Source organism: Burkholderia sp. MSHR3999, assembly GCF_000833595.1.
Lineage (GTDB): Bacteria > Pseudomonadota > Gammaproteobacteria > Burkholderiales > Burkholderiaceae > Burkholderia > Burkholderia ubonensis.
On sequence record NZ_JRFO01000007.1, the window covers coordinates 454,898 to 512,568 of the forward strand.

The 57,671-nt window shown below is 64.8% G+C and carries 43 protein-coding genes (1 of these 43 cut by a window edge); 22 read left to right on the forward strand and 21 right to left on the reverse strand.

From position 1 onward, the window contains the following. Positions 1–33: 33 nt before the first annotated feature. From KY49_RS36275 to tssJ, 6 genes are all read left to right on the forward strand, one after another. Positions 34–285 carry a PAAR domain-containing protein gene (locus KY49_RS36275; RefSeq protein WP_071738071.1) on the forward strand — a complete coding sequence of 84 codons (252 nt, stop codon included), beginning with the start codon at positions 34–36 and terminating at the stop codon, positions 283–285. A gap of 82 nt (positions 286–367) precedes the next feature. Beyond that, positions 368–1,564: a hypothetical protein gene (locus tag KY49_RS25565; protein ID WP_231636649.1), complete on the forward strand. Its 1,197-nt coding sequence runs from the start codon at positions 368–370 to the stop codon at positions 1,562–1,564. Beyond that, positions 1,561–5,091 carry an ImcF-related family protein gene (locus KY49_RS25570; protein WP_042587245.1) on the forward strand — a complete coding sequence of 1,177 codons (3,531 nt, stop codon included), beginning with the start codon at positions 1,561–1,563 and terminating at the stop codon, positions 5,089–5,091. Before KY49_RS25565 ends, KY49_RS25570 begins: the two co-directional genes overlap by 4 nt. A gap of 16 nt (positions 5,092–5,107) precedes the next feature. Beyond that, positions 5,108–6,922 (forward strand): type VI secretion system baseplate subunit TssF, encoded by a 1,815-nt coding sequence (gene tssF, locus KY49_RS25575; protein WP_042587246.1) that lies wholly within the window; start codon positions 5,108–5,110, stop codon positions 6,920–6,922. Between the two features lie 98 nt (positions 6,923–7,020). Further along, positions 7,021–8,001: a type VI secretion system baseplate subunit TssG gene (gene tssG / locus KY49_RS25580; RefSeq protein ID WP_042588730.1), complete on the forward strand. Its 981-nt coding sequence runs from the start codon at positions 7,021–7,023 to the stop codon at positions 7,999–8,001. A gap of 46 nt (positions 8,002–8,047) precedes the next feature. Then, positions 8,048–8,692, forward strand: coding sequence for a type VI secretion system lipoprotein TssJ (gene tssJ / locus KY49_RS25585; RefSeq protein WP_042587247.1), 645 nt, complete (start codon positions 8,048–8,050; stop codon positions 8,690–8,692). A 142-nt stretch (positions 8,693–8,834) separates the two neighbouring features. Here the strand turns inward: tssJ and KY49_RS25590 are convergent, their stop codons facing one another. From KY49_RS25590 to KY49_RS25605, 3 genes are all read right to left on the reverse strand, one after another. Beyond that, a complete protein-coding gene (locus KY49_RS25590) occupies positions 8,835–9,473 on the reverse strand; it encodes a hypothetical protein (protein ID WP_156162611.1) in 639 nt (212 codons plus the stop codon). An 87-nt stretch (positions 9,474–9,560) separates the two neighbouring features. After that, entirely contained in the window at positions 9,561–9,992 is a 432-nt protein-coding gene (locus tag KY49_RS25600) for a hypothetical protein (RefSeq protein WP_042587250.1), read from the reverse strand. 87 nt (positions 9,993–10,079) lie between these two features. After that, the gene (locus tag KY49_RS25605; RefSeq protein ID WP_042587251.1) at positions 10,080–11,681 is read right to left on the reverse strand and encodes a tyrosinase family protein; all 1,602 of its coding nucleotides are present in this window, start codon (positions 11,679–11,681) and stop codon (positions 10,080–10,082) included. Positions 11,682–12,270: 589 nt separating this feature from the next. Here KY49_RS25605 and KY49_RS25610 point away from each other — a divergent pair. Then, entirely contained in the window at positions 12,271–13,149 is an 879-nt protein-coding gene (locus KY49_RS25610) for a hypothetical protein (protein ID WP_042587252.1), read from the forward strand. A 243-nt stretch (positions 13,150–13,392) separates the two neighbouring features. On the opposite strand, the gene KY49_RS25615 is transcribed toward KY49_RS25610, so the two are convergent. Genes KY49_RS25615 through KY49_RS25630 form a run of 4 tightly spaced genes read right to left on the reverse strand, consistent with a single transcriptional unit; the run spans position 13,393 to position 19,996 of the window. After that, positions 13,393–15,165, reverse strand: coding sequence for an efflux transporter outer membrane subunit (locus tag KY49_RS25615; protein WP_082062498.1), 1,773 nt, complete (start codon positions 15,163–15,165; stop codon positions 13,393–13,395). A gap of 45 nt (positions 15,166–15,210) precedes the next feature. Then, complete coding sequence (locus KY49_RS25620) at positions 15,211–17,178, reverse strand: glycosyltransferase family 2 protein (protein WP_042587253.1); 1,968 nt, start codon at positions 17,176–17,178, stop codon at positions 15,211–15,213. A gap of 2 nt (positions 17,179–17,180) precedes the next feature. Beyond that, positions 17,181–18,518, reverse strand: coding sequence for a hypothetical protein (locus tag KY49_RS25625; protein WP_042588732.1), 1,338 nt, complete (start codon positions 18,516–18,518; stop codon positions 17,181–17,183). Between the two features lie 20 nt (positions 18,519–18,538). Then, entirely contained in the window at positions 18,539–19,996 is a 1,458-nt protein-coding gene (locus KY49_RS25630; protein ID WP_063840495.1) for an HlyD family secretion protein, read from the reverse strand. A gap of 720 nt (positions 19,997–20,716) precedes the next feature. Between KY49_RS25630 and KY49_RS25635 the strand changes: the two genes are divergently transcribed. Then, on the forward strand, positions 20,717–21,148 hold the full coding sequence (locus KY49_RS25635) for an NlpC/P60 family protein (protein WP_080340589.1): 432 nt from the start codon (positions 20,717–20,719) through the stop codon (positions 21,146–21,148). 28 nt (positions 21,149–21,176) lie between these two features. Here the strand turns inward: KY49_RS25635 and KY49_RS25640 are convergent, their stop codons facing one another. The 5 genes from KY49_RS25640 to KY49_RS25660 form a co-directional block, all read right to left on the reverse strand. After that, positions 21,177–22,613 carry an efflux transporter outer membrane subunit gene (locus KY49_RS25640; protein ID WP_042587254.1) on the reverse strand — a complete coding sequence of 479 codons (1,437 nt, stop codon included), beginning with the start codon at positions 22,611–22,613 and terminating at the stop codon, positions 21,177–21,179. Positions 22,614–22,623: 10 nt separating this feature from the next. After that, positions 22,624–24,198 carry a DHA2 family efflux MFS transporter permease subunit gene (locus tag KY49_RS25645; RefSeq protein ID WP_042588735.1) on the reverse strand — a complete coding sequence of 525 codons (1,575 nt, stop codon included), beginning with the start codon at positions 24,196–24,198 and terminating at the stop codon, positions 22,624–22,626. 31 nt (positions 24,199–24,229) lie between these two features. Continuing rightward, positions 24,230–25,321 carry an HlyD family secretion protein gene (locus KY49_RS25650; RefSeq protein WP_042587255.1) on the reverse strand — a complete coding sequence of 364 codons (1,092 nt, stop codon included), beginning with the start codon at positions 25,319–25,321 and terminating at the stop codon, positions 24,230–24,232. Between the two features lie 64 nt (positions 25,322–25,385). Beyond that, complete coding sequence (locus tag KY49_RS25655) at positions 25,386–25,817, reverse strand: MarR family winged helix-turn-helix transcriptional regulator (RefSeq protein ID WP_010098074.1); 432 nt, start codon at positions 25,815–25,817, stop codon at positions 25,386–25,388. A gap of 49 nt (positions 25,818–25,866) precedes the next feature. Continuing rightward, positions 25,867–26,805, reverse strand: coding sequence for a LysR family transcriptional regulator (locus tag KY49_RS25660; RefSeq protein WP_042587256.1), 939 nt, complete (start codon positions 26,803–26,805; stop codon positions 25,867–25,869). A gap of 101 nt (positions 26,806–26,906) precedes the next feature. Here KY49_RS25660 and KY49_RS25665 point away from each other — a divergent pair, with 101 nt between their 5' ends. The 3 genes from KY49_RS25665 to KY49_RS25675 all read left to right on the forward strand — a co-directional run bounded on the left by KY49_RS25665 (position 26,907) and on the right by KY49_RS25675 (position 29,337). Then, positions 26,907–27,335 carry a MarR family winged helix-turn-helix transcriptional regulator gene (locus KY49_RS25665; RefSeq protein ID WP_042587257.1) on the forward strand — a complete coding sequence of 143 codons (429 nt, stop codon included), beginning with the start codon at positions 26,907–26,909 and terminating at the stop codon, positions 27,333–27,335. A 255-nt stretch (positions 27,336–27,590) separates the two neighbouring features. After that, entirely contained in the window at positions 27,591–28,838 is a 1,248-nt protein-coding gene (locus KY49_RS25670) for an aconitase X (protein ID WP_042587258.1), read from the forward strand. Continuing rightward, the gene (locus KY49_RS25675; RefSeq protein WP_042587259.1) at positions 28,831–29,337 is read left to right on the forward strand and encodes an aconitase X swivel domain-containing protein; all 507 of its coding nucleotides are present in this window, start codon (positions 28,831–28,833) and stop codon (positions 29,335–29,337) included. The genes KY49_RS25670 and KY49_RS25675 overlap by 8 nt, the downstream gene beginning before the upstream one ends. Before the next feature lie 116 nt (positions 29,338–29,453). Here the strand turns inward: KY49_RS25675 and KY49_RS25680 are convergent, their stop codons facing one another. After that, positions 29,454–30,563, reverse strand: coding sequence for an AraC family transcriptional regulator (locus KY49_RS25680; protein ID WP_042587260.1), 1,110 nt, complete (start codon positions 30,561–30,563; stop codon positions 29,454–29,456). Between the two features lie 77 nt (positions 30,564–30,640). Between KY49_RS25680 and KY49_RS25685 the strand changes: the two genes are divergently transcribed. Then, complete coding sequence (locus tag KY49_RS25685; RefSeq protein ID WP_042587261.1) at positions 30,641–32,674, forward strand: NADPH-dependent 2,4-dienoyl-CoA reductase; 2,034 nt, start codon at positions 30,641–30,643, stop codon at positions 32,672–32,674. Positions 32,675–32,701: 27 nt separating this feature from the next. Here KY49_RS25685 and KY49_RS25690 read toward each other — a convergent pair whose 3' ends face one another. Beyond that, positions 32,702–33,106 carry a DUF2471 family protein gene (locus tag KY49_RS25690; RefSeq protein ID WP_042587262.1) on the reverse strand — a complete coding sequence of 135 codons (405 nt, stop codon included), beginning with the start codon at positions 33,104–33,106 and terminating at the stop codon, positions 32,702–32,704. A 156-nt stretch (positions 33,107–33,262) separates the two neighbouring features. After that, on the reverse strand, positions 33,263–34,156 hold the full coding sequence (locus tag KY49_RS25695; protein ID WP_042587263.1) for a LysR family transcriptional regulator: 894 nt from the start codon (positions 34,154–34,156) through the stop codon (positions 33,263–33,265). An 87-nt stretch (positions 34,157–34,243) separates the two neighbouring features. On the opposite strand from KY49_RS25695, the gene KY49_RS25700 reads away from it, so the two are divergent. Then, the gene (locus KY49_RS25700) at positions 34,244–35,032 is read left to right on the forward strand and encodes an NAD(P)H-dependent oxidoreductase (RefSeq protein WP_042587264.1); all 789 of its coding nucleotides are present in this window, start codon (positions 34,244–34,246) and stop codon (positions 35,030–35,032) included. Positions 35,033–35,039: 7 nt separating this feature from the next. Here KY49_RS25700 and tssE read toward each other — a convergent pair whose 3' ends face one another. The 6 genes from tssE to tssK form a co-directional block, all read right to left on the reverse strand. After that, a complete protein-coding gene (tssE, locus tag KY49_RS25705; protein WP_042587265.1) occupies positions 35,040–35,465 on the reverse strand; it encodes a type VI secretion system baseplate subunit TssE in 426 nt (141 codons plus the stop codon). Next, positions 35,462–38,191, reverse strand: a complete 2,730-nt coding sequence (gene tssH, locus KY49_RS25710; RefSeq protein WP_042587266.1) for a type VI secretion system ATPase TssH — start codon at positions 38,189–38,191, stop codon at positions 35,462–35,464. Before tssH ends, tssE begins: the two co-directional genes overlap by 4 nt. Positions 38,192–38,330: 139 nt before the next feature. After that, positions 38,331–38,816 carry an Hcp family type VI secretion system effector gene (locus KY49_RS25715; protein ID WP_006479553.1) on the reverse strand — a complete coding sequence of 162 codons (486 nt, stop codon included), beginning with the start codon at positions 38,814–38,816 and terminating at the stop codon, positions 38,331–38,333. A gap of 92 nt (positions 38,817–38,908) precedes the next feature. Beyond that, on the reverse strand, positions 38,909–40,687 hold the full coding sequence (locus tag KY49_RS25720) for an OmpA family protein (protein WP_442854648.1): 1,779 nt from the start codon (positions 40,685–40,687) through the stop codon (positions 38,909–38,911). Beyond that, positions 40,684–41,439 (reverse strand): DotU family type IV/VI secretion system protein, encoded by a 756-nt coding sequence (locus KY49_RS25725; RefSeq protein ID WP_042587268.1) that lies wholly within the window; start codon positions 41,437–41,439, stop codon positions 40,684–40,686. The genes KY49_RS25720 and KY49_RS25725 overlap by 4 nt, the downstream gene beginning before the upstream one ends. After that, positions 41,436–42,788 (reverse strand): type VI secretion system baseplate subunit TssK, encoded by a 1,353-nt coding sequence (tssK, locus tag KY49_RS25730; RefSeq protein ID WP_042587269.1) that lies wholly within the window; start codon positions 42,786–42,788, stop codon positions 41,436–41,438. Before tssK ends, KY49_RS25725 begins: the two co-directional genes overlap by 4 nt. A 590-nt stretch (positions 42,789–43,378) precedes the next feature. Here tssK and tssB point away from each other — a divergent pair. The 9 genes from tssB to KY49_RS25760 all read left to right on the forward strand — a co-directional run. After that, a complete protein-coding gene (tssB, locus tag KY49_RS25735; RefSeq protein WP_010093655.1) occupies positions 43,379–43,891 on the forward strand; it encodes a type VI secretion system contractile sheath small subunit in 513 nt (170 codons plus the stop codon). A 73-nt stretch (positions 43,892–43,964) separates the two neighbouring features. After that, positions 43,965–45,515: a type VI secretion system contractile sheath large subunit gene (tssC, locus tag KY49_RS25740; RefSeq protein WP_042587270.1), complete on the forward strand. Its 1,551-nt coding sequence runs from the start codon at positions 43,965–43,967 to the stop codon at positions 45,513–45,515. 81 nt (positions 45,516–45,596) lie between these two features. Next, on the forward strand, positions 45,597–47,936 hold the full coding sequence (locus KY49_RS25745) for a type VI secretion system Vgr family protein (protein ID WP_042587271.1): 2,340 nt from the start codon (positions 45,597–45,599) through the stop codon (positions 47,934–47,936). Between the two features lie 9 nt (positions 47,937–47,945). Beyond that, positions 47,946–50,675 carry a glycoside hydrolase family 19 protein gene (locus tag KY49_RS36280; RefSeq protein ID WP_082062444.1) on the forward strand — a complete coding sequence of 910 codons (2,730 nt, stop codon included), beginning with the start codon at positions 47,946–47,948 and terminating at the stop codon, positions 50,673–50,675. 12 nt (positions 50,676–50,687) lie between these two features. Next, a complete protein-coding gene (locus tag KY49_RS37690) occupies positions 50,688–51,575 on the forward strand; it encodes a tetratricopeptide repeat protein (RefSeq protein ID WP_143135948.1) in 888 nt (295 codons plus the stop codon). A gap of 202 nt (positions 51,576–51,777) precedes the next feature. Next, a complete protein-coding gene (locus KY49_RS37695; protein WP_143135246.1) occupies positions 51,778–52,428 on the forward strand; it encodes a hypothetical protein in 651 nt (216 codons plus the stop codon). A gap of 65 nt (positions 52,429–52,493) precedes the next feature. Further along, the gene (locus KY49_RS25750; RefSeq protein ID WP_042587272.1) at positions 52,494–52,751 is read left to right on the forward strand and encodes a PAAR domain-containing protein; all 258 of its coding nucleotides are present in this window, start codon (positions 52,494–52,496) and stop codon (positions 52,749–52,751) included. Between the two features lie 3 nt (positions 52,752–52,754). Then, a complete protein-coding gene (locus KY49_RS25755) occupies positions 52,755–53,993 on the forward strand; it encodes a hypothetical protein (protein ID WP_042587273.1) in 1,239 nt (412 codons plus the stop codon). Further along, a protein-coding gene (locus KY49_RS25760; RefSeq protein WP_042587274.1) for an ImcF-related family protein crosses the window boundary here: on the forward strand, positions 53,990–57,671 show its 5' portion. 56 nt of this gene lie beyond the right edge of the window; only the first 3,682 of its 3,738 coding nucleotides appear in the window; it begins with the start codon at positions 53,990–53,992; the stop codon falls past the right edge of the window. Before KY49_RS25755 ends, KY49_RS25760 begins: the two co-directional genes overlap by 4 nt.

Genomic DNA, 57,671 nt, shown 5'->3' on the forward strand with positions numbered 1-57,671 from the left:
GCGAAAGACTTTATCGAAAAAGGGGGGAATGTGATGTTCGATGCAATTCGTCTTGGCGACGCTACGGACCATGGCGGCAGGGTCATCAGTGCGTCGTCGAACATGCGTATCGATGGCCGGTGCGTCGCGCGAAAGGGTGACAAGGTGACATGTCCGAAGCACCCGGACGTCAACCCCAATCTGATCATCGATGGCTTCGAGCAGGGGACGAACAACGGCGTGCCGGTTGCCCGTCATGGCTATAGGGCGACGTGCGGCTGTCGTCTGATTTCAAGCCTGCGATAACCGCCACGCCATGCCGGTGATTCTCCCGCCGCAGCTGCAGCGAACCCCGCCCGCGCCCCCCAGAGCCGCTGTCTGGCTGGTGATGTGCGTGTTCGCCATCGCGGCAGCTGCCGCGTACACACTCTCAACATGGCCGAAGGGCGTTCCCACTGGCACCGTCTGGTTCTGGATCCGCGTGCTGGGCTTTCCCACGCTGGCATGCACGATTTTGTATGGCTTGCGGTTGCTGTATTTCGAGCGTGAAAGAGAACGTCAGGATGCCGAACGTGAACAGTGGGAGGACGATTGCGCGGAAGCGACCCGGTTCGCCCAGGAGCCGATTGCGTTGCTGGCATCGGGTTATCTATGCTCGCTCGGTATCCTAGATGTCGCCGGGGCCATGACCATCGGAGTCCGGCGACTCGAGTCGAGCGTGCCGGCAACCGGGGGAGAAACGGTACGTCATACGGCGTTGCGCCTCATTGACGATTCTGATCTTGCCGACCGCTATGCGTCCTGCTTCCGCGAGTTGCTGGCAATGATCGACGACGCGCTACATGTGCTACCCCGGTCGTTGCCGTTCGAGATCCGGCTGGACTGCCCGGGGAATATCGAAGCAGACGAACTTTGCGAAATCTGGCGGAGATGCTGGGCGGAGACGGGCCATCGGGCTGCCGAGGTATCGGTGCTTGCGCGCGATGAAGGCGTGATGGCAGTCGATGCGTGGCTGGATGCTTACGGTGGGCCCGCACTGGAGAAATACGCACTGTTTGTGGCCGTTCAGCTTTACGACCAGCCGCCGGCGGACAGCGCGGAAGCGGCGGTCGCATTGTTGCTCGGCTGGACGCAGATGGCGCAGCGCAATGGCTCGCCAATAAGAGCACTGATGCATCGACCCGTAGAAAAATCGGGCGACACACTTCTTCTAGATGTGCTGTACACGGGCGTGCTCTGGGGGCGCGCGAAGCCCGAGGGGGTGGCGGACGTCTGGCAAACCGGACTCGCACCGGCCGACAAGCCTGCGTTGCTCGAGGCCGCGTCGGAACTCAAGCTGGGCGCGTCGAACACCGACGAACTGTCAGGGTTTCACGATATCGATCTGGCGATGGGGCACGCGGGCGTTGCCGATGCATGGCTGGCCATCGCTCTGGCAGCGGAGCATGCCGTTCAGTCTGGAAATCCTCAGGCCGTAGCGACGCGCCGTCGTGATTTGCGCGTTGCGGTAGTCCAGCCCCGACCAGTCTCTGGAGCGGAGCACGCGCGGGCACCCATGGAAAACAAGAACGAAGGTAACGCATGAGCAGCAAGAAGATGTCGGGGTACTGGATTGTGGTCGTCGCGCTCACCGTGGCCGCAGGCATACTTGCGTACTACATGGGGGATGCGATCCACCCGTCGCGTTTGGTTCGTATTCTGGTGGTCGCTCTCGCGGGCGCGCTTCTCCTTGCGATGGAAGGGCTGGTTCGGGGTGCTTGGCGATGGACGGCACGGGCCGCAGTTGCAAAAGAGCGGAGCCGGTATGGACGTGATCAGGCTGCCCGTGCCGGCGCAACGGAAACCGCGGCCGCTGCTGTCACCGGAAACCAGGCTACGGGCCTGAAAGAGGCGCTGCGTCACCGATACGGCTGGCGCTGGCGTTACCGCCTGCCTTGGCTGTTTGTGGCGGGAGCCGATTCGACGATTGGCCGGTTGTCGCCGGAGCTGGCCGAGCGCGGGTGGATGATCACTGACGATGCCGTGCTGTTGTGGGGCGCGCAAGGGCCGGACGGGCGTCCGGATGACGTGTGGCTGCGCCGGATCCGTCGCATGCGCTGCCGTCGCCCGCTTGATGCAATCGTGCTGGCGGTGGACGACACAACTTTGTCGCAGGACGGCGCACGCGGAAGGCGCCCTTGGGCCATTCACCTCGCGCGCATCACGCACCTCCTGCGCTGGTCCGCACCGATATACGTGCTCGATCTCGCCGGTGACGATCCCATCCACCACGCTGACACCCCCGTCACCGGCTGCGAATTTTCCCGATCCACTGACGCGCCCGCGATCGAGGCCGCGCTGCTCGAATTGCGCAACCGCTTGGCCGACACCAGCGTCGGCCAACTCGCGCGCAACGGCGACGACCGCTACGCATCGGACCTGTCGACCCGGCTCGATACGCGCAGCGGGCCGCTGGCGCGCTGGATCGTGAATCTGTCGGAGTGGCAGCGTCGCCCTTTGCCGATAGCCGGTGCGTTCTTCTCGCCGTGGCCCGCGGCCGGCACCGAAAGCGCCCACTTCCCGTTGTGGCGTTATCTCGCTGACGCTGCGACGCGCTCGTCGGGGCGCCGCACGGGAGCGCACCCGATCACGGTGCCATCGGTGATTGCGCTGGCGGCCGTCGGCTTGTGGGGCGCAGGCATGCTGACCTCAGGCTTGACGAACGCGCGCGGCCTCGCGCTCACGCACGACGTGCTGCGCACGTTCGACGGCGCCGACAATCCGGCGACCCGTCTGCGCGCGTTGCTCGCGCTCCAGCAGCGCATTGAATTCTATGAAGCGCGCGTCCAGCATCCGCCGCTCTTCTCTCGCTTCGGCCTGAATCATGATCAAGACGTGCTGACCGCACTGTGGGCCCACTACACGCGCGAAGCGCGTCCTCAACTCATCGCCCCCGTGCAGCAGAACATCGAGGCTCAGCTGGTCGATCTGACCCAGATGCCGACGACCGAGCTTGACGATCAGCTCAGCCGTCTCGCGCGCGACGGTCACGCCGCGCTCAAGACGTACCTCATGCTGGCCGAGCCGACACGCGCCGATGCCGCGTTCCTGACGCCGCAGCTCGTCCGATACTGGCGCGGCGGTGCCGGACTGTCGCCGGGCGAAAAACTCGACCTGTCCCAGCGGCTGCTGTCGTTCTACGCGCATCACCTGAGCACGCATCCCGACTGGCGTCTCGCACCGCGCGACGAGCTCGTTGGCGGCGCTCGCCAGACGCTGCTCGCCGTGATCGGTGTCAAGAACTCGGACGACACGATTTACCAGGGGATCCTCGATTCGGTCGGACACAAATACCCCGATCAGACGCTCGCGTCGTTGACTGCCGGAACCGACACGCGAGGCTTGCTGCGGACCTCGGCGAGCGTCCCTGGTGCGTTTACGCGCCAGGCGTGGGACGGCACGATCGAGGCCGCAATCGATGCATCGGCCAAGCGCAACGGCGTGACTGCCGACTGGGTGCTCGGAACGGGCGGCGCCAATCGCAACGCGTCGGCGATGACGCCCGACGCGTTGCGCGCCGCGCTGCGCGCGCGCTACTTCGCGGATTACGCGGAACATTGGCAAACCTTCATGAACGGCATCGTGTGCGAGCCGGCGCGAACGCTGCCGGCGGCCATCGCGCAGTTGAAGCTGATCGCCGATTCCCGGCAGTCGCCCGTGATCACGCTGATGAAATCGGTCGAATACCAGGGCGGCGCCGGCGCAGTGCGGACCTCGCTGTCCGACACGCTGGTGACCAAAGCGCAGAGCATGCTCGCCGGCAAGGACGACGCGCCGCAAGCGGCAAGCCCCGATCCCGCCGGGCCGTTGGGGGCATCGTTCGGGCCGGTGCTGCGCCTGGTTGCGTCCGGCAACGCTGCCGCGGCCAGCGCCGCCAGTGATCTGAGCCTGCAGCGCTTCACCGAGCGCATCACGATGCTGCGCTTGAAGCTGCAGCAGATCGCCGACAGTCCGGACGCCGACAGCGAAGCCCGGCAGGTCGCGCAGGCGCTGTTTCAGGGCAGGAGTTCGGAGCTGGCCGATACGCTCGCCTATGCCCAGTTGGTCGCCGCCAGCCTCGGCGAGCAGTGGACCGGGATGGGGCAGGCGCTGTTCGTGCAGCCCATTGCGCAGGCCACGCAGGCCGTGCTCGAACCGGCCCAGGCCAGCCTGAACGACGCGTGGCGGCAGACGATCGTCGCGACCTGGAATCGGTCGTTTGCCGGCCGCTATCCGTTCGCGAGCACGGCCAACGATGCATCGCTGCCCGAACTGGCGCGCTTCCTGCGTCCGCAGGGCGGGCTCGTCGGTTCATTCCTGGCGACCCAGCTTGCGGGCGTGCTGACGCTGCAGGGCGATCAATGGGTGCCGGCGTCGAGCGGGTCCGGCGCGAGCAGTGCGGCACGCACGATCGATCCGGCTTTCCTCAACGCGATCAACATGTTGCAGCGGATCGCCGCTCACCTGCTCGCGCAGGGCGAGCCTCGGTATGCGTTCGACCTGAAGCCTGTTCCGACGTCGGGCGTGACCGACACGCGCCTGAGCGTCGACGGTCAGACACTGCATTACTACAACCAGCAGGAAACGTGGCAGACGCTCACGTGGCCGTCGAGCGAGCCGCAGAAGGCCGGCGCCCGGCTCGAGTGGCAAACCGAGCGGTCGGGTACGAACCTGAATCTGGAGTTCGGCGGGCGGTGGGCGCTGGTGCGCCTGCTGGAACGGGCCCACGTGAGCCCGGTGGATACCGCCACCTACCAGATTACCTGGCAGGCCGTGCCGCCGGCGCCGCCATCCAGGTCAGCGACCGCGCAGACGGACGATCACGATGCGTTGACGGCGCAGGGGCCGTTGACGTCCGCGCCGTCATCACTCGCGTATCCACTGACCTACCTGATGCGCACCGACGTGGGCAAGGGGCCGCTCGAGCTGCTGTCGCTTCGCGGGTTCGCCTTGCCGTCGCGCATTTTCGTGCCTCGGGCTTCCACGCCGCGCGCGGGCGGCTCCGCCTCGCAACCGCCGCCGCTGCCGCCGGGCGCACTCGCGGCAGCTCGTCACGCGTCCGTGCCCGTCCCGGGCGGACCGATGCCGGAATGACACGACAGGACACCGAATGACGAATCCGATCAAGGACAACGAGATCCTGCGCTATTACGAGGCCGAGATGCGCTATCTGCGCGAAGCCGGCCGGGAGTTCGCCCATGCCTTCCCCGATCGGGCACGCGAGTTGGGGCTGGACCGCGGCGGTGAGCGCGACCCCCATGTGGAGCGGCTGCTCGAGGGCTTTGCGTTCCTGATGGGGCGACTGCGCCACAAGCTCGACGACGAACTGCCCGAACTGACCGAAGGGCTCGTCAGCATGCTCTGGCCGCACTACCTGCGCATGATTCCGTCGCTGTCGATCCTCGAGCTCACGCCGGACACGGGCGTGCTGCAAAAGCATGAGACGCTCTCGGCCGGGCTCGAGGCGACGTCCGGACCGATCGCGACGGGCGCAGGCGAAGGGGCGGCCACGCACGTCGAATGCGTCTACCGCACCACACAACCGATCGACCTGTATCCGGTGACCCTCACCGAGGCCGGGGCATGGGCGCGCGAAGACGGTCGTTCCGTGATCCGGCTTCGCCTGGCGATTCAGCAGCAGGCCCAGCGCGAACGGTTGCATGTGCCGCGCCTGCGGCTGTATCTCGATGCGGATCGTCCCGTCGCCCTCGCACTGCACGCGGCGCTCACGGGGAAACCACTCGCGATGCACGTACGCGTACCCGGCTTTCCGGCGGATCGCCCCGGCGCGCCGCAGGAGATGCCGGGCCTGCGGATGGAGGCGGCCGGCTTCGCGGGCAACGAGCGCCTGTGGCCGAAGGCCGACAACGCGTTCGGCGGCTATCAGTTGCTGCTGGAGTATTTCACGTTCCCCGAGAAGTTCATGTTCGTCGACCTGCTCGGGCTCGACATCCAGGCGATTCCCGCGTCCGCTCCATACGTCGACGTCGAGATCGTGCTGGCGAAGCCGTGGCAGGACAACATGCGCTTCACCGCGGAGAACGTGCGGCTGTACTGCACGCCGATCATCAACCTGTTTCCCGTCCAGGCCGATCCGGTCAAGGTCACGCAGTTCGAGACCGAATATCGGGTGCGGGCGCGCGAGCAGCATGGGCCGCTGGTCGACATCTACTCGGTCGACGCGGTGCACGGAATCGAGCGCGGCCGACGCTTTGAATATGTGCCGTTCGTAGTATTCCGCCACCACGGCGGCATGCTGCGCCATGCGATGCCGGAGCGGTATTTCCACACGCACGTGCGGCGCGCACCGTCCGGACGCTTCGATACCTGGGTCGTGCTCGGCGGCCACGCCTGGGAAACCGAGCACGCGTTGCCTCAGGAAACACTGTCGCTGTCGGTCACGGGCACCAACGGCATGCTGCCGCGCAAGGCGTTGCGGGAAGCGAGCATCACGCGCATGCGGGCAGGTTTCACGAACATCGCGTCGGTACGCAACTTGACCGCGCCCACGTTGCCGGTTTATCCGCCGACAGCGGATCGTTTCCAGTGGCGGGTGCTCTCGCATCTGGCGTCGAATTACCTGTCGCTGCTCGATGCGGAAATCCTGCGCGGATCGTTGGCCCTGTACGACTGGACCGACGGCGAGCTGAATCGCCGCCGGATCGAGGCGATCGTCGACGTGCGGCACCGGCCGCTGCAAAAGCTCGTGAAGGGCGGGTTGATGCGCGGCGTCGAAATTACCGTGACGATCGACAGCACGCGCTTCGCGGGCGACGGCGATCTCGAGCTGTTCGGCGCCATGCTCAACCGGTTTCTGGGCCTGTACGCGACGGTCAACCTGTACACGAAGCTGGTGATCGTGTCGCAGCCGACCGGCCGGCACCTCGAATGGCCTGATACGAAGGGTGAAGGAGCACCGTTTTGAACGACTCCGCGAAAGCGCCCGAGCGCAGTCTGACGACTTTGCCGCCGGCCCAGGCGGACCGTCCGTTGCTCCCGGCGCTGCTGAATCAGGCGCACCGGATGAATTTCTTTCGTTTCTGCGCGCTGATCGAACTGGCCGCATCGGATGCCGCGCCGCTGGGTACCACCGATTCGCCTGCGACGGATCCGGTCCGCTTCCGGTCCCGTGCGCAGTTGGGATTTCCGGCGCGCGAGATCGATGCGGTCGAATTCGATCTCGATGATCCGGCGACACCGCCCGCCGTTCGCACGACGTTCCTCGGCCTGTACGGCGTCGATGCGCGCATGCCGGCGTATTTCGTTGACGAGGTTGCGCAGAACCGCGACGGCGCCGAGCCGCTGTCTGCGTTCATGGACCTGTTCCACCATCGCATTGCCACGCAGTTCTACCGGATCTGGCGCAAATACCGGTATCCGGCCGGCTTCCGGCCGGATGGCTTCGATACCGTCTCGCGCGGCGTGCTCAGCTTGGTGGGTCTCGGGTTCCGCTCGCCGGACACGCGTGCGCCGGACGGGGGATTTCCGCCGGGCGTGGGTGCGCGCACGCTGCTGTCGATGCTCGGACTGGCCGCTCAGAAGACGCGCACCGCGCAAGGGCTTGCCGGCGTGCTGGGCGCGGCGGTTCCGGATGCCGCCATTGCGGTCGAGGAGTTTTATCCGGTGTGGCGTGCCGTCAACGACTTCGAACCGGCGGCGCTCGGCGAGCAATGCTTGCTCGGACGCGGGTTTTACGATCGGGCGAACACACTGCGTATCGTGATCACGCCGCACACGCGCGACGCAGTCGCGGCGCTCGTGCCGGGACAACCGGCTTACCGCCAGATCATCGCGCTGCTGCGCTTCTACCTCGGCTACGAAAGCGAAGCGCTGCTGGAGATGCGGGTGCACCCGGACCTGATGCCCGAGCCTTTACTGGCGTCCGGTCAGGCGAAGCTGGGTCTGACCACGCAACTGGGCTCGCCGCCCGGGGTACGACACGGACGCCCACGCGCGACATGGGTACAGCTGGGTCGCTGGCGCGGCGTGACGGAAGCTGCATAAGCCCGATACACCATTCGGCAGGACAACGCGATGCAGGACACGAAATATGGACAAGCAGCAAAAGAACCCTCTCAGGACACCGACCGTGCGAAGCCTGGTCGGAGCAGCGGCCGTGTTGGTCATCCTTGCAACCGCCGGCTGCGGCGTCGGGCAAGCCGTGAAGGACAGCACGGTGGGCGCGGCGAAATGGGTCTTCACGACGCAGGTGAAGACGATGAATGTGGACCTCGTCGCCCGGTCGTCGTTGAACGCAAATGCCGCTGGGCAGCCTTTGTCGACGGTCGTGAGGCTCTACCAGTTGAAGGATGCGAAGACCTTCGCCCAACTCGACTACACCCAGTTGCAGACCAATGACCTGGACGCGCTCAAGGCGGATCTGCTCGCCACCAAGGATGTGGTGCTTCGCCCCGGTGCGAACGCCAGCGTGAGCGAACCGATGCACCCGGATGCGCATGTGGTGGGTGTCGTGGCGTTCTTCCGTGAGCCGGGTGAGGGTGCGGTCTGGAAGCTGGCCGTGCCGAAAAAGCAATGGAAGCAGACCGATCCGGTCAGGGTCGAAGTGCGCGACAACGTGCTCGTCCTGCTCGATGCCAAGGATCAGCCCGTCACTCGGGCCGCGCCTCGGCAGAGTGCGCCGGCCGCGCCCGAGCCGAAGCCGAAAGCGGTTGACGTAACCGGGCACACGGGATGAAGGCCAAGGGGAACGCCACCTCGAACCGGAACGGGGTAGCGCAGGATATTTATCGCACGTATTGACGCGTCGGCGTGCCGAATCGGAGCGATGGCGCCTGTCCGCCGGCAGCGACACTGAACATTTGCGGATCGGGACGGTTTTATCCGAGCTCACCAGGAACGCAGCACGTCGAGCGACGCTTGTTCTGGATGCGTTCCGCCAAGCGGGCTGCGCGATGGCTCAGTTCGTAAAATGCCAACATGCTGGCCAGCATCGCGAAAGCGACGCCGCTTGCGTCCCAGCGCAGGCCGAGACTGAACGCCGTTGCCTGTGTCGCGGCCATGCCGGTGCTCATGGCGAGCAGCATCGCTGCAATCTCGATCCCGATCCGGGCCAGGGCCTTGGCGGCAACGCGCACCTTGTCGAGTCGAATCATGTTGAGGCGGCCTGCATGGTGCAGGAGCACCACGGCCAGCATCGCGGACGTCGACACCGGGAACCAGCGCAGATGCAGCATCAGCGTATTCCACACGACGCCCGTATCCAGCGCCCCGCCGCACACATTGAGGATCGTATCGATGGGCGTGCGCAACGCATCGAGCGTCAACCCGACGCAGACGGCGGCAATGCACCAGTGCATCGACCGGCGGGCGCACCGGCCGGACGGGCTGCCGCCCGACATATATCCCGCGCTGGCGCATGCAATCGCGCCAGCGCAATTCCAGGTCCAGCTGGAATACGAATCATGTAACCGGGTCGGCAAATCGCAGGCGACGTAACCGAGGAGTGCGAACGACATTAAGCCGCGCAGCCGTGCGGATAGCGAAACGACCGCGATTCGCCCGAACCGGCCTGCCGGTGGCGCAGTCGGAGGCATGATGGCCGTTCACGCGGGATCGTTCAGGACCGCATACCAGGAGCACACCACGCCGGCCGGCGAGACGCCGCCGCCACCGCTTGCGTGCGGGACGGCGCGCACGATCGAGCCGGTCAGCGCCGGACGCTGGTTGACGCCGTTCGGCCACGGCGCGCTCAGGTATCCGACGTAGTCATAGACCCATTCCTCGCCGCCGACGACGCCCTGCCCCTGGAAGCGCACGGTCCAGGGATCGCCATAGCCGATCGAGCCGCTCAGCTGCAGTTCCCATCCCGGTCCGAAGATGCGTCCCCTGAGTATGCCCATCGGCGCCGGCTCGAGCTCGATGGTGGCGCGGCCGAATTCAAGGTCATTGAATGGCGTCGCCAGGTCAGGATCGTTCAGCAAACTGCGATAGGTCCACATGCCGACCAGACTGCCGGTTTCAGGTGCGTAGCTCATCCCAGCTCCCCCCGTTGCTTCGACTGCGCTGATATCCCCCGCTGAACCGGCGCCGGACCGATGGCGCCGGTTCAGCGCATGACGCGGCTACCGGACCTCGACCCGGAACCGTTGCTGACCCGGTTTGGCTGCTGCGGCAGCGAAGGATCGTCCTTGGCCGAATACATCGTCACGGGTATGGACTTCGACCTCGTAGCTGGCATCCTTCACCGATGCTTCCGTGAAATGGTGCAGCGGGAAGAAGGCTTTCACTTCGAGATGGGTCTGGCAGTTGGCGCAGTACTGGACGCTCCAGCGGCTCAGGACGGCCTCCGTGCCGAGCAGGTGCCGCTTGCCGTCCAGGACGACGTAGGCGGCGACGAGGAAAGACCCGCGGATCGGCGCACGGTTGATCCCGGATACGCGAAGGACCTTGCTGCTGTTGCCGGCCGGCACGGCCGCCGCCAGCTGGGGTTTCGGCAGGTCTTCCAGCGAGCCGGGGCCGTACGTGTAGCCCAGCTGTTCCTCGATGTTGATGCAGTCGAGCGACGTGTACGCGCGTTGCTTGCCGTTCTCGCTTTTCTTGAACGGATCGAGCGGCGACTCCAGCGTCAGCCACGAGTTGGGCACCGTTCCCGGCGTCGGCCCCTGGGCGTCCACGGAATTGGTGCCGGGATATTCGGCGATGACGTCGAGGTGTTGGGTGAAACCGTGACGCTTCTGCCACAGCCAGAACACGCGGTCCACGAAGCAGTGGTGGAAATAGAAGATCGGGTCGAGGCCAGCCGTATCGTTTTCGCCCATGTCGCCGTTGGCGCCGCGGATCGGCGAGTCGTCGCCGGCGTTCGGGCCGGTGGGGACGTCGTAACCGCCGACGGCAAGGTGAATGTGGTTGTGCGGAGATTCGAGCGGGACGATGTGCGTAGCCCCTTGCGGAAGGTTCTCGTTCCACTGTGCCGCGGACGTCGTATTCGAAAACACCGTGTAGTTGGGCGCATTCAGGCACGCCTCGTACTGGGCCTTCACGTGGGTCTCGATCTTCTTGCCGTGCACGACGATGAAGGACGTGAGCCAGTTCACCACGTTCCGGTCGAGCAGTTTCACGTTCTCGTGATAGTGCGGGAATCGGGCATTGTGTTTCTCGGTGGCGGCCAGGTCTTTTTCGGTGCCGACCAGCCCCGACAACGGATAGCGAACCGTTTCGTAGCCGAGCGGCTTGCTGTAGTTCGGATCGTCGCCGTTGATGTTGTCGGTGATGCCCTTGTTGAACACGAAGGAGCGCAGCGGGTTGGGAATCGTCTGCCCGTCGAGCTCGACATCCTTCTTCGTCAGCGCCCACGGAATGCCGTGCTTGAGCGACTCGTCGCTGGTTTCGTCCCAGTAGGGCAGCATCACCTGTTCGCAGCCCGGGATGCTCTGCAAAGCCTGTTCCAGCCTCAGCAGGTAAACGCGATGCCAGGTCGGGAACAGCACATTGCCGTGATTGCAATAGCCGCCCCAGTACGAGGACGATCCCCAGCCTGCGCCCCGGAAAGGTTCGCCGTGGAAGCCGCCGATCAGGAAGAACGAGTTCGGATCGTCGGGCGGGAGTTCCTTGATGCCTTTCCAGGCGCGCATCAGGTCCTCGAGCGGCTTCTTGTTGCCTTTCAAGTACTCGGCCTGCAGCGATTCGATCGACGGGCGGACCCGGACTCCAGTTGCGCTATTCATGACTCGGCCTCTCTCTTTCGTAAGCAGCATTGCGGTTTGACTGCCAGGGTTCGAGCGCGAGCGGACGATGCGGAGGACGATCGGAGCTCACGGCCAATCTGATTCGGTTTGTCAGGGTGTCGGTAGGCGTTTTGAGACGTGTCACCCGACAGGGCATAGGCTGGCCCCGGCGGTCTTCCACCACCTCCTTGTGCAATGCGGACATGCGCGACGGCGCCGCGCGCCTTCGGAAAAAGGCGCGACGCATTCGAATCGCGGGGAAGGTCGCGGCGGATTGGCAGCAATTCGCCACGCGCAATTACAGTGGTAAGGTCTCCGTCATATCCCCGTGGCGTCTAATCATGATTTTGATATGAGTAAATAAAGCAAATCGGATTTGTTTCCGCAAGGAAAATATGGGGGCTTGCGGTGTGGGGGGAATTACAAGTCGAGGTGATGTGCGATCGATCAGCTTATCGAAATTATCGTAGCGATTGGCGACGCCGCGGAAGCGGCGGCATACCGAGATGGGAGCCGACAGGAACCATTCAAGGTGTAGAGTGGTGAATCTCCAGGCGGCATCATTTCGCGCTTCCAGGCTGGTACGTCGATGAAAGTCGTTTTTTCCCGCAAAGGCTTCGATTCACAGTACGGCGGTATGCCCAGCCCGATCCTGCCGGACGGTCGCCTTCTTCCATTGCCGATTCCGAGCACTCGTGACAGCGCTACATTGGCGAATCTGGATTTCGCGGATGCATCACTGGATCAGCTCCTGTGTGATCTGTCTGCCGGCAAGCATGGCTTGCAGACGCATGTTCACTTCGATCCGGACCTCGGCGGCAGGCATGTCGCCAACTTGGTGAACTGGCGACCAGCGCTCGGGCAGACGGGTTCCGCGCAAAGCCACCTGAGTCGCCACGGTATCGGGGCGGGCGATGTCTTCCTGTTCTTCGGCTGGTTTCGACTGACCGAGCGCACTGGCGGAAAGTGGCGGTTTGAGCCGGGTGCGCCTGATCTGCATGTGCTCTTCGGATGGCTGGAAATCGATGAGGTGCTGCCGGTCGTGACGCAGCGCACGGAGGTATTGCGTCGCCATCCATGGATTGCAGTACATCCGCATGTCGCGGCGCCGGATTGGTACACGGATGCTCGGAATACGCTTTACATCGCTCGCAAGCGATCTGTCTATACGCGAGCGAAAGCGATGGGAGGCGGACGCTTTGTGGCGATGCGCCCCGAACTGCAGCTTACGCGTCCCGGCCATTCGCGCAGCGTCTGGTCGTTGCCACGATGGTTCGCACCTGACGGACGAGCGCCGATGAGCTATCACGCGAAAGCGAATCGGTGGGAGATCCGGGAGGATGGAGTCACACTCCGATCGGTCGCCAAGGGGCAGGAGTTTGTCGTCGATGGAACCGTCTACCCGGAGCTCGAAGCGTGGGTGGCCGATTTGATCAGGGGGAACGCAGGAAACTGCTCAAGTACGTGACGACGAGTGACTCGGGGCTGGCGCTGAATCCGTACTTCGCGATTTGCTCGCTGGCAATGTGCGCGCCGAATGTTCTGCTTCGCATATGCTGGATCTGTTTATCGACTGAAGCGGTTGACCTGCGGCATGCAATGCGGGGACATCGAACGAAGATGAGCAACGGAAGATGAGAGAGATTCCGAGAAGACGGTCAGCTGTATTGGCAGGAACGCGCTCTAACAGGTAGTCGGGCCGTTAGAGACGTTACTGACCCCCGGGCCTTGCTACCCCACCAGTAGTGCCAGGCGTAACCGTCGTCTCGATGATTGCGGTGACGCCGGATGAATCAACCGAGCGTTTTGTCGTCACGGACGGTGCGGCCGCGCGCGCTGCGCCCTGTTGCGCGGCGGTTCCCGTTTGCGCCGCCGCTCCCGGCCGCGTCTCCGCCACCGGCTCCGTCACCACAACTGACGTCACACGCGGCTGCGCCGCTGCAGTCGGCTGCGCCACGGCTCTCGATTGCGTCGCCGCCGGCCGCGCTGCCGCCGCAGGCTGAGCCTTCGCCGCAGGCTGCGCGCCCGCCACCTGCCCCGACTCCTGCCACCCACCCCCCAACGCCTTGTAAAGCGTCACCCGGCTCGTCAACCCCGCGAGCTTGTAAGTGACGAGCAGTTGCTGCGCCTGAAACAACTGCCGCTGCGCATCGAACACCCCGAAGTAATCATCGACCCCATTCTGAAACCGCATCTGCGCGAGCCGTTGGGTCTCGCTGATATCGTGAATCATCTTCTGCTGCGCGCTCACTTCGCGCTCGTAGGTCGTCCGCGCAGCCATGCTGTCCGCGACTTCCCGGAACGCGCTCTGAATCGTGCGCTCGTAATTCGCGACGTTCACATCCTTTTCCACCGTCGCGAGATCGAGATTCGCGCTATTGCGTCCCCCATCGAAGATCGGCATCGTCAACTGCGGCGCGAACAACCACGCCGCCCCGCCTGAAAACAACCCGGCGAGCGTCGCACTCGCAACCCCCAGCATCCCGGTCAGCGTGATCCTCGGGAAAAACGCCGCGCGCGCCGCGCCGATATTCGCATTGGCCGCGATCAATCGATGCTCGGCCGCCATGATGTCCGGCCGGCGTTCCAGCAACGTCGACGGCAGCCCCTCGGGAAACTCCGCCAGCACATGCTGGTTGCCGAGCGGCATCGCATTCGTCACCCCGGCCGGCAGCGGGCCGCCGCCGATCAGCAGCGTCAACGCGTTCTCATCCTGCGCAACCTGCCGCGTGTACTGCTCGACCGCAACCTGCGCGGTTTGCACCTGCGTATCGGCGCGATGCTCGTCGAGCTGCGCCATCCCGCCCGCGAGCTTGCCGCGATGGATCATCGCGGCGACATCCTGCTGGTTCTTGAGCGTGTCCTGCGCGAGCTTGAGCAGCTCGCGATCGGCCATCAGCGTGAGATAGGCATTCCCGACCTCGGCCACGAGGCTGATGTGAACGCTGCGCTGCGCCTCCACGGTCGCGAGATATTGCTCCTGCGCGGCATGGCTCATGCTGCGCACGCGCCCGAACAGGTCGATCTCGAAGTTGGTCAGCCCGACGCCGGCAGCAAACGTGTTGATCAACGGAGACTGCCCCGGCGCACGCAGCCCCGGGCTCAGACGCTGGCTGTTGAGCCCCAGGTTGGCGTCGATTTCCGGAAACTGGGCCGCGCGTTGCAGCCGGTATTGCGCGCGCGCCGCGTCGATGTTGAGCGTCGCGATGCGCAGGTCGCGGTTATTGGCGAGCGCCCGCGCGATCAGCTGCTGCAGCTGCGGATCGACGAAGAACTGCCGCCAGCCGAGATCGGCCGCCGCCGGACCGTTCTGCTGACCCGCATTGGCGCCCGGCGTCGAATAGGCCGGCCCGCTCGGATAAGCGGACGGGATCGGCGCATCGGGCCGCTGGTATGTCGGCTCCATCGAGCAGGCCGCGAGCGCGACGACGAGCGCGAGCGGCAGCACGCGTATCGGCGGAGAGGGAAACGGAAGGCTACGCATCATCGACGATTCCAGAACGAGAAAAAGAAGGGCGAGGGCACGGACTCAGTCCGACAGCGCGCGCTGCATGAGGCGCGAGATCGCCAGCTTCGGCTGGCCCTGCGCCGCGATGTTGTGGGGCGGATCGCCGAACAGCAGGCGGATCAGCCCGTGGCGCGCCGCCGTATCGACGTGCAGCGCGATGCCGAGCAGGCGGCCCTGGCGGCGCACGATGCGGCACGGGATCCAGCCGATCGGCGCGAGCCACAGCGCGCCTTCGGCATCGACCGGCAACGAACCGGCCTGCGGCGTGAGCACGGCCGCGCCGTTGCACGACAGATCGTGCGTCGTCACCGCGTATTCCTGCTGGCCGATGCGCAGCCGCGCGGACGCGCGATAAGGAAAGCGCTCCTCCTTGCGAGGCCGGGGCAATTCCACGCACACCAGCATCGAAGCCAGATAGAGCAGCAGCGAAATCCCGGTCCACGCCGAATTGAACACGAGCCCCGGCGCGTCGGGGTCGCTCGACAGCGCATGTCCGAGCCCAAGCGCGGACAGCACGATCAGGCTGCCGTAGAACGCCGCGAACTTGCCGTGGACGATCAGCTTCGAGCGGTCCAGCCCCTTGTTCGTCACCTTGAACGGCCGCCCGAACGGCCGCAGGATCGCGCTCGCCAGCGACGCGGTCACCGCCATCGCGCAGACGATCTGCGTGACCTCGGTGAAGATCGGCAGCGCGCGCCGTCCGGTGATCCACATGCTGTAGGCCCAGTAGGCGATCAGCGACGGCACGCCGTATGCGAGAAACTGCATCGGCTCGCCGTACAGCGTCGGCACGTTGAAATACCAGTACAGCAGCGGCCCGAGCAGCAGCATCAGCGTGAACGGCCGGCTCAGCCAGTGCAGCAGCCCGTGCACGTAGTGCAGCCGCTGCGTGAACGTATAGCCGCAGCCGCGCAGCGGGCCGTCGGGCGTCAGTGCGACCTGGATCGTGCCGAGCCCCCAGCGGCTGCGCTGGCTGATGTATTCCGGCAGCCCTTCGGCCGACAGCCCGACCGACAGCCGTTCGTTGAGCCAGCGCGTCACATAGCCGTGCGGCATCAGCCGGTAGGTGAGGTGGATGTCCTCGGTGACGGTGCCGGTCGGAAACCCGCCGATGTGGTTGACGAGGTCGCGCCGCACGACGAACGACGTGCCGATGCAGAACGCCGAGCCCCACGCGTCTTTCGCCGGCTGCATGATGTCGAAGAACGCGCGCTGCTCGTCGACCCAGCATTCGGTCGTGCGCAGGTTGTACTGGATGGGGTCGGCGTTGTAGTAGAACTGCGGGGTCTGCACGACGCCGACCGTCGGATCGGCAAACAGGCCGATCGTGCGCATCAGGATCTTCCGGTGCGGCGCGAAGTCGGCGTCGAGCACCATGATGTACGGCGCGCCGCCGTCCGGGCCCTGCGCGCTTTTGCGCAGGCCGTTGTTCAGGTTGCCGGCCTTCGCATGCGTGTTGTCGGGGCGGGTCGCGTAGTGCGCGCCGACCTGTTCGCAGAACGCCTTGAGCCAGTCGCGGCGCGTGTCGTCGAGCACCCACACGCGGAAGTCCGGATAGTCGATCGCGAGCGCCGCGACGATCGTCTTCTCGAGAATCTCGAGCCCTTCGTTGTAGGTCGCGATGAAGATGTCGACGCGCGGCGCCTTCGCGGTGCGCCGCAGCCGGGCTTCGCCGGCGTCGGCGTCGGGCGAGTGATCGCTGGTGCGCGTGAGCACGACGATCGAGATCAGCGTATACGTCAGCGCGATGCACTCGAAGCCGTAGAAGACGTGCGCCCACACGCTCGGAAAATCCATGCGCGGGTCGGGCAGCGTCTGGGTCGTGCGCCAATACAGGTAAGTCAGCAGCAGCGTCGCGGCGACGCCGCCGAACAGGATGCGATCGACGGCACGCTCGCGCTTGCCGAGCCGCGTGAGCACGAGCACGATCAGCAGCACGCCGCCGTTGATGACGAGCAGGGATCGGCTTGCGAGAAAGAAATCGAACATCGTCACTCCAGAGCGTGAGTGGTGCCGCCGCCGGGGCAGCCGCCGCCCGGCAGGCATCCCCCGGGACGGAACGGATTCCACCCGGCTGCCGCGAGCACGGCCCATGCGGTCGCGCCGAGGTGCGGCAGGTGGAAGTAAAAGAAGTCCTCGGTCGTGGACGTCGGACCGATCGACAACCCGGTGCGAATGCGCGCGTCGGGCGTCGCATAGAGCAGGCCGTCCGGCGCGCGCTGCGCCAGCAGCAGCGCCCACAGCGGCTGGGCCTTGGCGTTCTGCCCGACCGCCTGCAGCGTGAGTGCCGCCTGACCGGTGCCTTCGGTCCACACCCCGTCGGGATGCGCGTTGAAGCCATAGCCGCCGTTGATCCGGTGCGCGCCGTCGACCCATGCGATGCTGCGGCGCCAGTCGGGCGGCGCATCCGGAATCGCGAGCAGCGGCCACAGCGACGCGTCGAGTGCGGACGGGCCGACGTTCGGGCTATGCCCGTCATCGCGCGTGCCGATCAGGAAGCGGCCTTGCCGCGCATCCCACATCGCCGCGACGAAGCTGCGCGAGCGGTCCGCGGCCGTGCGCCAGCGCGCGTCGCCGGTGCGCTCGGCGAGCCAGCGGAACACCGCGTAGGTATCGACGTTGTGTTCGGTGGATTTCCATCCCTGATGGATCTGCTTCGGCTCGTACCCGAACTCGCCGCCGACGTAGCCGGCCGGCGCCGTCGCATCGAGCCGGCCCGGATCGATCCAGCCCATCAGCGCGGCGGCGCCGTCGAGATAGCGTTGGTCGTGCGTCGCCTCGTGGACGGTCAGCAGCGCGAGCGCGGCCCATGCGACGTTGCCGGTCGCGGTGCCGTCCTGATACGCATCCTCGAACCACCGCTTGCTCGGTTCGTCCCACCAGCCCGGCAGCGGCGCGGGCCCGGCCGGCAGCGCGCCGGCGCGATACGCGTTGCGCAGCCGCATGTCGTGGAAATGGCGGTCCTGCGCGCTCGCCTGCAGGAACGCATCGGCGATGCGGCGCGCGTCGTCGGTGCGACGGCACGCGACCAGCGCGATGCCGGCGAGCGCGTTGTCGTAGACGAACGCTGCGTGCGTGAGCGCCGGCGCGAGCGGAGGGCCGCCCGGCGCCGCCTCGTAGCTGTCGAGGAAGACGGGCCCGGCGCCCGGCACGGCCGCGACACGCCCGGCCAGCGTCTTGCAGCCCGACGCGAGCAGTTCCGCGCGCTGCGGCGGCGCGTTGTCGGCGCCATGGGCGGCAGGGGCGGCGAACATCAGCGGCGCGAGCGGCAGCATCACGAGCGGGGCGATCTTGCGCAGACGGTGCAGGAAGGGCGGCTTCATCGGCATCGGTCCCGGTGCGCGCGGCATTACGCCAGCTGGCTGCGCAGCCAGTTCAGGCCGCGCTCGGCGGCCGAGCGCAGCGCGTCGAACCACGGTTGCGCGCGATCGGCGATCGAGCGGAAGCCGCCCTGCGCGTTCACGCTGTCCGGAACCAGGTCGGACATGCCGCTGCCGAGCCAGCTCCGGTTGAGGCTGACCTTCGCCCAGCGGCCCATCGCGCAGCGGTCGGCCGGATCGGCGCGCGCGCTGACGGGCAGTGCGGACAGCGGCCGGTCGAGCTTCGCGATCACGTAGATCTCGTTCTTCTCGATCGGCGGGAACGGCACGAAGTAGCGGGCCTGCTCGCCTTCGGACGCGCGCGGCAGCACCTCGGCTACGGACGCGGGCACCTTGAACGGCACGCCGTCCATCCGCACGTTCAGGCGCGTGCCGGGCAGCAGGTCGTCGCTCAGGCTGCGCGGAAACACCGCGACGACCCGCGACTGGCTGCAGTTGCTCGCGCGGATCAGCGTCGCGCCGGCGGCGACGCGCGTGCCCGGCGGCGCGAGCACGTCTTCGACGACGCCCGGTTCGCTGGCGCGGATCTCGAGATTGGACAGCCGCTCGAGCCGCGCCTTCTCGGCGTCGATCATCTTGCCGACCGACTGGCCATACGCGTCGTACTGCGTCATCTGCGCCTTGAGCTGCACGATGTCGGCGCTGAGCAGCCGGCTGCGCTGCTCGAGCGTGGAGGTGGCGCCGTCGCTGGCGGATGCGTAGACCTTGTTGCGCGACGCATTGCCGGCGGCCGTCGCGTGATCGAGCTCGGCGGCGGCCGCGGCCTTCGCGTTCGACAGGATCGACAACTGGTAGCGCGACGCATTGGTGTAGGCCTCGCTCACCGCGCCGGCCTCCTGCATCGCCTGGTTGCGGTTGACGACGTCGGCCTGCTGGTCGACCTGCGCCTTCGCGACGTCGAGCCGCGCCTGCAGCGCGCGGATGCTCGCCGCGTGTTCCTGCTGCGATGCGCTCTGGTAGCGCTGCAGGTCGCGGCTGGTCGCGGCGAGCTGGCTCTCGTCGCCGGCGAGCTGCGCGCGCGCGGCATCGTAGTGCTGCTGGTTGTCGAGCGCCTTGCCGGTCAGGTCGATCAGCAGCGCGCGGTCGATGTTCGGATTCTGCACCGTCATCAGCGGCTGGTTCGCCGCGAACGGCTTGCCGATCCCGACCTGCTGCTGCGTGACGATCCCTTCGACCGGCGACGTGACGAGCGTCACCTGGCTGTTGACCACGGCCCGCTCCGACGAACGCGTGAAGATGTTCGGGAACATGACGGTCAGCACGACCCAGGCGACGAACACCACGATGCCGTAGCCGATCGAGCGCACGGCGAAGTGCCACAGCGGCCGCCCCAGGGCGGACTGGCGGCGCGCGACGGGCGCGTCGTGCGGCGCGGGCGCGTCGGGGACGGGCTCGGGCGGGCGGTGGTCGAGTTGCTGGTCAGACATAAGGCTCTCCTGCATGGCAAACGCGCGAACGAGCGAACGAACGTCATCGCAAGCCCGGTGCTGATGTCAGCCGTGGGCGTCGTCGAAGACAAGCCGGCGCCGTTGCGCACGAGCGCGTGCGCGCCGGTCCCGGCCTGCCTGTATCGTTTGTTGTCCGCAGTGCACCTGCTCCGAGCTTGCGTCGGATCGACACACTGTCTGAACTGGCCGGCTTCACCGGCCACCTGATCGGCCCCGCTTGCGCGGCGCCCCGTTGAACGTGGTCTTGCAACAACGTATTGACGACTCGCATGCGTCTGCGCGGCACGTCCGGCAGAGGTGCTGCGAGTCAATTCAGACTAGTGAAGTCGCCGCGGCGGTACTGTAAGTGTGTGTAAAAGATGATTTCTTTGAGACCCTAAATCGCGCGTGTTAAGTGACTGCCTGGTTACGCGTCGGTCGTCGTCGGCCGTTTGTAAAGCATCGAGCGCGATCCGGCATGCAATCAAACGGCGCGCGCGGATCACGGAATCCGACGGTATCCATGGCATTCGGGCGCGATGCAACGCCCGCCCGCGACCGATGCGGCGCGGGCGTCTTGCGTTGCCGCGATCGCGCATCGATTCGCCCGCACGATCCGTACCCGTCGAGCGGTCATTGTCCTGAGGATTGGCGCGGGAAACTCGACATCCGCGCGCGGATCGGCGACGATTGCGCAAACGACACCCAGACGTCACGCACATGACCGTCGATCATCAACCGAACTGGATGCCCGTCGCGATGAGAGAACGCGGCGTGCGTCGATTCCCCGCGGGCGAGACGAATCCCCGCATCGTCGAGTACAACAACCACACGAACCTCGTCGGCTATGACGACAAGATTTCGTGGTGCTCGTCGTTCCTGAACTGGTGCATGGCGCATGCCGGCATCCGCGGCACGGGCTCCGCGCTCGCGCGTTCGTGGCTCGAATGGGGCAGGGCGCTGGAGCGGCCGGTCTACGGCTGCATCGCCGTGCTGACGCGCGACGATCCGGCGAGCTGGAAAGGGCACGTCGGGTTCTATCTGCGTCACGACGACGAGAACGTCTACCTGTTCGGCGGCAACCAGCTCGAAGAAGTGCGCGAGCTCGCGTATCCGCTCGACACCGTGATCGGCTACCGGTGGCCCGCATAGCGGGCGCGGCGTTCCCCTCCCGCGTCGCTCACTTCGCGGCCACGGCCTGCGCCTTCGCGCCGTCCGCCGCATCATTCCGGCTCCACCCGCCGCCCAGCGACCGATACAGCGCAACCGCCGACAGCGCGTGCTCGCGCCGCACCTGATTCAGCGCATCCGAATCGCGCAGAAACACTTCCTGCGCCGACAGCACGTCCAGGAAATCCGTCGCGCCGCCCTTGTAAAGCTGGTTCGCGAGACCGAGCGCCTTGTCCGACGCGGCAAGCGCGCTGTTCAGACGCTGCGTCGCGGCGGTCGTGCTGACGAGATCCGCGCGCGCATCCTCGACCTCGCGCAGCGCCTGCAGCATCGTCTGCCGCAAGCCGAGTTCCGATTCGCGCATGCGGCTTTCGCTCTGCGCGATGTCGGCGGTGATGCGCCCGGCATTGAAGATCGGGCTCGTCGCGCTCAGCGCCGCGCTGAACAGGTTGTCGGTCAGCGTCGGCAGGCCGAGATAGGACGCGGCGAGGAGGCCGTCGGTCAGGTTCAGCGAGAACTTCGGATAGCGCTCGGCCTTCGCGACGCCGACCTGGGCCGCGCGCTGCTCGACGCGCGCGTAGGCGCTCAGCACGTCCGGGCGGCGCAGCAGCGCCTGTGACGGCAGCGTGGCGGGCGAGCCGTCCGGCGGTGCGGGGATGTCGCCGGCCTGCGAAAGCACGAGCTTGTCGACCGACTCGGGCGTGCGTCCCGAATACACGGCGATCAGGTTGAGCTGGTGCGAGATCTGCGCCTGCGTCGGCGGAATCCGCGCTTCGAGCGCATCGAGCTGGTTCTGCGCGCGCGTGACGTCGAGTTCGGTCGACAGCCCGAACGCCTGGCGCTTGCGCGTGAGGTCGAGCGCGCGCTGGCGAATCTGCGCGTTGTCCTGCAGGATGCGCAGTTCCTGCTGCGCCCACCGCAGGTCGACGTAGGCCGACGCGGTATCCGCCGCGAGCGCGAGCCGCATCGCGTCTTCCGCGTGCTTCTGCCCGACGAGTTCGGCTTGCGCGGCGAGCAGGTCGAGCCGTTCGCCGCCGAACACGTCCGGTGACCAGCTCAGCGCGAGGCCCGCGCCGGCCTGCTTCACGTAGCCGAGCGGCGGCGGCGTGTTCTGGCGCGCGTAGGCACCGTGCGCGTTCGCGTCCAGTTCCGGCAGCAGCACCGAGCGCTTCTGCACCGTCAGCGCCTGCGCCTGCTTCACGCGCTCGGCGGCCGCCTGGAGGTCGAGGTTCGCGTCGAGCACGGTGGCGATCAGCTCGTTGAGCACCGGGTCGTGGAACTGCGCCCACCACGTCGCGGCGTCGACGTCCGCGCGCGGCACGTCCGTGTCCCACGCGTGCGGCGCGAGCGATTCGACCGATTCATGCAGCGCGGGATGCTGCGCGGGCTGCACCGCGCATCCGGCAGCGAGCGCGCTGACGGCGAGGGCGACGAGAAGCTTTTTCATGACGATGACCTCAGTGCGCGTCCGGCGGCGGCGCGCTCGTGGAAATGGGTTTGGAAAACAGCACCGCGACCAGCGCGACGAGGAAACACAACGCCAGCGCGTAGAACGCATCCGCGTAAGTGAGCGTCAGCGCTTCGCGAAAGATCAGCCGGTGCAGGTTCGCGAGGCCGGCCTGCGCGGCGTTCAGCGTGTCGCCGGCTGCGGCCGTCCAGTGCGCGGCCTGCCCGTCGAGCAGCGCCGCGACCTGCGGCTGGCCGGCGCTCACGTGCTCGTTGAGGCGCAGGTAGTGAAAATTCAGCCGGTCGTTGAGCATCGTCGCGCTGACCGCGATGCCGATCGCGCCGCCGAGGTTGCGCATCAGGTTGAACAGGCCGCTCGCCGATTTCAGCCGCGACTGCGGCAGCGAACCGAGCGCCATCGTCACGATCGGCGGCACGCTGAACTGCTGGCCGATGCCGCGCAGCGCCTGTGGCAGCAGCAGTTCGCGCCAGCCCCAGTCGTGCGTGATCGGCGTGTACAGGTAGACGCCGAGGCCGAAGCAGGCGAGCCCGAACACCAGCAGCACCCGCATGCTGAAGAAGCGGGTCGCGAGCGCATACGCGCCGAGCGCGAGCATCTGGAACGCGCCGACCGACAGCAGCGCGATGCCGATCTGCAGCGAGCTGAAGCCGCGCACCTGCGCGAGAAAGAGCGGCGTCAGGAACACCGACACGAAGATGCCGATCCCGGTCACGAACGACAGCAGGCTGCCGATCCCGAAGTTGCGCACGACGAGCGCGCGCAGGTCGACGATCGGGTCCTTCGCGGTCAGCGCGTGGACGAGGAACAGGAAGCCGCAGATCGCGGAGATCCACGTGCACAGCACGATGACGTCGTCGCCGAACCAGTTCTTGCGCGGGCCTTCCTCGAGCACGTATTCGAGGCAGCCGAGGAAGCCGGACATCAGCGCGATGCCGGGATAGTCGCCGCGCTTGAGCAGGCCGAGGTCGGGCTGGTCGATATGCACGTAGCGCGGCACCAGCGCGGCCACGACGATGCCCGGCACGAGGTTCAGGTAGAACAGCCAGTGCCACGACCACTGGTCGGTGATCCAGCCGCCGATCACCGGGCCGATCGCCGGCGCGAGCGACGCGAGCGCGCCGATGGTCGTCGACGCGACCAGCCGCTGCTTGCCGGGAAACAGCACGAACGCGGTCGTGAACACGGTCGGGATCATCGCCGCGCCGAGCGCGCCCTGCAGCCCGCGAAACAGGATCATCGAGTTGATGTCCCACGCGAGGCCGCACAGCATGCTGGTGATCGTGAAGCCGACCGCGGACGCGACGAACAGCCAGCGCGTCGACAGCACCTTCGACAGCCAGCCCGACATCGGGATCACGAGGATCTCCGCGATCAGGTATGCGGTCTGCACCCACGACAGCTCGTCCTGGCTCGCGGACAGCCCGCCGCCGATGTCGCGCAGCGACGACGCGACGATCTGGATGTCGAGGGTCGCCATGAAGAACCCGACGCACATCAGCGCGAACGCGAACACGCGCTGCCGCATCGGTTGCGACGCCGGGTCGCCGATAAAGCCTGTAGTCATGATCCGCTCCGTCATTCGCTCGGCATGCCGCTCAGTCCGCGCGCGCCGTATGCACGGTCACGACCGCGGACAGGCCGGGGCGCAGCACGTTCTCGAGGCCCGGCTGCGCATCGAGATGCACGCGCACCGGCACGCGCTGCACGATCTTCGTGAAGTTGCCGGTCGCGTTCTCCGGCGGCAGCACGCTGAAGGTCGCGCCGGTCGCGGGCGCCAAGCTCTCGACGCGGCCGTGCACGCGCAGGCTCGATGCGTCGAGCGACACGTCGACGCGGTCGCCCGGGCGCATCTTCTTCAACTGGTCTTCCTTGAAGTTCGCGTCGATCCACAGGCCCGACGCGGGCACGATCGTCAAGAGCGGCACGCCGACGTTCGCGAGCATCCCGACCCGGCCGGTGCGGTTGCCGACGTAGCCGTCGACCGGCGAGCGGATCGTCGTGTATTCGACGTTGAGCGCCGCGACCCGCTGCGCGGCGAGCGCGGTGTTGACGCGCGCGCGGGCGTCGGCGAGCTGCGCGCCGAGCACGTCGAGCTGCCGCTTTGCGGCGAGCAGTGCGGCGTCGCTGCGGTCGACCGCGGCGCTCGCCTTCGAATAATCGGCGTCGGCGCGCTCGACGATCTGGTTCGACACGGCGTCGGACTTCACGAGCTCGCGGTAGCGCACCCTGTCGGACGATGCGCGCGTCAGTTCGGCAGCCGACGCGCTTTTCTCCGCGGTTTGTTGGCCGATCACCGCGTACTGAAGCTGCTGCTTCGCTTCGAGCTCGGTCACCGCGGCGCGCGCGCCGTCGACGTCGGCGCTCGCCTGCGCGAGCTTCGCGTCGTAGTCGCGCGCATCGAGCCGCACCAGCACGTCGCCGGCCTTCACGCGCTGGTTGTCGGTCACGAGGATCTCGTCGACGAAGCCGTTCACCTTCGGCGCGAGCACCGTGACGTTGCCGCCGACGTATGCGTCGTCGGTGCTCTGCTCGAAGCGCAGCACGAGGTCCCAGTAGAGCGCCGCCGACGCCACGACGGCGACGACGGCCAGCACCGCGACGGTCATCCACGGCACGCGCCGGCGCTGCCGCGCGACGGCTTGCGCCGGCGCCGCTTCTCGGGAAACAGGAGTCTGGGTCGTATCCATCGATTCACCTATGTATATGCACTTTTTTGGGCGACCGACGCGGCGCGTCGATCGGGGGATTGCTTCAACGCTCCGGGATGTTGTGCGTGATCCGGAACAGTTCGTCTCTCAGCCGCGCCGCTTCCGACGGGCCGAACCGTTGCTCGAACGCTTCCTGCGCTTCGAGCCAGTGCGCATGCGCCTGCGCGATCTTCGCTTCGCCGTCGCCGGTCAGCGCGAAGCTCAGCCGCCGGCCGTCGCCCGCGTAGCGGCCCGCGACCAGCGCCGCGCCGACGAGCGGCTTGAGCGCGCGCAGCAGCGCGGTGCGCTCGATGACCAGCACGGCCGACAGCGCCGCCATCGTCAGGCCGGGGCGTTCGCGCAGCAGCGCGAGGATGCTGTACTGCGACGCGGTGACGCCCGCTTGCGACAGGTAACGCTCGTAGAACTGCGAGATCCGGCGGGCGGCCTGCCGGACAGCGAAACAGTCGTCATCGGTGAGCGTGTACTTGTGCATGTGCACATGTTAGTGGGCGAGCGGGCGTGAAGCGATGCGCCGGGCGCGATCAGATTGGTGCGCCGGTTGTATCAATCGGTCGGACGGGCGCTTCCCCTGCGTCGCCGTAGGTCGCCGCATAGGCGATGAACGCCTTCACCTTCGCCGGCAGCAGCGCGCGGTTCGCATAGGCGAGCTTGATCTCGACGAACGCGTCGACGAGATCGGCATCCTCGAGCAGCCGGACGAGCGCGCCGGATGCGAGTTCCGCCTCGACCAGCGCGCGCGGCACCACGCCGATTCCGAAGTGGCGCAATACCATCTCCCGGTTGAACACGGGGCTGTTGGACGCGACGTCGAAGCGCAACGGCACGGTCAGCGTGTCGCCGCCGACGCGGAACGCCAGCGCCGGGCGTCGCAGTGCCGGCGACATCGACACGAACAGGTGGTCGGCGAGGTCGGCGGGCGTGGCCGGGCGCGGGTGTTGCTCCAGATAGCGCGGCGTCGCGACGATCACGACGGGAATCCGCTCGAGCAGCCGCACGACGGTCGTCTCGCTCGTCAGCATGTAGGGCACGACGATGCCGATGTCGAAGCCTTCGCCGACCAGATCGACCGGGCGCTCGGTCAGCGTCACGTCGAGGCGCACTTTCGGATGCGCGGCCTTGAAGCCGGCGATCAGCGGCACGAGGCGGTTCAGCGCGACGGTCGTGTGCGCGACGAGCCGCAGCAGGCCGTCCGGCTCGCGGGTCTGCGTCTGGGCTTCCGCCTCGAGCGCGTCGAGCTCGTCGAGCACGGCCGCGCACCGCTCGTAGAGGCGCTCGGCCGTTTCGGTCAGCGACACCTGGCGCGTCGTGCGGTGCAGCAGGCGGCTGCCGAAGCGCGCCTCCAGCTCGGCGATCGCGCGCGACACGACCGGGCGCGCGAGGCCATGCACGTCGGCGGCGCGGGTGAAGCTGCGCAGTTCCACCACCGACCGGAAAAGCCGCAGCTTGTCGAAGTAGTCCATGTGCATGTCCTCGACGTCGAAGAAGGGGGCGCGCCGCGTCGCCGGCGTGTACGGCGAAGTATACGTTGACTTTATGCATATGCACTTATAGATTGCCACGCATGGACGATATTCAGATTGCCGGTGCGTGCAACTGCTTCGCGCTGCGTCAGGCGACGCGGTTCGTCACGCAGATCTACGAACGCCACCTGAGCCCGCTCGGCGTCACGCCGGCGCAGTTTTCGATCATGGCGATCCTGTCGCGCCGGCCCGACGTGCTGATGAGCGACCTGGCCGATGCGCTGGTGATGGATCGCACGACGCTGCTGCGCGCGCTGAAGCCGCTGCAGCGCGACGGGCTCGTCGCGGCGGGCGCGTCCGAGCAAGACGCGCGCGCGCATGCGCTGAACCTGACGAAACTCGGGAAGCGCACGTTCGGGCACGCAAAGCGCGCATGGCAGGCCGCGCAGGATGAATTCGAGGCGCAATTCGGCGAAGGGCGCGCGAAGGCGCTGCGCGAAGAACTGTTCACCCTGACGGGGAAGCGGTAAGCGGGGCGTGCGCCGAAAGCCGCGCACGGAAATTTCCGCCGGACGCAATCCGTATCCCGATCGACTGGAAACAAAATCGAGCCATTGGGGCCGGCCAGCTACCTGAATCGGGGGATTAGGCCGGTCGAATCGATGATGTGGTCTGGGATTGGACTGGTAGAGGACCGATCTGGACGGTTTTTGTTTCCAGTTGTACATTCCTCCGACGCGTAACGCAGGCCGGCGCCTGTCGAGCGAGTCAGGAGGAGCGACCCGATGTTGCAATTGAGCGATCGCGATCAGGCGATGTTGCATGGTGACTTCGGCGAGGGCGTCGCGCGCGCGATGCGGATCGTCTCGCGCACGGCCGAGGTCATGTCCGCGCCGGATCTCATCGACATCACGTCCGCGCATATCGACGGCTGCCTGTACCACGGCAGGACGAGTCTCGACTTCGTCGAATATTTCGTCGCGACGGGCGCAAAAGTCGCGGTGCCGACGACGCTGAACGTCGGATCGCTCGACCTGATCCATCCGGAGCTGTACCACGGCGACCGCGCGATCCAGCGCGATGCGCAGCGCCTGATGGACGCCCATCTGCAGCTCGGGTGCGAATCCAGCTTCACGTGCGCCCCGTATCAGCTGAAGAACCGTCCGGCGAAAGGCCAGCAGATCGCGTGGGCCGAATCCAATGCGATCGTGTTCGCGAATTCGGTGCTCGGTGCGCGCACGAGCCGGTACGGCGACTTTCTCGACCTCGCCGCCGCGATCACGGGCCGTGCGCCGTACGCGGGCCTGCACGTCGACGCGAACCGCGCAGGGCGGATCGTATTCACGGCGCCCGACTTCAGCCGTCTGCCGTCGCGCGACATCTACTTCGCCGCGCTTGGCCTGCTGGTGGGCAAGGTCGCGGGCGCGATCGTGCCGGTGATCGTCGGCCTGCCGGCGGACACCAGCGAGGACGAACTCAAGGCGCTCGGCGCGGCGGCGGCGTCGAGCGGGGCCGTCGCGCTGTTCCACGCGGTCGGCGTGACGCCCGAGGCGCCGACGCTGGACGCCGCGCTTCATGGACGTGCGCCGCATCGAACGGTCGACGTGTCGATGGCCGATCTCGACGAGATCCGTCGCACGCTGAACCAGGGCGCGGCGGGCGACGCGCTCGTCGCGGTGGCGCTCGGCACGCCGCATTTCTCGCTGGCGGAATTCCAACGGCTCGACGAACTGCTCGACCGTTTCGACGGCAAGCCGGCATGCGATTTCTACGTGAATACGAGCCGGTTCATCCTGTGGGAACTGGGCGAGCTTGGCCTCGCGAGCCGCTTCGAGGCGCGCGGCGTCCAGATCGTCGTCGATACGTGCACGTACATCACGCCCGTGATGAAGCAACTGACCGGGCTGGTCATGACCAATTCCGGGAAATGGGCGTCGTATGCCCCCGCGAACATCGGCGTGACGGTTGCGTACGGCAGCATGAGCGAGTGTGTCAGGTCCGCGTTCGAAGGAAAGGTGCGATTCGATGACTGAAGCATATGGTGGCGGTTCGGCGTCGGCGGACGGTCGCGATGCAACGACGGGCACGGTGCTGTCGGGCGATACGCTCGTCGCCGGCGACGCGTTCGCGGACGTGCTCGTGCTCGACAAGCCGCTCAGTTTCTGGGGCGGCTACGATGCGGCCGCGGGGCGGATCATCGACCGGGGCCATCCGCTCGTCGGCGCAAGCCTCGCCGGCAGGATCATGGTGATGGCGCATGCGAAGGGGTCCAGTTCGAGCAGCAGCGTGCTCGCGGAAGCCGTGCGCAATGGTACGGGGCCCGTCGGCATCGTGCTGAAGGAGCGGGACCTGATCATCTCGATCGGCGCGATCGTGGCCGCCGAGCTGTATGCGATCGAGGTGCCCATCGTGTGTGTCGCGGAGCGCGTGTACGACGCGATCGTCCGCGCGTCGGGGCCGGTGCGGATCGAGGCGGCCGGTGGAATCGGCGGCGCGACGATCAGCGTCGGCGACGCCGCGCGCCGAGATTAGCCGGCCGGCGGTTGCCGAGGTCGCGGTTCGTGGGCGTCGGCGTCTGTCGATACATCAGTACATCGTATTAATAGAACGCCGGCGTCGTGATCGGCCCGTCCGCCGGGCGCAACGTCTCAAGTGCCTCCGCCTTCGCGATGCCGGGCCGTGCCGGCCAGCCCGGCGGCCGCCTCCCGATACGCGCTCGGCGTCTGCCCGGCCCAGCGCCGGAACGCGCGCGTGAAATTCGCCGGGTCGGTGAACTGCAGGCGCTCGGCGATCGTCTTCAGGTCGAGATCCGACGCCGCGAGCAACTGCTTCGCATCCCGATAGCGCGCCTCGTCGAGCAATTGCCGGTAGCTCGCGCCGGCTTCCTCGAGCCGCCGCCTGAACGTGCGCGTCGACACGAGCAGCTGCTGCGCGAGCGTCTCCGGCCCCGGATAGCCGCCTGCCGCGCGCGCCAGCTCCGCCCGCACGCGCTCGACGAGATCGCCTTCCTCCTGCCGGACCTGCGCGTATTCCCGCTCGACCTGCACCAGCGCCTGCCGGTGCGCGACCTCGTCGGCCAGCGGCAGCGGCCAGTCCAGCACGTCGCGCGCGATCCACAGCGCATTGGCCGCGCAGCCGAAGCGCACCGGCGGCAACTGGCGCCGGTAACGGGCGAAGTAGGCGGGCTCCGGCCACGCGAACTGCAGCGCGATGTCCGGCGACGCGCGCCCGGACAGTTGCGCGATGTTTCGCGCGAGCCCGGTCAGCACGAATTCGAACATCACGTGGTGCTGCAGCACGGGGCTCGCCTGCACGCCGTGCAGTTCGAGCGTCGCGCCGTTTTCGTCCTCGGCATAGGTCAGGCGATATTGGCGGTTGCGCATCCGGAAGTAGCGGATCGTCACCTGCAGCGACGCGCGGATGTCCCGCGCGGTCAGCGTCGCGTAGCCGAGAAAACCGTGCACGGTCGGCTTGAGCTGCAGCCCGAACGCGAGACCGATGCCCGGATCGCCGCCGATTTCGATCGCGTTCAGCACGAGCCGCCCCCATTGCGACGGCGCGACGCGCGCGTCCGGCTCGGCCAGCACCGCGTCGCGCAGGCCCGTGCCGGCGCGCACCGCGGCGAGGTCGACGCCGCGCGCGTCGAGCACCTGCAGCAGCAGGCGCGGATACGCGACCGGAATCGTCGGCCGGCGCAGCCCGAGGCGGTCCTTGGCAAGCGGGGAAGTCATGTCTGTTTGGCCGAAAATGACAAGCATTATGGCTGTTTGCCCCCTCACGTTCAACGTCGCGCGCGCCCTACGATGACGCTCACCGCTTTTCCGGCCACGCCATCATGACGACATCGTTTCCCCACCTGCTTGCCCCGCTCGACCTCGGTTTCACGACGCTGAAGAACCGCGTGCTGATGGGCTCGATGCACACGGGCCTCGAGGACAGCCGCAAGACGCTGCCGCGCCTTGCCGAATACTTCGCGGAACGCGCGCGCGGCGGCGTCGGCCTGATGGTCACCGGCGGTTTCGCGCCGAACGTGGCCGGCTGGACCAAGCCGTTCGGCGGCACGCTGATGACGTCGTCGGCCGCGCGCCGGCACCGCGCGATTCCCCGCGCCGTGCACGCCGAGGGCGGCAAGATCGCGTTGCAGATCCTCCACACCGGCCGCTACGGCTATCACCCGTTCGCGGTCGCGCCGTCGAAGATCAAGTCGCCGATCTCGCCGTTCACGCCGCACGAACTGACCGCGCGCGGCGTCGAGCGGCAGATCGGCGCGTTCGTGCGCTGCGCGAAGCTGGCGCGCGAAGCGGGCTACGACGGCGTCGAGATCATGGGCTCCGAGGGCTACCTGATCAACCAGTTCATCTCGCTGCATACCAACAAGCGCACCGACCAGTGGGGCGGCGCGTACGAGAACCGCATCCGCCTGCCGATCGAGATCATCGAGCGCACCCGCGAGGCGGTCGGCCGCGATTTCATCCTGATCTACCGGCTGTCGATGCTCGACCTGATCCCGGACGGCAGCGACTGGAACGAGGTCGTGCAGCTCGCGAAGGCGGTCGAGCGCGCGGGCGCGACGATCATCAACACGGGGATCGGCTGGCACGAAGCGCGCGTGCCGACGATCGCGACGTCGGTGCCGCGCGGCGCGTTCGCGTGGGTGACGAAGAAGATGAAGGGCGAGGTCGGCATTCCGCTCGTGACGACCAACCGGATCAACCGGCCGGAAGTCGCCGAGCAGATCCTCGCGGACGGCTGCGCGGACATGGTGTCGATGGCGCGCCCGCTGCTCGCCGATGCCGAGTTCGTGAACAAGGCCGCACGGGGCCGTGCCGACGAGATCAATACCTGCATCGGCTGCAACCAGGCGTGCCTCGATCATGCGTTCAAGAACCGGATCGCGTCGTGCCTGCTGAACCCGCGCGCGTGCCACGAGACGGACCTGAAATACACGCCCGCGCCGCAGGCGAAGCGCATCGCGGTGGTCGGCGCGGGGCCGGCCGGGCTTGCTTGCTCGACCGTGCTCGCGCAGCGCGGCCATCGCGTCGACCTGTTCGACGCGGCGGCCGACATCGGCGGCCAGTTCAACATGGCGAAGCGGATTCCCGGCAAGGAGGAGTTCCATGAGGCGCTGCGCTATTTCCGTCGCCAGATCGAGCTGACGGGCGTGGCGCTGCACCTGAACCGGCGTGTCGACGCGAACGACCTGATCGCGGGCGGCTATGACGAGATCGTGCTCGCGACCGGCGTGGTGCCGCGCGATCCGAGGATTCCGGGGCAGGACGGGCCGAACGTGCTCAGCTACATCGACGTGCTCGCGGGCAACCAGCCGGTCGGCAAGCGGGTCGCGGTGGTCGGCGCGGGCGGGATCGGCTTCGACGTCGCCGAGTTCCTGGTGCAGGACGGCGTGTCGCCCGCGCTCGATCTCGACGAATGGAAGGCGGAGTGGGGCGTGACCGATCCGGCCGCGACGCGCGGCGGCGTGACGCGTGCGCAGGTCGCGCCGCCGGCCCGCGAGGTCACGCTGCTGCAGCGCAAGGCTGCGCCGCTCGGCAAGGGGCTCGGCAAGACGACCGGCTGGATCCACCGCGCGACGCTGAAGATGAAGCAGGTGAAGATGATCGGCGGCGTGAACTACGAGCGGATCGATGCGCGCGGGCTGCACGTGTCGTACGGCGAGAAGCGCACCGATCCGGAGCTGATCGAGGTCGACACGATCGTGCTGTGCACCGGCCAGGAGCCGCAGCGCGCGCTCGTCGAGCCGCTGCGGGCGGCGGGGCGCGCGGTGCACCTGATCGGCGGCGCGGAACTGGCCGCCGAGCTCGACGCGAAGCGCGCGATCGATCAGGGCGCGCGGCTGGCGGCGCGGCTGTGACCGGGGTGTGACCGCGCAGTGAGCGGGTTACGCGGCTTCGGCCCGTTCCTCCGCTTCAGCCTCGATCATGGCCCGCACGATCAGGTAGACGGCCGGCAGGTCGTCGTCGTCGCGGCGCCAGTCGACCGGCTCGTCGACATCCGCGGCCACCATCCGGCTGTCGCGCAGCCGGATGAACGCGTCGACCACCGCCGGATCGTTCCGGTTCAGAAACCCCGCATTGGAGAACGCCAGGTCCTCGACGTCGAGCAGCGCCTGCCAGCTGAGCGTGCGGACCGCGGCCGGGTGGGTGCGACGGCGCAGGCCGAGCGCGCGCTGCGCGGGCCCGCCGACGACGCGTTGCAGGTCGACGGCTGCCCGCTGCGCGGCGCGCTCGAAGTGGACGGGATTGAAGCCGGGTTGTTCGGGATCGAAAGCGGATGGCTGGAACATGGTCGCCTCACAAAGTCCGTTCGTCGAAAGTGATTGAAATCGGGTCATATGGCCAAAGGCACTGTAAATATATACAGTGATTCGATTGGTTTCAAGCCCTGAATCGCACGAATTGGCTGGGGCGACCGGCGACGGCTGCCGGCAACGCGTCCTGCTTCAGACCGACGCCGCGATCGTCTCGCGCAGCCACCGGTGCGCCGGGTCGCGATGCGAGCGTTCGTGCCACAGCATCGACATTTCATAGCCGGGCACCTCGACCGGCGCGTCGACGACCTGCAGCGCGGGTGCGTCGCGCACGAGACGCTCGGGCAGCATCGCGACGAGGTCGGTGTTCGCGACGGCCGACATCACGAACAGGAAATGCGGCACGGACAGCACGACGCGGCGCGTGGCGCCGCGCTTCGCGAGCGCGTCATCCGTCACGCCGGCGAAGCCGCCGCCGTCGGGCGACACGATCACGTGTTCGAGCATGCCGAACTGCGCGAGCGTGGGCCGGCGCCTGAGCTTCGGATGCCCGGCACGGCCGACGAGCACGTAGCGTTCGACGAACAGCGGCAGACGCCGCATGCCCGCCGGCGAACCTTCGGTCGTATGAAACGCCAGGTCGATCTCGCTGCGTTCCGCCTGTTTCTCGATGCGCGGCGGCGCGAGCTCGACGACCGCGAGCCGCGTGCCGGGCGCGGCTGACCGCAGCGTGGCGAGTGCCGGCAACACGATCGTCGATTCGCCGTAGTCGGTGGCGGCCACGCTCCAGGTGTGCGTCGCGGTCGCGGGATCGAACGGCGTGGCGGGCATCACCGCGCGTTCGACCGCGTCGAGCGCTTCCCGCAGCGGTTCGCGCAGCGCCTCGGCGCGCGCGGTCGGCCGCATCCCGCGCGGGCCCGGCAGCAGCAGCGGATCGCCGAACACGTCGCGCAGCTTCTGCAACTGCACGCTGACCGACGGCTGCGACATGCTCAGCTTTTCGGCCGCGCGCGTGACGTTGTGCTCGGACAGCAGCACGTCGAGCGTGACGAGCAGGTTCAGGTCCAGTCGTCTGAGATTGTTCATCGCTATACCTGGAATTCCGGAAATTCATTTCTAATATACCTGGCGGCGCGGCATCCTGCCGACATTCAAGCAACGGAGTGTCTGGCCATGAATGTGCTGATCGTCTATGCCCATCCCGAACCGCGGTCGCTGAACGGCGCGCTGCGGGATTTCGCCGTGCAGCGTCTCGAGACTGCCGGCCATGCGGTGCAGGTGTCCGACCTGTACGCGATGAACTGGAAGGCGACGCTCGACGGCGACGATGTCACGGACCGGCCGCCCGCCGCGCGTTTCGATCCGTCGCTCGATTCGAAGCGCGCGTTCGCGCAAGGAACGCAGCGCGACGACATCGCGCACGAACAGGCGAAGCTGAAGTGGGCCGATGCGGTGATCCTGCAGTTTCCGATGTGGTGGTTCTCGATGCCGGCGATCATGAAGGGCTGGGTGGAGCGCGTGTATGCGTACGGGTTCGCGTACGGCGTCGGCGAGCACTCGGATACGCATTGGGGCGACCGGTACGGCGAAGGGTCGCTCGCGGGCAAGCGCGCGATGCTGGTCGTCACGACAGGCGGGTGGGAGTCGCACTACGGCCCGCGCGGCATCAACGGGCCGATCGACGACGTGCTGTTTCCGATCCAGCACGGAATCCTGTATTACCCGGGGTTCGACGTGCTGCCGCCGTTCGTGATCTACCGGTCGGGGAAGATGGATGACGCGCGGTTTGCGCAGACGCGCGACGCGCTCGGCGAACGTCTCGACAGCCTGTGGGCGACGCCGCCGATTCCGTTCCGAAGGCAGAACGCGGGGGACTACGAGATTCCGGCGCTGACGCTGAAGGAAGATGTCGCGCCGGAGAGGGTGGGGTTCGCGGCGCACGTGGATGGGGCGGGGCGTTGACGCCCGGTCAATGCTGGCCGCGCAGGCGGCGCTCGACACGCAGGCGGCCGGGCGGCTCGAAGTGCGTGCCGAATCGGACGAGCCCCGCGTTCTTCAGATGGCACGTCATCTCGAAGCTGACCAGGATCCCCGGATCCTGGTTGTCGATGATCTCGACGTCGATCGATCGGATCCGCGGCTCGTATCTCAAGAGCGTCGCTTCCATCTGCTGCTTGAGGACGTGCGCCGATGCCGGGAGCGCCTTGTAGATGTTGGTCAGGTCGGGCAGCCCATAGTCGGGCAGATGCTTGAGCGCGCCGGCCCGCGTATTGAGGATGCGTCGCACGTTCTGCTGGACGCTCAGGCATTCGAGCGTCCTGTCGTCGTACGCGTCGATCGGCTCGCCGCCGATCTGGCCGAGCAGCATGTCGTAGAGAGAGGGGCCGGCGGTCATGCGAAGTTCCGCGATGCGAGATCGACATCGACCGGCAACGGCGCATCGACGAAATTGATCGTCATCTTGCCGCCCGTGTCCGCGGAAAGGTCGATTGCGTGCGGCGTGATGCCTGACGCCATGCGCGTCAGCAGCTCACGCGAAACGGTCGGCAGAATGCGCTGGTTGATGAACGCATCGACGTTGCGCGCACCGGACTCGCGCGATACGCAATGCTGCGCGATCGAATCGATCAGGTCGTCCGCACACGTCAGCGTCACGGCGTGTTGCCGATGCAGCCGTTCGGCAACCTTGGCCAGCTTGATCCGTACGATCGACGCAAGCGCCGTAGCGTCGAGCGGCCGATAAACCAGCGTCTGGAAGCGCGCGAGCAGCGCGGGCTGGAAGTGTGCAAGCAGTTGCGGATGAATCGCTTCGCGCAGCGCCGCTTGCGCGATTTCGGGATCGACGGCCGTCGCATCGTCGATCTGCGCACTGCCGAGGTTGGACGTCATCACGATCACGCAATTGCGGAAATCGATTTCGCGCCCTTCGCCGTCGCGCATCATGCCGCGGTCGAACACCTGATAGAACAGGTCGAGCACGTCGCGATGCGCTTTTTCGACCTCGTCGAGCAGGACGACGCTATAAGGCCGCTGACGTACGGCTTCAGTCAGGATGCCGCCGCGCCCGTAGCCGACGTAACCGGGCGGCGAGCCTTTCAGTTGCGATACCGTGTGCGCTTCCTGGTATTCGGACATGTTGATGGTCGTCAGCGCGGCTTCGCCGCCGAACAGCAGGTCGGCCAACGCCAGCGCGGTCTCGGTCTTGCCGACGCCGGACGGGCCGGCGAGCAGAAATACGCCGAGCGGCGCGTGCTCGCTTTTCAGGCCGGCCTTCGCCGTGCGCAGGCTTTCCGCCAGCTCGGCGATCGCATCGTCTTGCGCGACCACGCGCGCAGCCAGCGCGGATTCGAGCGTGAGCAGGCGCCTCAGTTCGTCTTCGACCAGGTTGCCGACCGGCACGCCGGTCCATTCGGCGACGACGCGCGCGATCGCCTGTGCATCGACGTCGGGAAAGATCATCGGCGCCTTGCCTTGAACGGACGACAGTGACTGGAGCGTCGTCGCGATCGGCCCGGGATCGGATTGCGCATGCCCTGCACGGCGGATGGCGCGCAGTGATTCGACGAGTTCTCGCTCGCGCGCGTACTGGCGCTCCAGGGCGTCGGCGCTGGCGTGCATGGCATCGTGCGATGCGTCGATCGATTCGCGGCGGGCCGTCGCGTCCGGGAGTCCGGCGCGTGTGTCGGCTTCGATCGCGGCGCGCTCCAGTGCGAGCGCTGCCAGCGTTGCGCGCGCATGCTGCAGTTCGGCCGGAGGCACGTCGAGACCCATGCGCACGCGTGCCGCCGCCGTGTCGATCAGGTCGACGGCCTTGTCCGGCAGTTGCCGCGCCGGGATATAGCGGCGTGACAACCTGACGGCCGCGACGATCGCCTCGTCGCGGATATGGACGTCGTGATGCCGTGCGTATCGGTCGGCAAGCCCGCGCAGCATCAGGCACGCAGTGTCGTCGTCCGGCTCGTCGACCTTGACGACCTGAAAGCGCCGCTCGAGCGCCGCATCGCGTTCGAAGTACTCCTTGTACTCGGCCCACGTGGTGGCCGCGATCGTGCGCAGTTCGCCGCGCGCGAGTGCCGGCTTGAGCAGATTCGCCGCGTCGGCGCCGCCGGCCGCGTTGCCTGCGCCGATCAGCGTGTGCGCTTCGTCGATGAACAGCAGGATCGGCGTGGTGGACGCGCGCACCTCGTCGATCACGTTCTTCAGCCGCTGTTCGAATTCGCCCTTGACGCCCGCGCCGGCCTGCAACAAGCCGAGATCCAGCGTCAGGATGCGCGTGTCCCGGATCGTCTCCGGAACGCTGCCTTCGACCACCCGCAGCGCAAGTCCTTCGACGAGGGCTGTCTTGCCGACGCCCGGTTCGCCGACGAGGATCGGATTGTTCTTGCGGCGGCGGGCCAGCACGTCGATCATTTGCCGGATTTCGCGGTCGCGCCCGAATACGGGATCGATATCCCCGTTCCTGGCCTTTTCCGTCAGGTCGAGTGCAAAGCGTGCGAGTGCGTCGCCGTCGATCGAGCGTGGCGCAACATGCTTGACCGGTGCGTCGGCGGTTGCCGTCTGCTGGCCGGCAACCTGAGCCGCATGAACAGCATCGCGTTGCGGCGGCGCGGCGTCGTCAGTGTCGTTCTCGCTGGACCGCCGGCCCAAACGCGGCAGCACGCGGCGGATCTGGGTGCTGGAGACCGACAGCAGCGGCCACGCGCGTTGCGTGCGCAGCACATGCGGCGCATCGACGACGGCTTGCAGCAGATGGCCGGAGCGGATCATGCCGTCCGGATCGTCGGACGATGCGTGCGCCCATGCATCTTCGACGACGGCGGCGAGCTGTCGCGACAACGCGGGCTTGCCGCGCAGCGTGCGCGGCATGCGATCGATCACCTGGATCAGGGCATCCCAAACGGTGTCGATGTCGAGATCGTAGTGCCGCAGGATTGCGGGAATGTCCCCGTCGTCCGCTTCGAGCAGCTTCAGCATCCAGTGCTCGACGGCGATCTCGTCCGCGAGTCGTGTCTGGCAAAGGCTCGCGGCGGCTTCAAGCGCCCGCGTGCAATGGGGATTGAGGCGGCGAAGGAGATGAGTGGCGTCCCGGAGGGCGGGCGTTCGGTCGTCGCGCAGCGTCATGTCGAGGGCTGGAAAGGGAGAGGAAGGGGGCGGGCGCCCGTTGGCGCCCGCTTTCAGCGGCCGGGCCAGTGCGAATGTGCCGGCCGGCCCGGCGGAAACCGGTTGCGCCGCAGCCGGTTTCCGCCCGTCGGTCAGGACGTCAGGAACGTTCGTTCCACGTGTCCTTGTGGATGATGTTGCCGTCCTTGTACGACCACGTGATGGTTTCGTAGCGCAGCTCGACGTCCTCGAGGTGATTGTGCTTTTCGTAGTCGGGGTTCTTGATGTCGAGCATCTTCGGCTTCACCGCGACGATCTTCACGTTGTCGAGCTTCGTGTTGAAGTACTCCTTCTCCTTGCCCGCGTCGTCGATCTTGTACCACTTGATCTCGACCGACTTCAGCGTCTGGCCGCTCGTCACGGCCTTGTACAGGTACGGCGTCGACGCGTCCGTTTCCTTCGTCAGCGTGATCGGCTTGTGGACGCGCGTGCCGGTCAGCTTGCCGGTATTGCCGTCGGTCGGAATGTGGACGCCGTGGTCGAACGCGACGAGTTCGACGCTGCCTTCACGGTCCTGAACGGTCACCGAACCCTTGATGTCCGCGCCGCCGTCGTCCTTCAGCCACATGTAGGCGGGAATTGCCATTTGTTCTCTCCTTCTTCGTACTGCGAATCGCCGGAACCGGAGCCCGGCGCTGACAAACCCGAGGTGCTCGCCTCGGGAACCAAACTACGCCGTTATCTCGCCGGATTTCCCGATTGCACCTGCGCCGGAGCATCGGGCACGAGCGTGATTTCCACGCGGCGGTTTCTCGCCCGGCCTTCCGGTGTCGCGTTGTCCGCGACAGGCCGGGTATCGCCGTAGCCCTGGATCGCGAACTGGGTCGGCGCAATGCCGGATGCGTCGACGAGCCAGTCCCGCACGGCGGCCGCACGATCGACCGAGAGTTTCAGGTTGCGATCCGGCTTGCCGACAGCGTCGGTATGCCCGGCGACGAGAATCCGCTTTCCCGGATGAGCCTTGATCAGTTCGAGTGCGCCCACCATCGCGCGCGTCGAGTCGGGTTTCAGCGCCGCCTTGCCGCTGTCGAACAGCGACATGCTGTCCAGTGTCACGACGGACGGTGGCGGCGAAGGCGGCTCATAGGATGCGATGGCGTCGTTGAGCGGCGGGAGCAGGTTGCGACCGTGATACATCCCGAACGACAGCCGCAGCGGCACACCGGTACGCGCAAAGCGATCCAGTTGATCGCGATCCGAGACCAGTGCCCGCAGCGCGTCGCGCTTCGCTGCGTCGTGTGTTTGGGGAATTGCGTTATAGCGTGCGAGGTGCTCGCCTATGCGGGTCAACATCGCTTCGTTGTTTTTTGCGGCTCCCCAGGTGGCGACGGCTGTTGCGCACGCGACAATCGCAAACGCGTGTCCGACGGCTGCGATCCGCGGCGAACGCCATGCCCGTTGCGGCGCGGCTTCGATCAACGGCTGCGGAAGTGGCCACGGCCGCGTCGAGCCGGGAAGGCCGCGCGGCGCGACGGCGACGCGCGTCCGGACATCGCGCTCCCACGGCTTGCCGGGGCCGGTTTCCGGCCCGCAATCGATCCAGCCCGCACCGAACAGGCGCCACACCGGCGCCGGCTGCCGCCGGTCGGCGAGCACGTCGAATACGTTTCGCTGCGTCCAGGCGACGATGGCGGCCAGACCGGCGGCGCGCGCGGCCGTCGCGTGGTTGCCGCCTGCATGGACCACTTCCGATTCGGCGGCTTCGATCGCCGCGTCGAAACGCTGCGCGTCGATGATGGGCGACGCGGCCGACGCGCCGTACCACTGCGCCGTCGTACCGCCGGACTGCGTCGGGCTCGTTGCCGGGTCGGCGGTCAGCCGCTGGTAGATCGCGACGTAGCCGGGCAATGCCGTGCCCAGCGCCTTCGATGCATCGGCCGCCGCCTGACGGATGACGCGCAGCCTTTGCGCCAGGACATCGCTGTTCGCATGCATTGCGGGAGCGACCGACAGCACGACGCAATCGGGCGCATGTCCGTCGCGCCACTGCCGGATCGCGACGGCGAGCCGCGACAGGTCCTGAGGTTGATCCACCCGCAACCAGATCGCGCCGTTGCCGACATGCACGTAGCGCGTGACGGTGTCTTCGCGATCGAAGAGCGCATCCAGACCGTCGCCGACGACCAGCGCGACCGGCATTCTGGTTCTGAGGCCCACCGGGAGGTCGACCGTTGCGGCGCCGAGCTGGGTCAGCACGTGTGCATGCTGCTCACGCAAGCGCGCCAGCTTGCGCATGTGCAGCCAACTGGCCAGAAGCGAAGCGGCGACGATGACGACGGTCAATCCCCATGCCGCACCGCGGTCGATGGACAGGACGAGCCAGATGACCGCGAGCGCCAGCATGGCGGCCAACGTGACGACGGTGCGCAGCGGATATCCGAGCCCCGCAAGCGTTTCCCGTGCAGCATGTGACCCGGGGCCTGGCATGGCGGGCCGAGCGTACAGATCGGAACTCACGGCCGTTTCGCCTGCTGTATGAGGTGCGCCAGTTGCGCATCGAGGATCTGGTGCCAGACGAGCCACGTCAGTGTGGCAGTGGCGCACGCGATGCCCGCGAATGCCCAGGGCGATAGCCGCTTCAGCCGGTCGATCAGCCGCGTCGTGGAGCGGTCCGTCAGGAACGGCGGAGGCGGTGCCGGACGCAGTCGATCGATCTGCTCGGCGAGCGCTGCGATCAGGGCCTGGCGTTTCGCTTCGCCATCATGTGATGCCGCCGTCGCGCCCGCCGGAGACGCATAGCGGCCCCGGAATCCGACGCCAAGAATGGCGGCGTAGCATTCGAGCAATCCGACATTGGGTGCGGCCTCGCGCATCCGGTATTCGATCCGCTCGTACACCCGATCGCCCGCATCGTGAATGCCGTACCGCTCCACCTGCAACGGCTTCGGTTCCCACTGCGCGCGGTCGCTTGGGGGCAGGTGCCGCAGTGCGGCCTCGTCGATCAGGCCGCACTGGGCGATTGCGGCATCGTCACGCACGTCCGGAGCGATGCCGAGTGCATCCAGCGCGGTCGAGAATTGCGCGACGAGCTGCACGCAGCGTTGGCGCAATTCGCCGACGTTCTGTGCCTGCCCTTCGCTCGATAAATGCGTAACGAGCAGGGCGGTGTCGCGCAGCAACGCGCGAATCGACGTATCGGTTGCGTGGCCGGAGCCCGGTTCGCGCTCGAGCAGCGCTGCCTGGGCGCGCGTGGAAATGATGGTGTTCATGAGCGCAGCACGGCGTAGAGTTCGATCGATGCATCGGGGATCGACGCGGGCAAATAGATCTGGCAAGCGCGTGCGGCAAGCATTCTCGCCAGTGCCGGCGCCGCCGGATCGAGCGCGAAATAATGATTGTCGAGCCGAACGGGAATGGCGCCCGGTACGCGCTGGACCGCCTTGAGCGGAATGCCCGCGACGGCGGAATTGACGATGTGCTCGACGTCGTCGGGGGCGCCGACCTTGCACAGGCGCGGGAATTGTTCGACGAGTTCGAATGCGGGCAAGACGGCATTGACGGACAGATACCAGTCCGCCGTGCCCTCGGCGAGGCGTTCGTCGAGAACCTGACCGGTCCACGTCGTCGGGCTTGTGTGGGCCAGTCCGATCGAGACGACACGCGACGGAATGATCGCATCGAGCAGGTCGCGGATCAGCATCTCGAGTGTCGCGAACACCTCGTCGGCATTGGCATGGTCATAGGTGGGAATGTCGGCGAGCCGTGTGCTCGTCGAGAACGTGATCAGTGCACCCGCGAGCTGAGACAGAACCTGATAAAGACGGTCGGTCGGCTGGCTCGGATGCGACGCGAGAAAGCGGAGTTGCGGCCACGCGTTGTGGATGCAATGCAGGAGCCAGAAGAGCTGGACGTCCGCGACGCCGTACTCGGCCACTTGTTCGATCCGTTCGCTGCGGCGCGCGCCGAGCGCGGCGCTCTTGGCACTCAGGATGTCGGCGAGGCGATGGATCCGTTCGACGTGAAGCGCGTGTGCGGACAGCGTGAGGCAAGGCGGCACGAAGCGGCGATCGACGTGGAACTGTCCATTCGTCGCGCGTGTCAGCCGCGCAATCGCGCACACCGTATCGTCGTCATGCGGCTCGAAATCGAACAGCAGACGCACTGCGTGGCGTTCCGCGGCGATTTCGGATTCGCCGCCGCCGTTGAGATCGATCACCTTGACGAACTCGCGATACGCACGCTTCGGCCGGGCCAGCGTGGTCTCGTCGAAGCGGCAGTTGCCGCCGTTCGCGTCGGGCAGCGCCAGTGCTGCGAGCACGACGACGCTCTGCGCGTCGGAAGATATTCCCTGAGTCAGATCCCGTGCAGGAGGCAACGTGTCGGTGACGGTCGTGTCGATCGGGGTGCCGTCCGGCAGGCGCAACTGGAGCCGCGTCAGCTTCAGGCGTCCTGACGATAGTGCGTCTTCGTCGATATCGACGCCAAGCGTTCCCCATGGAGACGAAACGATGGAATTCGCGAGCTGGCGCAATGCGAACGCAGCCCAGCGGTCCTGCTGCTGAAAATGCTGTTGCGTCAGGATCAGCCCTTCATGCCAGAGCGGTTTTTCGATCCGCATGGTGTGGTCTATCGGAATTTAGGAATTATGGTCCGGCGATTCTATAGTCTCGATATGGGTTTCGTATACCTAATTTTGTTGAAATCCATGTTTTTCTGAGGGTGATCTATTTTGAGATATTGCGAGTGACGATGGTTGGAGTCTGTTTGAGTAATATTTATTGAGATATTGTCGCGATAAATTTTGAGAATTGAGTGCTGTTTTGGGGCAGGCTTTAAGTGAAATTTTCTTTGAAAATCATTGTGTTGTTTGCGATGTTTACTTGTGTGTCGGTCGGGTTGGGAGGCGGGGTTGGCTGGTTTGCGAGTGATTTTTGAGAGAATTGCTTGAGTATGTGGTTGAGGCTTTGACGTGTCTTAATTGTTGAATGAATGTGAATTGATGGTTTGGTGTTTACTGCATGTAATGTGTCGTGGTAATTTCCTGCTCCGTGAATCGGATGCAGTGCTACGGGGTATCCGAGTCAGTCCTTCGCAATGAGCACCGTGGGGCCGAGGGCATCGGCGTCGCGAGCGACTGGGCATCTGCTGGCCACGTACCATGGACGTGCATTGCGGAATCTTCAAGCATCCTGAGATAAGGAGAACGAATTGGATAGCTTTCAGCGAGAGATCCCGAAGAGCCGGGTTTCGATCACGTTGGACCTGCACACCGGCGGCGCGCAGAAGAAGGTCGAGCTGCCCCTGAAGCTGCTCGTCGCGGGCGACTTCAGCGCCGGACGCGAGCAGGCGCCGCTTGCCGAGCGGAAGAAGGTCAACATCGACAAGAACAACTTCGACGCGGTGCTTGCCGACTATGCGCCGGACCTGAAGATCGCCGCGGACAACACGCTGGCGGGCGATGGGTCGGAATTGGCGGCCAACCTGTCGTTCCGCTCGATCAAGGACTTTGAGCCTGAGCAGGTCGCACGCCAGATTCCGGAGCTTCAGGCACTGCTGGCGATGCGCAACCTGCTGCGCGACCTGAAATCGAACCTGCTCGACAACGGCACGTTCCGCCGCGAGTTCGAGAAGGTGCTGAAGGACAAGCGCCTGTCCGACAAGCTGCGCGGCGAACTGTCGCAGATCGCCACCGCCGCGACGCAGCCGGAAGGGCATGCGTGAGCGGAGCCGGGCCAAGCTTGCCTTTACCGCATTCCGAAAACAGGTTGCGATTCGATCGCAGACAGGACACGAGATGAAATCCACTGAAACGCAGCAGACCGGCGCGACCGAGACCGTCGTGCTCGACGCCCCGCACGGCGACATCGACAGCGTGTACGCATCGCTGTGCAGCAAGATCAACCTGAAGCCCGTCAGCGAGGCGCGTCCGCTCGAGGCATTCCGCGACAACGACATGCTGTCCGAGGCGTCCGCCGACGAGCGGATCGCGCGCGGCATGGGCGCGTTCCTCGAGCTCGTGGCCGGTGCGAGCCAGCCGGTCGACCGGCTCGACAAGTCGCTGCTCGACTTCCATATCGGCCAGATCGACCGGCAGATCAGCCGCCAGCTCGACGCCGTGATGCATACGCCGGAGTTCCAGGCGCTCGAAGCGCGCTGGCGCGGCCTGAAGATGCTGGTGAGCCGCACCGATTTCCGCAAGAACGCCAGGATCGAGGTGCTGGATGTGTCGAAGGACGCGCTGCAGCGCGACTTCGAGGACACGCCCGAACTGATCCAAAGCGGCCTGTATCGCTTGACGTACATCGAGGAATACGACACGCCGGGCGGTCAGCCGATCAGCGCGATGATCAGCGACTTCGAATTCAACAACTCGCCGATGGACGTTGCGCTGCTGCGCAATATCTCGAAGGTCGCCGCTGCCGCGCACATGCCGTTCATCGGCTCGGTCGGCCCGGCGTTCTTCGGCAAGCAGTCGATGGAAGAAGTCGCGGCGATCCAGGACATCGGCAACTACTTCGATCGCGCCGAGTACATCAAGTGGAAGAGCTTCCGCGATACCGACGATGCGCGTTACGTCGGCCTGACGATGCCGCGCGTGCTCGGCCGTCTGCCGTACGGCAAGGATACGGCGCCGGTGCGGGCATTCAACTACGAGGAAGCCGTCAAGGGCCCTGATCACGACAAGTACTTGTGGATGAATGCGTCGTTCGCGTTTGCGGCGAACATGGTGCGCAGCTTCGTGAGCAACGGCTGGTGCGTGCAGATTCGCGGGCCGCAGGCGGGCGGCAAGGTCGAGGATCTGCCGGTTCACCTGTACGACCTCGGCACCGGCTATCAGCCGAAGATCCCGACCGAGGTGCTGATTCCGGAAACGCGCGAGTTCGAGTTCGCGAATCTGGGGTTCATTCCGCTGTCGTTCTACAAGAACCACGACTTCGCGTGCTTCTTCTCGGCGAACTCGACGCAGAAGCCTGCGCTGTACGAGACCAAGGAGGCGACCGCGAACAGCCGCATCAACGCGCGCCTGCCGTACATCTTCCTGCTGTCGCGTATCGCGCACTACCTGAAGCTGATCCAGCGGGAGAACATCGGCACGACCAAGGACCGTCGTCTGCTCGAGCTCGAGCTGAACAACTGGATCAAGGGGCTCGTGACCGAGATGAAGGACCCGGGCGACGAACTGCAGGCGTCGCATCCGCTGCGCGAGGCGAAGGTGACGGTCGAGGACATCGAGGACAACCCGGGCTTCTTCCGCATCAAGCTGTTCATCGTGCCGCACTTCCAGGTCGAAGGGATGGACATCGGGCTGTCGCTCGTTTCGCAGATGCCGAAGGCGAAGAGCTGATCTGACGTTTCCCGCATGAACCGCCGGGGCGATGATGGTCGCCCCGGCGGTGCATTGCGATCGCGCACCCGAGAGGATTCCATGTCGATGATCTTGCCCTCGCAGGCTTATGAATTGAAGCTGGCGCCGCACCCGGCGCCGTTCTCGATCCTGAAATTCACTGGGCTCGACCAGGTCAGCCAGTTGTACAGGTACGAGATTGAATTCACAAGCCCGGCGGCTGGCATTCCGATGGATCAGGTGCTTGGGCGGCCGGCCAAGTTCATCGTCGATCCGATCGATCCGAACATGGACTATCTGACAAAGATGTTCGGGGAGAACGCGGCGCAGTTCAGCAAGAAACCGCCAGCGTATACGGTCCACGGGATCATCACGAAGTTCGACGAGTTCGAAACGTCGGCTGACGAGACACGCTATCGGGTGGTGCTGGAGCCGACGCTCGCGGACCTCGATCGCGGCGTGACCAGCCGGCTGTTCCAGAAACAGTCGGTCGACGAGATCGTTACCGATACGCTGCGGCATTACGGCTACCGCGCGGGCGTCGATTTCGTGTTCCAGTTACGTGGCCAGTACAAGCGGCGCGAGTACGTGACGCAGTATCACGAGACGACGTTTGCCTTCATCCAGCGCATCTGCGCGGAAGAGGGAATCTGGTTCCGCTGGGAGCAGAAGAAGGATCGCGCGGTGGTCGTGTTCGGCGATGATCTGGATGCGTATGCGCGCAAGCAGCGCACCGTTCCGTATCGCCGCGACTCGGGGCTTGAGAGTGCTGGGGCAGATGCGATTAAGACACTCGGGCGGGAAACGCGGCGTGTGCCGGAGTCGGTGCGGCTGCATGACTATAACCACCGGCTGGCAGGTGTTTCGCTGCTGGTCGAGGAAAACGCTGCCCGCGAAGACAAGACGACCAACGCTGTCGATTACCGATGGGGGGAGCATTACGAGACGCCGGAGGAAGGCAAGCGCGTTGCTCGTCTCAGGCACGAGGCATATCTGGCCAGCCAGATTACTTTCAAAGGCACCGGCAATCCGTTCTGGCTCGAAGCCGGCGAGGTGATGCGGGTCGATCCGAAGCCGGCCGACGCGAAGCATGGGATATTCGTGACGTCGGTCGAGTCGCACGGCGGTCGCAACGAGTCGTATTGGGTGTCGTTCGAGGGGATTCCGTCTGATCGGGTGTGGCGGACTCACATTGCGTCGATCCAGCGCCCCTCCATCGACGGTATTCTGCCGGCCCGCATCACGTCCCCTGGGGATTACAAGTACGCGTACCTGACGGAGCAGGGCTGGTACGTGATTGTCCTGCCGTTCGATCTCGATCGATGGAGCCCCGGCGGCACCAGCCGGCCGGTGCGGTTCGCCAAGCCGTATAGCGGCGACAACTATGGGCATCATTTCCCGCTGATCGACGGCGCCGAGGTGGCAATCGTTCACACGGGGGGAGACCCGAACCGGCCCGTGATTATCGGGACCATGCACGACAGTCTGCATCCCGACCTTGTCAACAACCTCAATCACACTCGAAATCTCATCCGCACAGCGGGGCAGAACGAGATGCGGATGGAGGACAAAGAGGGTGTCGAGCACATTCACCTGACGAGTCCGCTTCAGACCAGTGAGCTCAACCTCGGTCACATGGTTGACCGCGATCGCAAGGAACGTGGGCACGGCGCGGAATTGCGCACCGACGGGCCGGTTGCTGTTCGGGGAGCAAAGGGGGTGTTGGTCACAGCTGAAGGACAGCCAGGCGCCTCGGGCCAGCAACTCGCCATGCAGGATGCCGACATGACGCTCGAGCAGGCCGAACAGATCCTGCGTGCGCTCAACGACTCGGCGAACGCTGCGAACGCGCTGCAGGCTGACATCGATCAACAGCGCGCGCTGATCCAGCAAAAGCTCAAGCGGCTCCAGAAGCCCGTTATCGTCGCGACAGCCCCCGATGGCGTCGGGATCGCCAGTGGACAGCAGATGCAGTTCGCCGCCCGCAGACAGATGTTCATCACCGCTGGAGACGGACTCGACATCGGCATCATGAAGCGCATCGCGGTCGCGGCTGGCGAGATGATTTCATTTTTTGCGGCGCGGCTTGGGATCCGGATTTTCGCCGCGAAGGGTAAGGTTCAGGTCCAGGCGCAATCCGACATGATGGAACTGATGTCAATGCAGAACATGACGGTCAGTTCTTCGGATGGCGAAGTAATTATCACGGGCCGCAAAGGCGTCACGATTGGCGACGGGGCCGGCGCCTACATCAAGCTCTCGGGCGGCAAGATCATTCTCGGCAGTCCCGCCGGAGAAATCGAATTCAAGGGCAATCTGAAAGTCGACGATCCGGACGGCGGCAACTTCAAATTCCCGACATGGTCCAAGGCGCCGCTCTACGACGTGAAGGGCGCCGCCACCTTCGGATTCTCTGAATAGAGTTCAACCATGACAAGCCAACCTTCTTCGCCGCAAGCGCCTGCGCCGGCCCCGGCCAAGCTGAAGCCACTGCCTTTCGCGTTCCCGTTCCTTCGAAAGGGGCGGGGCCAATCCGAGGCCTCCGCACAGTTCACTGACGAGCGCGAGATTTACCGGCTGCTGGCCAAACGCGAACCTTCGGGCTCATATCTCGTCAGCCGCAAGGGAATGTGGCACGGCGGAATCCATGTCACGGAAGCCGGCGCGGGGCAGTCGCTGGATCTCGAAGCTGGACTGCGCTGCATCGCCGACGGCGTGGTGATTGCGTGTCGCGCCAACAAGACATACCCGATTAGCGAGATCGCTGCGACCGATGGCGGATCACCGGTTCAGGCGCCATATAGCACGGGCTTCGCGCTGGTGCGACACACGATGGAGTTTCCGCGAGGCACGAAGCTGACCTTCTACAGCCTATACATGCACCTGATGTCCTGGGAGGACTACGCGAACTTCCCGCAGCGGAAGAAGCCGTCGTACTGGTCTCGGGAATGGCGGGTAACGCAGCATGCGCAGGATAAGCCCTCGCCGGGTCGCAACGGGCAGATTCCCGATCCGTCGCAGCAGGGGCTGCGGGTCCGCAAGGCTCCCAATGGTGCGCCCATCGGCATCCTGCCGCAGGGCGCGAGCATCCGAATCGGCAAGAGGAAAAAAGTACGCGGACGGGAATGGGGCGAGGTTACGGACCTGCTCGGCGCTTCGATGTACCCGCCTGTAACCGGCGGATACGTAGATCCATCCCCTGACGTCGGCCGCTGGGTTTATCTGGGGCAAGAAAACGGCGGGCCGATGGTCGAGGAGGTCTTCCCGGACTCGATGTTCGACAGGGTAATCGTCACGACGGACCAGACGCTCTCCCCGAGCGACTCGCAAGGAGATGGAGGCGGTATCCCGATCAAGTCCGGCGACCTGATCGGCCACCTCGGCCGCTACGACTCGCTGGACCAACGCACGTCCGGAACCCGGATGGCGCACATCGAGGTGTTTTGCGACGACGGCATCGAGTCGTTTATCGAGCAGGGGCGCGAATGGGTCGGTCAACACGGTCCGCACAAGGAGGACTGGGCGGCACTGGGCTTGCCATCCGAGCCGACGATGCTGCGGGTCGCACCGGGCACGGTGCTGTATCAACGCACCCAGAATAATGAGTTCGTTCCGGGCACTGACCCACTGTCGAGAAAGACGGACGCCGTTCAGGTGTATTCGCTCGCCGAACTGGCGCGTGACCCGAATCGGCGGATTCCCGAGCCGCATCCGAATCCAGATCCGGGTTGCCCGGTGAACTGGTGGCACGTCGACGGCGTGATTGCACAGGGTCAACCGATCGACGGCTGGGTGTGCGATTTCAACTTCGCTGGGGGGCGGGTGACGCGAGAATTCGCGCAGAAGTGGATCGACTTCGAGTGCCTGGCGGATGACCATGATCCGGCCCATACGATCTTTGCGACAACCCCGAAGTGGGTTGATTACGCGAGAGGCGCAGATGTTGCCGATCTCGCTTCGCGTTCGAATCTCAGCCCATTGATGCTCAAGGTGTATGACGCCCTGTTCACGACAGGTGATGGCACGCAGGCGGCTGTTGAATTATGCACGTTGTCGCAGACTGAGCGAGGAGGCTATCCCTGGCTCATGCAGGCTGCCTCGCGCCTGATTGTGAAGCACGAAAGCGAGTGGGCGAATCCGGCGAAATGGAATCAGTTGATCGTCGAACTGGAAACGAAAACGGAGCCAAACCCGCAGCATGAGGAAGAGCAGAAGCGGATTGAGAAGCTGGCGTGGTGGGATGAGGTGAAGGCTGGTGTGCCGGGTTTCCCGGGACCGGAGGTTTTTCATGTTCATCCTATTGGATTGGTTGGAAATTTTTTGATATCGAGTGGGTGTTCATGCAAAGATCAAACGATTACAGCGCATAACCTGAAACGCATCGCAATTCACACGAGCAATGAGGCGATCGAAAGATACATCGAAGCGCTAAATCAAGCTTTTGTTGACTATCATTTTGATACATGTGTTGCTAGAGCACATTTTTTGGCTCAAATACTTCACGAGAGCGGAGGGTTTAGCGCAACGCTAGAGTCAAATGGAAAGGGTGTGAAATCATATGATCCTTGGCGCGGCCGGGGTCTTATACAAATCACATTTGAAGAAAACTACAATTCCTATAAAAAATATTCTGGTGAGGATGTAACTTCAAACAAGGCGGCTATGGAAAAGCTTGAGAAATCCCCTCATGCGCTTCTGTCAGCTGCATGGTATTACGCCGTCAGATTTCCATTGATCAAGGCGAGTGATGACGATGATTTTATTTGGATAACGCGAGTCATTAATGGTGCATACACTGGATATGATGATCGTCTGTCTTATTTTAATAGGGCGGTAGATGTATTGGATATCAAGGGTTGTTTGAAGCTTAACGTGGATGGGGTATATCGTTTTGAGGATAGCAAGGCATACAATGAAAAACGAGCTTCCTGTGCATGGGGTATGTGGAATGATCCTGGTCTAACCAAGAGTGGTATAGGAAAAAAATCTGCAGCAGAAGCACTCAAAGGTTATGGTCGATATCTTGAGCTGGATGATGCGGCAGGAAAGCCGGTTGATAAAAATGGAAACCCTAAGGATCAGGGCTGGTATGGTCTTCCTGCCAAGAAGCCAGTCAGACCGTTTGTGGAAAAAAGGTGGAAGGTCCTGAGTGAATCTTAAATATAAGACATCATGAGATTTTTATATATTGCAGTGGCAGGGTCTATCACCGTATTGGCTGGATTTTGCGTTTCTGCCATTGCTGGTGATGGTAAATCAACAATAACTGGATATTTTGAGGGTGGTGCTGTGCTGGGGGAGTTCGCATACAAGAACAGCGCAGATGGCATGGGGCTGGTGATCAGCTATTACTCCCCTTCTTTAAATAAAACGCTGACTTACAAAGTCGCCAAATATGACGAATGTAGTGTGATGTCAATGTATCGAATGCGGAACACGCGTCAGGTAGTGATTGATGGAAGTTGTGCTAGTCAAGGTGGTCAAATATATAAATACGTTTATGAGTGGAGTGGTGCAACAAAAAACTGGTGTCTTGTTAGGGAGATCACCGGAGAAAGGGCGGATATTTATTTGGGGACGGTTGTATCATCGGAGCATGTTTTTCGTGTAAAAAACTGTGTCATCCCGGGGGCTGATGAACCTTACTCGTACGAATCTGACACTGAAGTGGCGCGGGGCATTGCCGTAGAGATCAAGAAATTCAGGGATTCTATGAGTTCGAAGGAAATTCTGAAGAGATATCTTGACTCGATTCCATCTTATAGCATTTACGAAATGGCGGGTTATGTAAATTCTGATAACGTGCGAGATGTAAACGATCTTGCATTTTATTTGTCGGAAAATGGTCGATCGTATGATGCTCTTCCTCTTCTTGAAAGAATTGTCCGGGAATTTCCTGGGAGGATGGTTGCAAAGCTCAATCTTGCTGATGCGTATTGGGATAGTGACTTTAAAGAACAAGGTGCATTGTTTTATAGGCAATATTACAATGAGATGGTGTCGAGTAAGCTCGGAAAAAAGGTCCCGGATCGGGTTCTTGGTCGCATGAAGAAATATTGATCGCAAGTCATCAGTTTAAAAAAATCAAATGAATAATGGTCTCATGACTGGGGTGATGATTAAGGGGTGGGTTTTTGTGGCAATCATCTCTATAAGTGGCTCCGTGTGTGCGAAGAGTGCATGTGCCGGTCTTCAAGGAAGGCAGAGCTATCCGCCATTGAGTATGGAGGGCGGAGCGGTCTGCTTCGTTCGGGAATCTATATTGGATGATAAGAGCGGGGCGCCGACCGGTCTTGATGGAATTTCTTTGTATTATGCCGCGAATGGAAGTGTTCCTGTGAAGGCGGAAGGTCGAGGACTGCTTTATGATGATACGCCCGGTAGTATTGTTGATGCCTTTCCATTGGTGGTCGGTCGCGATCATCGGGAAAAAGTATTTGTAATCCATAATTTTGAAGTGAGATCCTCACTTGAGGAACCAAATTCATCTGGTAAATTCTACTCAGTTTCTGTTTTCGAGGTGATCGGGAATATCTTGCGTCAGGATGAGCGTTCTACAGACTGGTTTGGAGTTGGCTACGGGTGGCTATCCGATGGGCAGAAGATAGTTTGGAAATTTCCTTACCAATCCAGAAAAGATGTTCGGCAAGCGATAGATTCCCATTTTGCTTTGTTGATGGATGGTGGTGGCAGTATTCCTGTCAAGGTGAAGGTCAAAACTTACCTGTTTGACGAGCCTAATATTAGAGGTGGGGCGAGTAAGTACTTGGTTGAAGGGGATCGGGCGGTGGTTGAGGAGGTTACGGCCGGATGGTGCAAAATTAATTATTCCGGTGGCGCAAAGGCGATAAATATGTGGTTGGTGTGTAGTGCGCTTGATGTTGAGGAGAAGGTGAGGGGGGGATTGGTGTAATTTTGTGAGATATTAATGGTGTCATGAATTACATATTTTCTGATATTCGCGAGGTAAAACGCTAAATGAAAAATCTCGTATACGAAGGCGACGCAACGAGCCACGGCGGCAAGATCCTGACCGGCTCGGATCGCATCAAGGTAAAGGGTCGTCGGGCCGCCCGCGTCGGCGACAAGGTCTCGTGCCCGATCCACGGCGACAACGAGATCGTCGAAGGCAGCGACAGGATGAAGGATGACACCACGCCGCTCTCTTGCGACGGCGATCACACGCGGTGTGGGGCGGTCCTCATTGCCTCGTCCAGCGGAGCACAGGTTCGGTAAGCGATGCCTGTCGATTTCAATCGCGTGCCGCCGCGGGTGGAGGTGCCGCCCCAGCCTCAGGTCTCGATGATCGTCTGGACGGTCCTGCTGGTACTCGTAACGGGCGCGGGGGCAGGTCTGACGATCATGCTCTGGCCAACGGGGCGCCCGACGAACACCCTGTGGTTCTGGCTCTGTGCCGCAGGTTACCCGTTCATGGCATGGACGTTTCTGCTGTGCTCCTGGTTCGGGTATGGCTATGCGCGTCGAAATCAGGCGATTGCGACTAACCGCGTCAGCGACGACGCAGAGCAGGCGTGTCATGCAATGGCGGGCAGACCGCTGGCGATTTTGGGCCATGCCTGGTGCTTCGCTGCGAACAATTCGGAAAACTCGCTCGAAGGAATACTGACAGGAACCGAACTGGCAAAACTGCGGCCGAGCGGCGCAGTGGCGGATAGTGAAGTCAATGCGCGTTGGCTCGACATCCCCGGGATGCGCTTTTATCCGGGTAACGAACTCGCTGAACATGCCCGCCATCATGCCGTGTGCACGTGGCTGCTCGAACGCCTGATTGACCGTCTCCTGCCGCAGCTCAATACTCTTCCGCCGCGAACGAAGCTTCAGGTCGAGCTTCATCATCGGTCCAGGCTGAAATCCGAGGCTGTCGAGACCCGGCTACAGGAAATGCTCGCTGAACGAGTACCTGTGTTGAAGGTGGACGTCGTGCCGGGTGAGTACACGATTCCGCTCTTCCGGACGGACGCATGGCATGACAATCGGGACGTCAATACGGCCCACCTGCTGGTCGCCGTCGAGCTTCGCAATGCAATCAGTGCCGTCCTGTCTGATGGTGTTGCAGAGGCGGGTGTTGCCCTGCTCGTTGGGCGTCCGCGCCATACAACAGCGGCCATGCCCGTCGGGCTACGGCTGCATCGCCCTGCCAAAGGCACGCTTGATGCCGCCGCCCGGACGATCGAGCTTGCCGCCCGTTGGGGACAATCCTCGCGCGACCGTCTGCGCACGGTGTGGGCGCATGGCTTGACCAGTGACAGCGGGAGTGCAGTTCGGCAAGCCGCTTCATTTCCTGACGAGACGCGATGGATCGCGCTCGACACGTCAGTGGGCGACTGTTCGGGCACTGGGCCGTGGTTGGCTGTGGCCCTTGCCGCAGAAAGTGCCCGGACAACCGGCGACCCGCAAATAGTGCTGTGTGGCGACGGTAAAGAACTGATCGCCCTCGTGTGCAGAAAACAGACATGAACGATAACAAGAACGACAACAAGACTAGACCGGCCGGTCTCTTCATTGGCATCGCGGCATTCATCGTCTTCCTTGCGCTCGGTATCGCGGTATGGGTGGAGGGGCCGCGTCACGGGTGGTCTCGCGATACCCGGATCATCATCGAACTTTCCCTGTTTTCGGTCTTCCTGGTAGTGCTCCTGCTGGTCAAGCACTTCGAGCTTGTGCTGCTTTGGATTGCCTCGCTGAGAGCTTCCCGTTGGTTTGCCAGTTACGATGCCGGCAAGCGCGCCGCGTCCAATCTGGATGAACCGGCAGGACAGGTTGATCACGCTACGGCGCTGCGCAACGCCCTGCGAGATCGCCACGGCTGGCGCTGGCGCTATCGCAAGCAATGGGTGCTGATCGCCGGCGACGAACCGCTCGTCAAACGTCTGGCGCCCGGCCTCACCGACGCCGGCTACGCGATCACCGGTGATGCAATCCTGCTCTATGCGAAGCAAACCAGCAGCACACTCGATACGGAATGGCTCGATCAGATCCGACGTCTGCGCCGCCGTCGCCCGGTCGACGCGATCGTGGCGCTGACGCGCAATCGTATCTCGGGCAAGCCATCGTTTGATTCTGACGGTCTTGCGCAACGGCTCGCCCGTCACGCGCGCGCCCTGCGCTGGGCCGCGCCCGCCTATCTGCTCAATGTGACGGATTTCGGCGGCGAATCACCGGATGCGGACGAAGCCATCGGTTTCACCTGGTCGACCGCGCCGGTGAACGCAGACGACATCGACAAGTCGCTGCAAGCGCTTTCCGGAAACCTTGCCGAAGCAGGCGTCGTGCGCCTCGCCAGCAATGCGCATGACCGCTATCCCGCTGAACTGTCGCAGCACATTGCGAATCTCCGCGGCGCGCTTTCGGATCTCGTGCTGCAAACCACCCAGTCCCGTATCTGGAAACACGCAGTCCACGGCCTCCTGTTCGCTCCGTTGTTCAAGGAGCGGGAGCTGGCGCCTCCGTCGTCCAGCGAGACGAGTGACGACGAACCGCCTCTTGCCCCTCAACATCGAACGATCTGGCAAACCGTCGCCGAGCACAGCCGCAAGGTTGACGGTCGCCGCGTTGGCTTCTCACTGTCGACCACGGCCGCATGGGTGACCACCGCGCTGATCGGCTGCTGGATGGCCGGCACGATGCTGTCCGGATTCGTGAACCGCGGAACGATCGAAAGCGCGGCTGACACGGTCGCGACACTGTCCGCCGTGCAGGACCGCACGCAAGCGATGCAGGCGCTCGACGGCCTCGGCCGGCAGATCGATACGCTGGAAGTCCACCGGCGCGACGGCGCACCCTTGACGTCACGTTTCGGCCTGAACCGCGACGGTGCGCTGCTCGACGCGCTATTGCCGAGCTACACCCTGGCCGTGAACAGCGTCCTCGTTACGCCAATCCGCGAGAAGCTCGAACAACGGCTGCATCAACTCGCGTCATTGTCGGACGCCGAGATCGCCAGCGGCGGCAATACGCAGGCACAGGCCGCCTACGACACGCTCAAGGCCTACATGATGCTGGCGAAGCCCGAGCGCGCCATGGCTGCCTTCCTGACGCCGGAGCTCGTGGCGACGGCCGCGCCCGCACGTCCGACCGACTCGCCATTGTCGCCGGGCGCTTGGGATGACCTCCGCCGGCGGACGATCGCATTCTTCGCCAATCACCTGGGCCAACGCAAGTTGCCCGCCATTACTCCGGATCTCGGACTCGTCGCTTCCACGCGCCAGACGATCATCGGTGTACGTGGCATTCAGAACTCGACCGACGCGGTTTACCAGCAAATCCTCGACGACGCGACGCCGAAGTATCCGCCAGTGTCGCTCGCCACGCTGCTCGGCGATACGACCAGCCGGGGGCTGTTCAATACGACAGCGACCGTTCCCGGCGTGTTTACGCGCGCGGCGTGGGATGAGCGGATTTCGAAGGCGATCGACGACGCGAGCGGGCAGCACGACACGGCAGGCGATTGGGTGCTCTCGGACGCGAAAACCGGCAAGCAGGCTCCGCCAACGCTGAAGGCTGAACTCCGCCAGCGTTACTTCGACGATTATGCACGCGCCTGGGCGCAGTTCCTCAATAGCCTGCGCTGGCAACAAGCGCCGACGCTGTCGGCGACGGCCGATCAGTTGACGCTGCTGGGCGACGCGCAACGCTCGCCGCTTGTCGCGTTGATGAACGCGATCATTTACCAGGCCGGAGCGGGCGCGAACGCGCAATCCTTGTCGGACACCCTGATCAGCAAGGCGCAACAACTCGTCGGCGCCGACGAGAAAGATCCGTCGAAGCAGGTCCAACCTCGGTTCGCGCCGCTGGCGGCGGCATTCGGGCCGATCCTGCGCTTGACCGGAAGCGATCTGGTTTCAGTCACGCCCGCCGCCGGCAAGGCGGCCGTACAGTTGGCCGCAACGGGCGACCTGAGTCTCGCCCGCTACCTCGAGAGAGTCACGGCCATGCGTCTCAAGGCGTCGCAGATCGTCTCCAATGCTGATCCGGACGCGATGGCGCGGCTGGCCGCACAGTCAGTTCTGCAGGGCAAGACGTCCGACATTGCCGACAGCCGCGACTATGCGAGCCGCCTGGCCGCGAGCCTCGGCGAGCAATGGTCGGGTTTCGGCGAGCTGTTTCGCGCACCGTTCGATCAGGCCTGGCAGGTTGTCGTGCGACCGGCCGCATCGAGTCTGAACGAAATCTGGAGCACCGCAATTGCGGCTGACTGGAACAAGACGTTCGGCGGCCGGTATCCGTTCGCGGACTCCGACAACGACGCATCGCTGCCCGAAATGGCGCGCTTCATGCGGCCGGACAGTGGCGTGATCACGCAATTCGTGGCGACCCAGCTCGCCGGTGTCGTCGAACGGCAAGGCGACCGCTGGGTCGTCGCGCAGGGCGCGAACCATGGCGCGCTGACGATCGATCCGGCGTTCCTGTCCGGACTGAACAAGCTCACGCGCATCGCAACCGTGCTGTTCCCGGCCGGCGACGCGCGCGTGCGTTACGAGTTGCAGGCCGTGCAGACGCCGGGCGTCACCGACATGAAGTTCGTGCTGTCCGGACGCGAACTGCACTATTTCAACCAGAGGCAGGAGTGGGTGCCGTTCGAGTGGCCGGGCCAGTCGCTCGAAAACCTGTCGCATATCGAATGGCAGACCGAGCAAGGCGGCTTGCGCACGGCACTCGATTCACAGGGCCGGTTCGGCCTGATCCGGCTGCTGGAGCGTGCGAAGGTGTCGCAGCAGGATAACGCCCGCTATCTGCTGACCTGGACGCCGGACACGAGTCAGGGGATTCCGCTCAAGGTTCAACTACGCAGCGAAGCGGGCGCCGGGCCGCTCGACGTGCTCCAGTTGCGCAATTTTTCACTGCCGAAACGGGTATTCGTGACGGGGGCTGCAACGGGCGGTCCCAATCTCTCCGCCATCAATCCGCCGCCGCTGCCGCCGTCGGCGGTCGCGGCGGCGCAACATGCCGCGGTGCCGTTACCGCCGGGCCTTCCCGGCGGATTGGCGCTATCGGGCAACGCGCCGTCGGCTGCGGCAGCCAAGGAAATCGCTCAACCAACCGCGCGCGGTGCTGTCATGAACGCCACGTCACCGACGAACGCACAGCCGCGTGCAACATCATCATTGACGACGACTTCCGCGTCGGCAGAGCCAT

What these genes read in the sequence shown, in the direction of transcription:
- KY49_RS36275 (WP_071738071.1), top strand. Translation starts at nt 34, where the DNA reads ATGTTCGATGCAATTCGTCTTGGCGACGCTACGGACCATGGCGGCAGG.
- KY49_RS25565 (WP_231636649.1), top strand. Translation starts at nt 368, where the DNA reads ATGTGCGTGTTCGCCATCGCGGCAGCTGCCGCGTACACACTCTCAACA.
- KY49_RS25570 (WP_042587245.1), top strand. Translation starts at nt 1,561, where the DNA reads ATGAGCAGCAAGAAGATGTCGGGGTACTGGATTGTGGTCGTCGCGCTC.
- tssF (WP_042587246.1), top strand. Translation starts at nt 5,108, where the DNA reads ATGACGAATCCGATCAAGGACAACGAGATCCTGCGCTATTACGAGGCC.
- tssG (WP_042588730.1), top strand. Translation starts at nt 7,021, where the DNA reads ATGAATTTCTTTCGTTTCTGCGCGCTGATCGAACTGGCCGCATCGGAT.
- tssJ (WP_042587247.1), top strand. Translation starts at nt 8,048, where the DNA reads ATGGACAAGCAGCAAAAGAACCCTCTCAGGACACCGACCGTGCGAAGC.
- KY49_RS25590 (WP_156162611.1), bottom strand. Translation starts at nt 9,473, where the DNA reads ATGTCGTTCGCACTCCTCGGTTACGTCGCCTGCGATTTGCCGACCCGG.
- KY49_RS25600 (WP_042587250.1), bottom strand. Translation starts at nt 9,992, where the DNA reads ATGAGCTACGCACCTGAAACCGGCAGTCTGGTCGGCATGTGGACCTAT.
- KY49_RS25605 (WP_042587251.1), bottom strand. Translation starts at nt 11,681, where the DNA reads ATGAATAGCGCAACTGGAGTCCGGGTCCGCCCGTCGATCGAATCGCTG.
- KY49_RS25610 (WP_042587252.1), top strand. Translation starts at nt 12,271, where the DNA reads ATGAAAGTCGTTTTTTCCCGCAAAGGCTTCGATTCACAGTACGGCGGT.
- KY49_RS25615 (WP_082062498.1), bottom strand. Translation starts at nt 15,165, where the DNA reads ATGCGTAGCCTTCCGTTTCCCTCTCCGCCGATACGCGTGCTGCCGCTC.
- KY49_RS25620 (WP_042587253.1), bottom strand. Translation starts at nt 17,178, where the DNA reads ATGTTCGATTTCTTTCTCGCAAGCCGATCCCTGCTCGTCATCAACGGC.
- KY49_RS25625 (WP_042588732.1), bottom strand. Translation starts at nt 18,518, where the DNA reads ATGCCGATGAAGCCGCCCTTCCTGCACCGTCTGCGCAAGATCGCCCCG.
- KY49_RS25630 (WP_063840495.1), bottom strand. Translation starts at nt 19,996, where the DNA reads ATGTCTGACCAGCAACTCGACCACCGCCCGCCCGAGCCCGTCCCCGAC.
- KY49_RS25635 (WP_080340589.1), top strand. Translation starts at nt 20,717, where the DNA reads ATGACCGTCGATCATCAACCGAACTGGATGCCCGTCGCGATGAGAGAA.
- KY49_RS25640 (WP_042587254.1), bottom strand. Translation starts at nt 22,613, where the DNA reads ATGAAAAAGCTTCTCGTCGCCCTCGCCGTCAGCGCGCTCGCTGCCGGA.
- KY49_RS25645 (WP_042588735.1), bottom strand. Translation starts at nt 24,198, where the DNA reads ATGACTACAGGCTTTATCGGCGACCCGGCGTCGCAACCGATGCGGCAG.
- KY49_RS25650 (WP_042587255.1), bottom strand. Translation starts at nt 25,321, where the DNA reads ATGGATACGACCCAGACTCCTGTTTCCCGAGAAGCGGCGCCGGCGCAA.
- KY49_RS25655 (WP_010098074.1), bottom strand. Translation starts at nt 25,817, where the DNA reads ATGCACAAGTACACGCTCACCGATGACGACTGTTTCGCTGTCCGGCAG.
- KY49_RS25660 (WP_042587256.1), bottom strand. Translation starts at nt 26,805, where the DNA reads ATGGACTACTTCGACAAGCTGCGGCTTTTCCGGTCGGTGGTGGAACTG.
- KY49_RS25665 (WP_042587257.1), top strand. Translation starts at nt 26,907, where the DNA reads ATGGACGATATTCAGATTGCCGGTGCGTGCAACTGCTTCGCGCTGCGT.
- KY49_RS25670 (WP_042587258.1), top strand. Translation starts at nt 27,591, where the DNA reads ATGTTGCAATTGAGCGATCGCGATCAGGCGATGTTGCATGGTGACTTC.
- KY49_RS25675 (WP_042587259.1), top strand. Translation starts at nt 28,831, where the DNA reads ATGACTGAAGCATATGGTGGCGGTTCGGCGTCGGCGGACGGTCGCGAT.
- KY49_RS25680 (WP_042587260.1), bottom strand. Translation starts at nt 30,563, where the DNA reads ATGCTTGTCATTTTCGGCCAAACAGACATGACTTCCCCGCTTGCCAAG.
- KY49_RS25685 (WP_042587261.1), top strand. Translation starts at nt 30,641, where the DNA reads ATGACGACATCGTTTCCCCACCTGCTTGCCCCGCTCGACCTCGGTTTC.
- KY49_RS25690 (WP_042587262.1), bottom strand. Translation starts at nt 33,106, where the DNA reads ATGTTCCAGCCATCCGCTTTCGATCCCGAACAACCCGGCTTCAATCCC.
- KY49_RS25695 (WP_042587263.1), bottom strand. Translation starts at nt 34,156, where the DNA reads ATGAACAATCTCAGACGACTGGACCTGAACCTGCTCGTCACGCTCGAC.
- KY49_RS25700 (WP_042587264.1), top strand. Translation starts at nt 34,244, where the DNA reads ATGAATGTGCTGATCGTCTATGCCCATCCCGAACCGCGGTCGCTGAAC.
- tssE (WP_042587265.1), bottom strand. Translation starts at nt 35,465, where the DNA reads ATGACCGCCGGCCCCTCTCTCTACGACATGCTGCTCGGCCAGATCGGC.
- tssH (WP_042587266.1), bottom strand. Translation starts at nt 38,191, where the DNA reads ATGACGCTGCGCGACGACCGAACGCCCGCCCTCCGGGACGCCACTCAT.
- KY49_RS25715 (WP_006479553.1), bottom strand. Translation starts at nt 38,816, where the DNA reads ATGGCAATTCCCGCCTACATGTGGCTGAAGGACGACGGCGGCGCGGAC.
- KY49_RS25725 (WP_042587268.1), bottom strand. Translation starts at nt 41,439, where the DNA reads ATGAACACCATCATTTCCACGCGCGCCCAGGCAGCGCTGCTCGAGCGC.
- tssK (WP_042587269.1), bottom strand. Translation starts at nt 42,788, where the DNA reads ATGCGGATCGAAAAACCGCTCTGGCATGAAGGGCTGATCCTGACGCAA.
- tssC (WP_042587270.1), top strand. Translation starts at nt 43,965, where the DNA reads ATGAAATCCACTGAAACGCAGCAGACCGGCGCGACCGAGACCGTCGTG.
- KY49_RS25745 (WP_042587271.1), top strand. Translation starts at nt 45,597, where the DNA reads ATGTCGATGATCTTGCCCTCGCAGGCTTATGAATTGAAGCTGGCGCCG.
- KY49_RS36280 (WP_082062444.1), top strand. Translation starts at nt 47,946, where the DNA reads ATGACAAGCCAACCTTCTTCGCCGCAAGCGCCTGCGCCGGCCCCGGCC.
- KY49_RS37690 (WP_143135948.1), top strand. Translation starts at nt 50,688, where the DNA reads ATGAGATTTTTATATATTGCAGTGGCAGGGTCTATCACCGTATTGGCT.
- KY49_RS25750 (WP_042587272.1), top strand. Translation starts at nt 52,494, where the DNA reads ATGAAAAATCTCGTATACGAAGGCGACGCAACGAGCCACGGCGGCAAG.
- KY49_RS25755 (WP_042587273.1), top strand. Translation starts at nt 52,755, where the DNA reads ATGCCTGTCGATTTCAATCGCGTGCCGCCGCGGGTGGAGGTGCCGCCC.